General features: G+C 34.1%; 49 protein-coding genes, 1 pseudogene and 1 riboswitch (1 of these 51 running past the window's edge). Of the genes and pseudogenes, 30 read left to right on the top strand and 20 right to left on the bottom strand.

Annotated features, from left to right (window positions below):
* Together Q5Y73_RS17970 and Q5Y73_RS17965 are read left to right on the top strand one after the other, a co-directional pair.
* On the top strand, nucleotides 1–2,427 hold the 3' portion of the coding sequence (locus Q5Y73_RS17970; RefSeq protein ID WP_305993300.1) for a beta-1,3-glucanase family protein. It extends 147 nt beyond the left edge of the window; 2,427 of the gene's 2,574 nt are visible here — the last part of the coding sequence; the start codon falls outside the window, past its left edge; the stop codon is at nucleotides 2,425–2,427.
* A 73-nt stretch (nucleotides 2,428–2,500) separates the two neighbouring features.
* A complete protein-coding gene (locus tag Q5Y73_RS17965; protein WP_305993299.1) occupies nucleotides 2,501–3,001 on the top strand; it encodes a DinB family protein in 501 nt (166 codons plus the stop codon).
* 121 nt (nucleotides 3,002–3,122) lie between these two features.
* Here the strand turns inward: Q5Y73_RS17965 and Q5Y73_RS17960 are convergent, their stop codons facing one another.
* The gene (locus Q5Y73_RS17960) at nucleotides 3,123–4,187 is read right to left on the bottom strand and encodes an acyltransferase family protein (RefSeq protein ID WP_305993298.1); all 1,065 of its coding nucleotides are present in this window, start codon (nucleotides 4,185–4,187) and stop codon (nucleotides 3,123–3,125) included.
* Nucleotides 4,188–4,355: 168 nt separating this feature from the next.
* Here Q5Y73_RS17960 and Q5Y73_RS17955 point away from each other — a divergent pair, with 168 nt between their 5' ends.
* Both Q5Y73_RS17955 and Q5Y73_RS17950 read left to right on the top strand, forming a co-directional pair.
* Nucleotides 4,356–5,000, top strand: a complete 645-nt coding sequence (locus tag Q5Y73_RS17955) for an oxidoreductase (protein ID WP_305993297.1) — start codon at nucleotides 4,356–4,358, stop codon at nucleotides 4,998–5,000.
* Nucleotides 5,001–5,145: 145 nt separating this feature from the next.
* Nucleotides 5,146–6,147, top strand: coding sequence for a 3-oxoacyl-ACP synthase III family protein (locus Q5Y73_RS17950; RefSeq protein ID WP_305993296.1), 1,002 nt, complete (start codon nucleotides 5,146–5,148; stop codon nucleotides 6,145–6,147).
* On the opposite strand, the gene Q5Y73_RS17945 is transcribed toward Q5Y73_RS17950, so the two are convergent.
* The gene (locus tag Q5Y73_RS17945) at nucleotides 6,144–7,490 is read right to left on the bottom strand and encodes a helix-turn-helix transcriptional regulator (protein WP_305993295.1); all 1,347 of its coding nucleotides are present in this window, start codon (nucleotides 7,488–7,490) and stop codon (nucleotides 6,144–6,146) included. The genes Q5Y73_RS17950 and Q5Y73_RS17945 overlap by 4 nt on opposite strands.
* Before the next feature lie 155 nt (nucleotides 7,491–7,645).
* On the opposite strand from Q5Y73_RS17945, the gene Q5Y73_RS17940 reads away from it, so the two are divergent.
* Nucleotides 7,646–8,890 carry a helix-turn-helix domain-containing protein gene (locus Q5Y73_RS17940; RefSeq protein ID WP_305993294.1) on the top strand — a complete coding sequence of 415 codons (1,245 nt, stop codon included), beginning with the start codon at nucleotides 7,646–7,648 and terminating at the stop codon, nucleotides 8,888–8,890.
* Nucleotides 8,891–9,155: 265 nt separating this feature from the next.
* Here the strand turns inward: Q5Y73_RS17940 and Q5Y73_RS17935 are convergent, their stop codons facing one another.
* Both Q5Y73_RS17935 and Q5Y73_RS17930 read right to left on the bottom strand, forming a co-directional pair.
* A complete protein-coding gene (locus Q5Y73_RS17935) occupies nucleotides 9,156–10,085 on the bottom strand; it encodes a DMT family transporter (RefSeq protein WP_305993293.1) in 930 nt (309 codons plus the stop codon).
* A gap of 186 nt (nucleotides 10,086–10,271) precedes the next feature.
* The gene (locus tag Q5Y73_RS17930) at nucleotides 10,272–11,210 is read right to left on the bottom strand and encodes a DMT family transporter (protein ID WP_305993292.1); all 939 of its coding nucleotides are present in this window, start codon (nucleotides 11,208–11,210) and stop codon (nucleotides 10,272–10,274) included.
* Between the two features lie 124 nt (nucleotides 11,211–11,334).
* Between Q5Y73_RS17930 and pdxR the strand changes: the two genes are divergently transcribed.
* From pdxR to Q5Y73_RS17905, 5 genes are all read left to right on the top strand, one after another.
* A complete protein-coding gene (gene pdxR / locus Q5Y73_RS17925) occupies nucleotides 11,335–12,810 on the top strand; it encodes a MocR-like pyridoxine biosynthesis transcription factor PdxR (protein WP_305993291.1) in 1,476 nt (491 codons plus the stop codon).
* 237 nt (nucleotides 12,811–13,047) lie between these two features.
* Complete coding sequence (locus tag Q5Y73_RS17920) at nucleotides 13,048–13,911, top strand: DegV family protein (RefSeq protein ID WP_305993290.1); 864 nt, start codon at nucleotides 13,048–13,050, stop codon at nucleotides 13,909–13,911.
* Between the two features lie 111 nt (nucleotides 13,912–14,022).
* Nucleotides 14,023–14,883, top strand: coding sequence for a DegV family protein (locus Q5Y73_RS17915; protein WP_305993289.1), 861 nt, complete (start codon nucleotides 14,023–14,025; stop codon nucleotides 14,881–14,883).
* 210 nt (nucleotides 14,884–15,093) lie between these two features.
* On the top strand, nucleotides 15,094–15,462 hold the full coding sequence (locus Q5Y73_RS17910; protein ID WP_371320235.1) for a VOC family protein: 369 nt from the start codon (nucleotides 15,094–15,096) through the stop codon (nucleotides 15,460–15,462).
* Nucleotides 15,463–15,505: 43 nt separating this feature from the next.
* Entirely contained in the window at nucleotides 15,506–16,735 is a 1,230-nt protein-coding gene (locus tag Q5Y73_RS17905; RefSeq protein ID WP_305993287.1) for a S41 family peptidase, read from the top strand.
* 11 nt (nucleotides 16,736–16,746) lie between these two features.
* Here the strand turns inward: Q5Y73_RS17905 and Q5Y73_RS17900 are convergent, their stop codons facing one another.
* A complete protein-coding gene (locus tag Q5Y73_RS17900; RefSeq protein ID WP_305993286.1) occupies nucleotides 16,747–18,486 on the bottom strand; it encodes an ABC transporter substrate-binding protein in 1,740 nt (579 codons plus the stop codon).
* Nucleotides 18,487–18,701: 215 nt separating this feature from the next.
* On the opposite strand from Q5Y73_RS17900, the gene Q5Y73_RS17895 reads away from it, so the two are divergent.
* Together Q5Y73_RS17895 and Q5Y73_RS17890 are read left to right on the top strand one after the other, a co-directional pair.
* Nucleotides 18,702–19,970: an MDR family MFS transporter gene (locus Q5Y73_RS17895; RefSeq protein ID WP_305993285.1), complete on the top strand. Its 1,269-nt coding sequence runs from the start codon at nucleotides 18,702–18,704 to the stop codon at nucleotides 19,968–19,970.
* Between the two features lie 184 nt (nucleotides 19,971–20,154).
* Entirely contained in the window at nucleotides 20,155–22,056 is a 1,902-nt protein-coding gene (locus tag Q5Y73_RS17890) for an ABC-F family ATP-binding cassette domain-containing protein (protein ID WP_305993393.1), read from the top strand.
* Between the two features lie 99 nt (nucleotides 22,057–22,155).
* Here the strand turns inward: Q5Y73_RS17890 and Q5Y73_RS17885 are convergent, their stop codons facing one another.
* From Q5Y73_RS17885 to Q5Y73_RS17875, 3 genes are read right to left on the bottom strand one after another with little or no spacing between them, the layout of a single operon-like run.
* On the bottom strand, nucleotides 22,156–23,631 hold the full coding sequence (locus tag Q5Y73_RS17885; protein WP_305993284.1) for a sensor histidine kinase: 1,476 nt from the start codon (nucleotides 23,629–23,631) through the stop codon (nucleotides 22,156–22,158).
* Nucleotides 23,632–23,641: 10 nt separating this feature from the next.
* Nucleotides 23,642–24,307: a response regulator transcription factor gene (locus Q5Y73_RS17880; RefSeq protein WP_305993283.1), complete on the bottom strand. Its 666-nt coding sequence runs from the start codon at nucleotides 24,305–24,307 to the stop codon at nucleotides 23,642–23,644.
* 20 nt (nucleotides 24,308–24,327) lie between these two features.
* Complete coding sequence (locus Q5Y73_RS17875; RefSeq protein WP_305993282.1) at nucleotides 24,328–26,037, bottom strand: aminotransferase class V-fold PLP-dependent enzyme; 1,710 nt, start codon at nucleotides 26,035–26,037, stop codon at nucleotides 24,328–24,330.
* Nucleotides 26,038–26,268: 231 nt separating this feature from the next.
* On the opposite strand from Q5Y73_RS17875, the gene Q5Y73_RS17870 reads away from it, so the two are divergent.
* From Q5Y73_RS17870 to Q5Y73_RS17830, 9 genes are all read left to right on the top strand, one after another.
* Nucleotides 26,269–27,018, top strand: coding sequence for a tyrosine-protein phosphatase (locus tag Q5Y73_RS17870; protein ID WP_305993281.1), 750 nt, complete (start codon nucleotides 26,269–26,271; stop codon nucleotides 27,016–27,018).
* A 271-nt stretch (nucleotides 27,019–27,289) separates the two neighbouring features.
* On the top strand, nucleotides 27,290–27,967 hold the full coding sequence (locus Q5Y73_RS17865; protein WP_305993280.1) for an RCC1 domain-containing protein: 678 nt from the start codon (nucleotides 27,290–27,292) through the stop codon (nucleotides 27,965–27,967).
* Between the two features lie 154 nt (nucleotides 27,968–28,121).
* Nucleotides 28,122–29,177, top strand: coding sequence for a M14 family metallopeptidase (locus Q5Y73_RS17860; RefSeq protein ID WP_305993279.1), 1,056 nt, complete (start codon nucleotides 28,122–28,124; stop codon nucleotides 29,175–29,177).
* Nucleotides 29,178–29,398: 221 nt separating this feature from the next.
* On the top strand, nucleotides 29,399–29,926 hold the full coding sequence (locus tag Q5Y73_RS17855) for a sigma-70 family RNA polymerase sigma factor (protein ID WP_371320234.1): 528 nt from the start codon (nucleotides 29,399–29,401) through the stop codon (nucleotides 29,924–29,926).
* A complete protein-coding gene (locus Q5Y73_RS17850; protein ID WP_305993277.1) occupies nucleotides 29,910–31,076 on the top strand; it encodes an anti-sigma factor family protein in 1,167 nt (388 codons plus the stop codon). The genes Q5Y73_RS17855 and Q5Y73_RS17850 overlap by 17 nt, the downstream gene beginning before the upstream one ends.
* Nucleotides 31,077–31,461: 385 nt before the next feature.
* On the top strand, nucleotides 31,462–32,487 hold the full coding sequence (locus Q5Y73_RS17845) for a hypothetical protein (protein ID WP_305993276.1): 1,026 nt from the start codon (nucleotides 31,462–31,464) through the stop codon (nucleotides 32,485–32,487).
* Nucleotides 32,488–32,973: 486 nt separating this feature from the next.
* Entirely contained in the window at nucleotides 32,974–33,402 is a 429-nt protein-coding gene (locus tag Q5Y73_RS17840) for a winged helix-turn-helix domain-containing protein (RefSeq protein ID WP_305993275.1), read from the top strand.
* A 20-nt stretch (nucleotides 33,403–33,422) separates the two neighbouring features.
* Nucleotides 33,423–34,229 carry a hypothetical protein gene (locus Q5Y73_RS17835; RefSeq protein ID WP_305993274.1) on the top strand — a complete coding sequence of 269 codons (807 nt, stop codon included), beginning with the start codon at nucleotides 33,423–33,425 and terminating at the stop codon, nucleotides 34,227–34,229.
* Nucleotides 34,230–34,825: 596 nt separating this feature from the next.
* Nucleotides 34,826–35,569 carry a CAP domain-containing protein gene (locus tag Q5Y73_RS17830; RefSeq protein WP_305993273.1) on the top strand — a complete coding sequence of 248 codons (744 nt, stop codon included), beginning with the start codon at nucleotides 34,826–34,828 and terminating at the stop codon, nucleotides 35,567–35,569.
* Between the two features lie 276 nt (nucleotides 35,570–35,845).
* Here the strand turns inward: Q5Y73_RS17830 and hutH are convergent, their stop codons facing one another.
* The 5 genes from hutH to hutU all read right to left on the bottom strand — a co-directional run bounded on the left by hutH (nucleotide 35,846) and on the right by hutU (nucleotide 42,001).
* Nucleotides 35,846–37,393, bottom strand: a complete 1,548-nt coding sequence (gene hutH, locus Q5Y73_RS17825; RefSeq protein WP_305993272.1) for a histidine ammonia-lyase — start codon at nucleotides 37,391–37,393, stop codon at nucleotides 35,846–35,848.
* A gap of 181 nt (nucleotides 37,394–37,574) precedes the next feature.
* A complete protein-coding gene (gene hutP, locus Q5Y73_RS17820; RefSeq protein WP_305993271.1) occupies nucleotides 37,575–38,003 on the bottom strand; it encodes a histidine utilization transcription antiterminator HutP in 429 nt (142 codons plus the stop codon).
* A 79-nt stretch (nucleotides 38,004–38,082) separates the two neighbouring features.
* Nucleotides 38,083–39,066 carry a formimidoylglutamase gene (hutG, locus tag Q5Y73_RS17815; protein WP_305993270.1) on the bottom strand — a complete coding sequence of 328 codons (984 nt, stop codon included), beginning with the start codon at nucleotides 39,064–39,066 and terminating at the stop codon, nucleotides 38,083–38,085.
* Nucleotides 39,063–40,277 carry an imidazolonepropionase gene (gene hutI, locus Q5Y73_RS17810; protein WP_305993392.1) on the bottom strand — a complete coding sequence of 405 codons (1,215 nt, stop codon included), beginning with the start codon at nucleotides 40,275–40,277 and terminating at the stop codon, nucleotides 39,063–39,065. The genes hutG and hutI overlap by 4 nt, the downstream gene beginning before the upstream one ends.
* A gap of 62 nt (nucleotides 40,278–40,339) precedes the next feature.
* On the bottom strand, nucleotides 40,340–42,001 hold the full coding sequence (hutU, locus tag Q5Y73_RS17805; protein WP_305993269.1) for a urocanate hydratase: 1,662 nt from the start codon (nucleotides 41,999–42,001) through the stop codon (nucleotides 40,340–40,342).
* Between the two features lie 380 nt (nucleotides 42,002–42,381).
* On the opposite strand from hutU, the gene Q5Y73_RS17800 reads away from it, so the two are divergent.
* Entirely contained in the window at nucleotides 42,382–43,044 is a 663-nt protein-coding gene (locus Q5Y73_RS17800; protein WP_305993268.1) for a hypothetical protein, read from the top strand.
* Between the two features lie 76 nt (nucleotides 43,045–43,120).
* On the opposite strand, the gene Q5Y73_RS17795 is transcribed toward Q5Y73_RS17800, so the two are convergent.
* Nucleotides 43,121–44,272, bottom strand: coding sequence for an MFS transporter (locus tag Q5Y73_RS17795; RefSeq protein ID WP_305993267.1), 1,152 nt, complete (start codon nucleotides 44,270–44,272; stop codon nucleotides 43,121–43,123).
* Nucleotides 44,273–44,731: 459 nt separating this feature from the next.
* Here Q5Y73_RS17795 and Q5Y73_RS17790 point away from each other — a divergent pair, with 459 nt between their 5' ends.
* Nucleotides 44,732–45,793 (top strand): stalk domain-containing protein, encoded by a 1,062-nt coding sequence (locus Q5Y73_RS17790; protein WP_305993266.1) that lies wholly within the window; start codon nucleotides 44,732–44,734, stop codon nucleotides 45,791–45,793.
* A 143-nt stretch (nucleotides 45,794–45,936) separates the two neighbouring features.
* On the opposite strand, the gene Q5Y73_RS17785 is transcribed toward Q5Y73_RS17790, so the two are convergent.
* Nucleotides 45,937–46,371: a MarR family winged helix-turn-helix transcriptional regulator gene (locus tag Q5Y73_RS17785; protein WP_305993265.1), complete on the bottom strand. Its 435-nt coding sequence runs from the start codon at nucleotides 46,369–46,371 to the stop codon at nucleotides 45,937–45,939.
* A 120-nt stretch (nucleotides 46,372–46,491) separates the two neighbouring features.
* Here Q5Y73_RS17785 and Q5Y73_RS17780 point away from each other — a divergent pair, with 120 nt between their 5' ends.
* The 5 genes from Q5Y73_RS17780 to lonB all read left to right on the top strand — a co-directional run bounded on the left by Q5Y73_RS17780 (nucleotide 46,492) and on the right by lonB (nucleotide 51,121).
* Nucleotides 46,492–47,079 carry an NAD(P)H-dependent oxidoreductase gene (locus Q5Y73_RS17780; RefSeq protein WP_305993264.1) on the top strand — a complete coding sequence of 196 codons (588 nt, stop codon included), beginning with the start codon at nucleotides 46,492–46,494 and terminating at the stop codon, nucleotides 47,077–47,079.
* A 57-nt stretch (nucleotides 47,080–47,136) separates the two neighbouring features.
* A riboswitch (cobalamin riboswitch) is annotated at nucleotides 47,137–47,342 on the top strand.
* Nucleotides 47,343–47,563: 221 nt separating this feature from the next.
* Entirely contained in the window at nucleotides 47,564–48,085 is a 522-nt protein-coding gene (locus tag Q5Y73_RS17775; protein WP_305993263.1) for a hypothetical protein, read from the top strand.
* Nucleotides 48,075–48,590, top strand: a complete 516-nt coding sequence (locus Q5Y73_RS17770) for a hypothetical protein (protein ID WP_305993262.1) — start codon at nucleotides 48,075–48,077, stop codon at nucleotides 48,588–48,590. The genes Q5Y73_RS17775 and Q5Y73_RS17770 overlap by 11 nt, the downstream gene beginning before the upstream one ends.
* The gene (locus Q5Y73_RS17765) at nucleotides 48,580–48,783 is read left to right on the top strand and encodes a CbtB domain-containing protein (protein WP_305993261.1); all 204 of its coding nucleotides are present in this window, start codon (nucleotides 48,580–48,582) and stop codon (nucleotides 48,781–48,783) included. Before Q5Y73_RS17770 ends, Q5Y73_RS17765 begins: the two co-directional genes overlap by 11 nt.
* Nucleotides 48,784–48,796: 13 nt before the next feature.
* Nucleotides 48,797–51,121, top strand: a complete 2,325-nt coding sequence (lonB, locus tag Q5Y73_RS17760) for an ATP-dependent protease LonB (RefSeq protein ID WP_305993260.1) — start codon at nucleotides 48,797–48,799, stop codon at nucleotides 51,119–51,121.
* Between the two features lie 54 nt (nucleotides 51,122–51,175).
* Here the strand turns inward: lonB and vcpD are convergent, their stop codons facing one another.
* The 3 genes from vcpD to arsL form a co-directional block, all read right to left on the bottom strand.
* Nucleotides 51,176–51,553 (bottom strand): ArsD-related vicinal cysteine protein VcpD, encoded by a 378-nt coding sequence (gene vcpD / locus Q5Y73_RS17755; RefSeq protein WP_305993259.1) that lies wholly within the window; start codon nucleotides 51,551–51,553, stop codon nucleotides 51,176–51,178.
* A gap of 282 nt (nucleotides 51,554–51,835) precedes the next feature.
* Complete coding sequence (locus Q5Y73_RS17750) at nucleotides 51,836–52,117, bottom strand: hypothetical protein (RefSeq protein ID WP_305993258.1); 282 nt, start codon at nucleotides 52,115–52,117, stop codon at nucleotides 51,836–51,838.
* A 33-nt stretch (nucleotides 52,118–52,150) separates the two neighbouring features.
* A complete protein-coding gene (gene arsL / locus Q5Y73_RS17745; RefSeq protein WP_305993257.1) occupies nucleotides 52,151–53,425 on the bottom strand; it encodes an arsinothricin biosynthesis radical SAM protein ArsL in 1,275 nt (424 codons plus the stop codon).
* A gap of 491 nt (nucleotides 53,426–53,916) precedes the next feature.
* Between arsL and Q5Y73_RS17740 the strand changes: the two genes are divergently transcribed.
* Nucleotides 53,917–55,170, top strand: coding sequence for a helix-turn-helix domain-containing protein (locus Q5Y73_RS17740; protein WP_305993256.1), 1,254 nt, complete (start codon nucleotides 53,917–53,919; stop codon nucleotides 55,168–55,170).
* A 138-nt stretch (nucleotides 55,171–55,308) separates the two neighbouring features.
* Here the strand turns inward: Q5Y73_RS17740 and Q5Y73_RS17735 are convergent.
* A pseudogene (locus Q5Y73_RS17735) lies at nucleotides 55,309–56,313 on the bottom strand (Na/Pi cotransporter family protein); the annotation flags it as partial.
* A 77-nt stretch (nucleotides 56,314–56,390) separates the two neighbouring features.
* Nucleotides 56,391–56,684, bottom strand: a complete 294-nt coding sequence (locus tag Q5Y73_RS17730; RefSeq protein ID WP_305993255.1) for a carboxymuconolactone decarboxylase family protein — start codon at nucleotides 56,682–56,684, stop codon at nucleotides 56,391–56,393.
* Nucleotides 56,685–56,885: 201 nt separating this feature from the next.
* Here Q5Y73_RS17730 and Q5Y73_RS17725 point away from each other — a divergent pair, with 201 nt between their 5' ends.
* Complete coding sequence (locus Q5Y73_RS17725; RefSeq protein ID WP_305993254.1) at nucleotides 56,886–57,356, top strand: MarR family winged helix-turn-helix transcriptional regulator; 471 nt, start codon at nucleotides 56,886–56,888, stop codon at nucleotides 57,354–57,356.
* Nucleotides 57,357–57,671: the final 315 nt, after the last annotated feature.

Raw genomic sequence — 57,671 nt, 5'->3', positions numbered from 1 at the left:
GTAAATACAAGTTGGGTTGACGTTCATTACAAAGTGAATAATGGTGTACAACAAAACGTCAGAATGAATCAAAGTGGAAGTGTTTTTACCCATACTGTGAACAATTTACAAGCAGGGGACGTATTAAGTTATTCTTTTACTTATAATAATGGAACACCTGCATATAATACACCTTTATTTACTGATACTCATGGTGTAGCAACGGAACCGACTCCTGAGCCAACACCAGAACCAGAACCAACACCAGAACCAGAACCAACACCAGAACCAGAACCAGAACCAACTCCTGTGCCTAATCCCGATGTAGAGGCATTAGTTGTTGATGACTTTAACAAATGGACTCAGTGGAACGGAAATAAAAATGATTTAGGACAGAACATTGTCAAAAATGGTGGAACTTATAATTTAGAAGGTGAAGCTAACTTATATTTCTTCTTTAATGGAGGAAATGCAGGACAATCTTTTGATGAATATATTAATCAAGATATTTCTGCGTATGATACATTAGAACTAGTATTAAAAGGTGGATCAGGTGGGGAGCAGAATTACATTAATATCATTTTAAATGATGGGACCAATCGTGCAGTATCTTTATCTGATTACGGCAATTTAACGACGAACTATAATACAATTCAAATTCCGTTAGCAGATTTTAATGCGAATCTTGCAAATACAAAGTTTATTCGTTTTGAAGGTGTAGGAACTGCAAAAATGGTTCGTATTGACGAAATGGTTTTAAAATCAACAGGTGTTTCACCAACGGATCCAGTTGATCCTGAACCAACACCAGAACCTGAACCGACTCCAGAACCAGAACCAACAGAGCCGGAGCCGACTGAACCTACAGAACCAAGTACCATTAATCCTTTCGTGAAAATCGAAGCAGAAGCATATGATTCAATGAGAGGCATCCAAACGGAAGCTACTACAGACATCGGTGCCGGACGAAATGTAGGTTGGACAGATAATGGCGACTATATTGCTTTTCATAACGTTGACTTTGGAGATGGAGCAAAAAGCATAGAAGCAAGAGTAGCTACGCAATCAACAGGTGGCACAATAGAAGTAAGATTGGATAGTGCAACAGGAACATTGATTGGAACAGTAGATATTAACAACACAGGTGGATGGCAGTCTTGGGTTACAAACACTTCATCTGTTTCAAATGTAACGGGTACACATGATGTATACTTTGTATTTAAAGGAGCAGCTGGAGGAATTGGAAACCTAAACTGGGTAAAATTCAATGAAGGTGCCGGTACTCCAACAGAACCAACAGAACCATCTGAACCAACGAATCCTGGAGAAGTTCCATCATTCCCAACTGGAAACGGAGTGATGACATTCCAATTGCAAAATGGAACAGATGGTCAGTATTCAGATGATGAAATTTATTGGGCTATTCTTGGTTACAACAAAGCAACAGGGCAGTTAAGTTATGTTGATGCTAATGGGAATTTGATCCCAAGTTCTGTATCAGATAATGATGCGCCAGGTCATTTAACGAAAAATGGTCAAAATTATCCAAACTATTTTAACAAAATGAGTGAAACAGATTGGGTTTCTATGCCTGAAATCGATTCTGGAAGAATGTTTATTAGTATGGGTAGTCCGATGTATATTAAATTAAATATGGCGGCTGATGGAAGAGTAGGATTTGCTGGACCAGATTTGAATAATCCAACGGATCCAAATCAAGATATTTATTTTGAGTGGATAGAATTTACAATTGACCAGTGGGGTTATCATGGGAACTCAACAAGAGTCGACCAATTCAGCTTCCCGATTACAACTAGATTACTCGGCTCTGGCGGATATGACAGAATCGTAGGGGAAACCTATACTCGTGATCAAATATTTGCAGCATTTAAAAATGAAATGCCAACAGAATTCCAAACCTTAGTAGAAGAGCCATACAGAATCGTTGCTCCAGGTAAAGGTGAATTTAAACCTGAAGGAATTTATGGTAATTATTTTGACAACTATGTAAATGAAGTTTGGGATTACTACAGAACAAATGAATTAACATTTACTGCTGAAGCAGGTACTTTTAGTGGACATGTAGTTGGAGATGATTTTGTCTTTTCTAAAAATGGTGGTCCATATAATCTTTATATAAAGGGTAAACCAACTACGCTTCAAGTTTTGGAATGCTCAGGTCCTATGGATACTGGAAGTCCAGATGAGAAAGTAGTAGAAGCACAAATTTGCGCAGCTTTAAATAGAGGCATCATGTATGATCCTGCAAATTGGAGTAACGCTAATGCATTCTATCAGAATGATACAGCGAACTTCTACGCAAAATTCTGGCATGACTATAGCATCGACGGATTAGCTTATGGATTTGCATATGATGATGTTAGAAACTTCAGTACATTATTAGAGCACCATGATCCGGACGCATTGATTATTAATGTAGGATGGTAATAAACACATCGAAAAAAATTTAAATAAAGCAGTAAAAAATTGATAATAAAAGCTTGTGAGGGATTTGATTTCCTTGCAAGCTTTTTCTCATAACTTAACTACCTCAATAGAAAGTATTTGGCTGTCTATTCGAGTGACTCCGATAGGGGTTTTTGTCATTAGTAAATTATTTACTGATTACGAGGGAAAAACGGAGCCAGTAATTCCATTTGGCAAACAAATTGTGAACCATCTTATCTTTTGGAATGAACGTTATTTGAATCGCTTTAAAGGGGTTGAAGTAACTGGGGAAGAAATTAATAATGATGTTACCTTTGAAAGTGGCAGCTTGAACGGCACTGTTGAAGAATGGCAGTCCACAGTGTCAAGATTAAATTCAGTCATGTCTGAATGGACTGAAGCAGTCAAAAATTGTAATCCAGATAAACTACATACTTCAATTGTTAAGGACTCCGATGAGCCTTGGTCAGCAGCAATTGCAAATATCAATATTCATAATGCATATCATACGGGTCAAATATTAGAAATAAGAAAAACAGAAGGGATATGGGATCCTAAAAATGGAGTTCATTAATACGCCTAAATCCATTCGATTAATGTAATTGAAGAAAGAAAGGAATACATCATTGATATCGAGTGTATTCCTTTGTATTTTGTCCAGTTTCATTCCATTTATGAAGGCCAATGATCTGCTCCTAATTTGAAGTGTTATTTAATTTATCCTTCAGTATCCATGGTAAATGAACTTGTGATGTCTTTTCTTTCTTTTGTCGATTTGTTTTTCCTACGATATAAGCTCCAAAAGGTAGCAAAGAGATGAAGTAAATAAGAACCATCGTAATGATTAATGTAATCATAAATAAACCAATCACTTGGGTAAAAGTATGATGGAACCAATCTACAGTATAAGGCGCTATATATCTTTGAACTTGCCAATGTACTAAATAGATGCCAAAAGAGTACTTGCTAATTAAATTTATCATTCTAAAGTTTGGAATCAATTGTCCCCAGGCTAACACTGCTAAGCTAACGAATATCGTTAGTGGAAATATATCAAGTCTTCTTGAATTGACACCGACAACCCCCAATTTATAGTTTATATATATGATAGCAGCAGAGATAAGGACTCCTAAAAATGTGATCCATTTGAATTTTAATAGTTTTTCTGAAATGGTTTTATAGTGTTTCCCAAATAAAAAAGCAATAGTGAAGTAACCAAACCATGCTGTAAAAGGTATTTTTAAAAGTGTTTTATATTCTTGAACAAAAGGAATATTTGTGTTTAATAAATATAAATGCAATCCCATTACAATGAAGCTGATGGGTAGAAGAGTTTGCAATGGAATCTTAAATCGAATGACAAAATAATGTAACACATAAAACTGGAGAATAATAAGAATGAAATACCCTTCGTAACTTCCCATTAAAATATTGTCGAGCATTTTTTTCTGTAAATCGACAGTTGAATATAGCTGTTTTACTATAATGGCATCTATGACTCCAAACACTAGAAAAGGGATATAGATCCATTTAAACCGTTTTAACCAAAATTGTTTTGGTAAGTGATTAGGATAACGATTTGCTAAAATCATTTCTGATAAGATAATGAAGGTTGGGGTAGCATAACAAAGAAGAATCCGAAATAGCTTATAATAATCACCTTCTGGATAACCAGTTATCATTCCTATCTGAGTTGTGCTGTGTATTAACACGATGCTTAAACAAGCAACCACTCTTAATAAATTCCATTCTTTAATCATATGTGTACCTCTTGAATATGCTATTAGAATTTAAACTTATCATATTAGAAATGGACTGAAATAACTAGAGTTTAATTATTGCCAATTGTTCATACATATCATGGTATACTGAAAACCAACAAATGATTTTCATAGACTATAATCTTGATTAGACAGGAGTTGAATAGCGTGCAAAAATCTGCACTAATCGCTGGATCAACAGGTTTAGTTGGCAGTGAGCTTCTTAGGTATTTACTTGACAGCAAGGAATATGAAAGTGTCACTGCGATTGTAAGAAAACCACTTCATATTACACATCCAAAGCTTAAAGAGTTCATTGTAGATTTTGAAAAATTACATGAGTTTGAAGATGTTTTTAAAGTAAATGATGTATTTTGTTGTTTGGGTACGACGATTAAAAAAGCAAAAACAAAAGAAGCAATGACCCGTATTGATGTCGAGTATCCTTTGGTAATGGCCAAACTTGCTAAGAAAATGGGAGCAAAGCAATTTTTAGTCATAAGTGCAATGCAAGCAAACCCTAATTCTTCAACCTTTTATTCACGTATAAAAGGAGAGATGGAACAAGAACTGAGAAAGGTTGGTTTCGATGCATTGCATGTTTTTAGACCGTCTTTATTAGTAGGAGACCGAAAAGAGTTTAGACTTGGTGAGAAATCGGCAGAAATTTTATTTAAGGCTTTATTTTTCGTTTTTATTGGTCCTTTGAAAAAATATAAAGCTATCCATGCTAAAACAGTAGCTTCAGGTATGTTGAAAGCAGCACAAAGTGAGAAACAAGGTGTGAATGTATATTTATCGGACGAGATCTAACATTGGTTGAAAATCATATACGTAATTATCTCCTTAAAACGCTCAAAACAAAAAAAATTTTACTTCTTTTTTTTTACATGAACCTCCATATAAAATAGAAATACGTCATCATCCTTTATTGAAATTACAAGAGGAGGAAGCCATCATGTCTAGTTGTGCATATGGTATTTTGGGTTTTGGGCAAGCCTTAGGAGAAGCTTATAGTGTGGAGGAAGCAGTTTCTAAATATACAGCGAATATTGAAAAAATTAAAAACTGGGGATATAAAAAGTTTTACGTTGCCCCACCAGAAGTCAGCCAAACAGATTTGGCATTAGAGGCTTCAGAAGAAGCGTTGAAAAATTCGGGAATGAATGCGGAAGATATTGATTATATCGCATTGGCAGTAAGTGAAGTGCCCACATCCACATATTGGGATCCGGCATGTGAGCTGCAGCATAAATTAGGTGCAGTTCGAGCAGAGGTTCAAGTATTTAATCAAGCGTGTACTTCAGGTTTAATGGCATTTGATGCGATTGCGGGTAAATTTGCAATTCATCCAGAATATAAAAATGTACTTATCGTGACTGCTAACCGTTTTTGTGATGATCATAAAAATCGAGCAACATATAATGATTACTTACACTCGGATGGGGCTGTAGCTGCTGTATTGAAAAGAAACCATAACCATTGTAAGTGGATTACAACAGAAACGGCTTCGGATGGCATGTATGCTCCAATATTACGTGATGAGTGGAGAGCTGCTGTCACTCCATTTGACTCAGGAATTACTAATAAAGAGGATTCATCTACACTTCCAGATTTGCATGAGCAATTGATGGACTTTTTTAAATTAATACATATAAGAAATAAATTGGTTGTTGAATATGCTTGCCAAAAGGCGGGGATCGAACTCTCAGATCTTAAAAAAGTCATTTATTTGCATGATAATGAAAGCGAAATGAAAGATTTTGCTATTGAATTTAATGTCCCTATGGATCAAACAAATGCTAATTTGGCTTCTCAATTTAGCCATATGGGGGCTTCAGATCAACTTATTGGATTGAAATATTATATAGAATCTGGTGAGCTGCAAGGTGGAGATTATGCAGCATTAATAGGAATTGGTTCAGGTATGCACTGGGTATGTACTTTGATTCAAGTCTAAAGAACAGAAGAGAATTCTACAGATGAATCAAGTATGTTTTGAGTATGATTTCGAGCTAACCTGTAATAATCCACAGACTTTTTATAATACTTATTTTCAAAGTAATAATCACCTAATTCAGTAGCTAGTTTCTTTGTGATCACGTAATGTTTATGATCTAGTGCATATTGGATCGCTTCCTTCATTTCTTTCTCGTAGAAAATGTGATTTTCTTTATATTTATAGATATTTGCTTTAATCGCTTTGAGTTCGATGTATAGATGCGGTAAGTGATGATGACAAGAAATGTCAAAGGCTGTAGAGAAGTAAAATTGAACATCTTCCCAATCTTTTTGTTTATACAAGACTTCAACTAATCCTTTACAGGCATAGGCATAGATTTTAATGTGCGGAACACTGCCATTCATGTCAGAGAGTTTTGTTTGAATAAATGGCTGAGATATTTGCAGTGTACTTTTAAAATATTGGATAGCATGTGTATCTTTATTTATTTTTTGATAAACTTTACCAATATTGTATTGAATCTCTGAATATAAAATATGGTTTAGTTCATGTTCTAATAATAACTTTTGAGCTTTTTTTAAATTAGACAACGCGTCTTCAATACGGTGAAGGTCTCGATATTGTTGAGCTAGCAAAATCATAGTTTTGATTATATTCTCTTCGTGGTTATGCATCTTGTATATTTGCAAAGCTTTATTTGTATAAATCAAGCTAATATTGATTTCTTCAAAAATCTGTTGATAAACAAGGCTGTAATTATAGTATAAATGACCACTCTCTATACTAGTTTCATCCGTAATATAGCGTTCTGCTATAGAATAATAGAACTTGGCATCTTCATAGAACTGTTTTGCATAATAGTAGTTTCCTATCGCTTTATTATAGTAAAAGAAATGAGGGAAGTTTCTTTTATCTATATTTTTATTGCTGATTAACTTTACGGATCTTCCAACTAATTTTTCTGCTTCGTCTAAGTGATTGTTTATCGTATAGTAACTGATCAATATACCATAAATGTTCGTAAGATCATTTTGGGAATGCATTTCAAGAGCACTCATTTGCAAATAGAATAAATCGGATTCATTAAGCAGGTGTACATTGTTTTTGTAGTTTAAAATGAGTTGTCGTAATTTATTTCTATTTTCATTCAATGTATTAGTCAAATACTCGCTAGTTATACCCAGTTTTTTCGAAACTTTGTTTAAAAACGAAGGTGAAGGCTCAACCCTTCCAGTTTCAACTCGACTAATGTATGTCACAGATGCAATTCCTTCAACTAATTCTCCTTGTGTAAGGTTTTTGAATTTTCTTATCCATCGTATTTTTTCTCCTGTTTCCATCTTCTCACCTCAATCATTTCATATTTAAAACACTAGCTTCCACATATCCTATCATAAACTGCAGAGATCTCATATTGGGAAATATGGATATGAAATGGTATAATAAATCAATAAAAAGGTTCGTATTTCCCAACCCTGGAATTGGAGGGGATATATTGAAATTAGGTGAAAGAATATATTACCATAGAGTTAAAGAAGGGATGACTCAAAAAGAACTAGCTGCCGGCATTTGTTCGATTCCATATCTGAGTAAAATAGAAAACAACAATACGGAAGCCAGTGAAGAAATTATATCGATGCTTTTTAAAAAGTTAGGCATCGAGTATTCAATGAATGATGAAGAGTTTGAAAATAAAACCTTAGAACTAATCAATGAATGGTATAAAGCAATTAAAAGTAAGAACATAGAGCAAGAGGAGCTTTATCATCATTGTAAATTGAATATGTCTAGTATTACAAATCCAACAATTATTAATCAATATACATTAGTTCATATTAGATATTGTTTGTTCAAGCAGGAATTTAGTCAAAGTGTAAAACTAATCAATGAATTAAATGATGTTGAAAAACTGTTTTCTGAAGATCAACAATATATGTTCTATCACCTGAAGGGTGTTTATTATTATTTTCAAAACGATTTAAATCGAGCTTTAGAACTACTCATTAAATCACACCAAATCTCTAAAAAAATAAATTTACTCGAAAAAGACCCTCATGTTTATTATATGTTGTCTCTGACCTACAGCAGATTATTCCACATTTCAGATGCTATTTATTATGCAGAGGTTGCTCTAGATTATTATCAACGTGACTTTGATTATGAACGTATGATAGACACTAGAAGTATTTTGATTATTAACTATATAAGATTGAATCAGTTTGATGAAGCATTGATTAATTTGGAAAGTTCCTTAAGATTTGCAGAAAAAATCAAAGATGATATAAGGTTAGGGAATATTTATCATAATTTTGGATATTTATATTTTCAGCAAAGTGAAGATAAAAAAGCGATTGAATATTACTTTAGAGCTTTAGAATATAAAAGTGAAGAAACAGAAACTTTTTGGAATACAGTGATGTACATATTAAAAGCTTACTTGAATGTAAATGAACATCATCATTTTAATCATTGGCTAAATAAAGGTTTGGAATATGCTCAGAAAAACAAATGGGAGTTTATTGAAAATAAACTAAAAACGATTGATAGTTTATATAATATTAAAAGTGACCATTCAAGGGAATACTTAGAAAATAAAGCCATCCCATATTTTCGAAAAAATTATACCCCGGATACGTTAATTGAAATTTATACAAAATTGGGTGACTACTACTATGAATTTGCAAAATATAAGAAGTCTAGTGATTTTTACAAGTGTATTATTACATTAAGTAAAGTGTGATAAGGAGGTGTTACCTTTGAAAAAGTTACTTATTCTAGGTATATTATTAATAATCTCTTTTACTATGACTGCATTTGAAACCGTTTCTTATGGAGAAGATCATCCTGAAGTATTTTCTATTTCTGATCAAGGTTAGAACTACATTATTTTATCAAAAAAAATAGAAAGCGTTTTCAAGAATGACTGAATAAAAACATCTTCTAAAGGTGTGAATATGAAAAAATATAAAATAATTAAAAAATCATGTTCTTCACCTTTAGATTTTTTATGAAAATTGATCTCGTACATTGTGTTCTTTTATAGATTGATCCTTTATTGTTTTATTTGTTTGTTGTCTAGTAGATAAAAATACACCACCAAGCACGAGGAAAAGTCCCACTAATAAAGTCCATTTCACCTCTTCGCCTAGCAAAGTATATCCCCAAATGATAGCTGTAGCTGGTACAAGGTAAGTCACCATTGTAGCAAATTCGGCACTTCCCTTTTGAACTAAGTAATAAAATAGAACATAAGCGACCCCTGATCCGAGTCCCCCAAGACCAATTAATACACTTATATTTTTCCATGATAGTATATCGGAAACTGCGATGGATTCAACAGATAAAGCTACAGCTCCACTGCCTATCGAACCGATGAATAATGTACAAAAGGTAATTTGATACATGGATAAACCAGTTAACATACGTTTAGAGAGCTGAGAGCCAAGTCCATAACAAATAGTAGCCGCGATCATACAAGCAAATCCCAGTAAATCAACTGAAATGATACTAGTAGGATTCACATCTAACAAAATGATCAGACCGATCAAACCAATTCCAAGTCCAACCCATTGTAGACGGTTCGTTGCAGAACGAAAGAAAATGATACCGATAATGATGGTCCATAAAGGTGTTGTTGCATTTAATACAGATGCCATGTTGCTTGACAGTCTTGTTTCGCTGAAAGCAATGAAAGCCCAAGGGATAGCTGTATTAATTAGAGCCATAAAGGACAAAGGAAACCAGGGCATCTTTCGAAGCTCAAAAGGTTTTCGTAAAATAAGCATAATTAGAACAATCGTTATTAATCCAGAAGAAGATCGAAGGAAAGCAATTGTCCACGGTCCAAAATCTTCAAGTAGTATTTTAATAAAATAAAAAGATCCGCCCCAGATGAGACTGAGTATTATAAGTATAAAAAAGAGGATACGTGGCATGTTCATTCCTGCTTTCTGTTATTGATGAGTTCCAGTTGCAAAATTCGAATAAAATCTGATTCTAATAGTGTACATGACTTTAAATGCAAGTGGAACCCTAATTTAACTGGGGCTATGCATATATTATGAAAACAACTGTCCAATGATAGAGTATTCCTAAATTCTAAAAAGAATGTAGAAGGTGCATCATCGGAGATTTCCTCCACTTCTATGGTTTACTTTAAATAGCGTCCCCTTCCGATAATATTCTACCAATGTGTCTTGATTTGTTAAAAACACACCCACCAATACCATAAGTGATCCCACAATAGATAACGTTTGGATTGCCTCATCTAAAAATGTAATACCTAATACCATGGCAATAATGGGAGAAACATATAACCATGTAGAAGGGAAAACGGGATTTGTTTTATTTACTAACCAATAAAACAATCCATGACCCATGATAGAACCGAATACTATGAGATAAAGTAAAGATAATGAAACAGATGTATCTGTTAAAGCAGTTAAAGTTGGTTTTTCCACAACTATAGAGAAAATCAACAACATGATTCCACCAAACAACATTTGAATCCCATTTAATAAAAATGGAGAGATTTTAGATTTCTCAGCCATTATTTTTTTTGAACGGATGGTTCCAAAACTATAGAAAAATTGACTTAACACAACAGCGATGGAAGCAATGATCCATAATGAATTTACAACCCCTTCTACTCCGGGAAAAGCGATAAGTATAACCCCTCCCAAGCTTGCCGCTAGACCTAATACCTGTATAGAGGACAATTTCGATTTCTCATCATATTTATTTAATAATAAAACCATAATTGGTCCAAATGCTGACAAGATAGCTGCTAATCCTGAAGGAATATACTGTTCAGCCCAATATAGAGTTGAAAAAGTACCAAAGGTGATGCAAAAACCAACAATGATTAACTGTTTCATTACTGTTATGGACGGGAACTTTACTTTACGAATTTTGAAAAAAAGAACGACCATAAGTCCAGCCGCAATAAATCTTAGTGATGCAGAAAAGATAGGATCTACACCAGCATCTATGCCTACTTTTATTGCAAAAAATGTAGTCCCAAATATAAAACAAATAATTAAATAATTCAGAATAACCATAACCGTTTCCCCCTAACGATGTTATTTTCCAAAGAAATATTTACTACATTGAGGTAATAATAAGGTATAATATGTATAACAGTAAAACATCTTTTATAACAGTTATTAAAGAGGCGGGAAGAATATGAAAATCTCATTATCAAAACAAACGGAGCATTCACTTCCTGAGCAAATATTTCAGTCTGTTTCAGACCGTATTCGTTCTGGATTAATTGCAGAAGGAGAAAGACTCCCCTCAGTAAGAAAACTGGCTGATCAACTTGAAGTCAGTCTTGTAACTGTACAGAAGGCCTATGAACTTTTAGAAAAGAAGCAGTTAATTGAAAGAAGGCAAGGGAAGGGCAGTTACGTCAAAAGAAGTGTAGAAAGAATTGAACAATCAAATCCGTATAATTGGCAAAACATGATTGAGGACTTTTTACCAAGAGCACAGACGTGGAAGGAGATGAAATCTTTTTCCCGACAACATAAATACAATTTATCCATTGCTAATTTAGCGCATGATTTATTACCCGTAGAGGAACTAACGAATATTAGTACAAAGGTAATTCGAGATGAACCTACTATATTAACTTCTTATAGTCCTGGTCCAGGGGATCATATTTTGAGGGAAGTTATAAGTGATTATTTAGTGGTTGAAGGCTTGAATGTTTCTCCTAATAAAATTGTTATAACAAGTGGTGCGCAGCAAGGACTTGAGCTTATTGCTAAAACCTTTCTCGGTGTAGGGGATGTTGTTTTCGTAGAAGCACCAACCTACATTGGGATCATTGATATATTTAAATCCAGAGGCGTGACCATTAAGACGATTCCAACAAATGAGGATGGAATGAACTTAAATGTATTATTACAGATGTGCGAGCAGTTTTCGCCGAAGTTTATTTATACAAATCCTACATTTCAGAATCCTACAGGCACCACACTTAGTGAAAAGAAACGCAGGCGATTAGTTGAAATTGCACAGGCTTTTCAAGTCATCATCATGGAAGACGATCCGTGGGGTGAACTAAGATTTGAGGCACCTACAAAACCGATGAAATCAATGGATGAGAATGGCCATGTCATTTATTTAAAAAGCTTCAGTAAACCGATTTCGCCTGGTTTTAGGGTGGGCTGCATTGTAGCTGATGGGAAAATATTAAATAAATTAAAAGCGGCTAAAAGTGTTTCAGATCTTGGCTCCCCTCTATTGAATCAGAGGATTATTGCTCGATTTATTCAGTCATTTAATTTTGAATCTCATTTTAAAAAGATGAATAAATTACTGCTTTTGAGAAGGAATTTACTAATTAACGCCTTGAATGAGTTGAATATTGAAGGTCTTAAATGGACGATTCCTAATGGTGGACCAGTAATGTGGATTACTTTCCCATCACATGTAAATACAGAGCATTTACTCATCGATGCTTTGAAACAAGAGCTTTTATTCATGCCTTCAGCGATGTGTTATCCCAATGAACCAGAGGTGAATCATCTTAGGATTAGTTACGGCAATTTATCTTTAAATACGTATAAGGAGGCTCTGGACGTATTCAAGAAAGTGGTACAAGATCACATGGAAGGTTTAAATCCTTTTACAGAAGATACACCATTGTTTTGAAAACATATGATTAAAGACCTATTTAACAATAGTATACCGAATGATATATTGATAATTATGGAGTCAAAACAGCAATAGGTCACAAAATAATTTATATTTTCCATATTGTGATAGATAATAATAAAAGTAAAACATAAATAAATCAGATGAATCAAATGAGTCATTCATCGTTTGTTATACATACTGAAGTGTTGAGTGGTATGTAAATGAAATATCGTGTTAAGGTGGAGAAAATACATGGCTATTAGAGTCGTTACAGATAGTACGTCCTATATACCTGAAAAGATTCAAAAACAGTATGATATTACGGTAGTACCTCTAAGTGTGACATTCGAAGATGAATCATTTAAAGAAACGGATGTAAGCAGTGAATATTTTTATAATAAGCTAGCAAAGAGTAATGCACTGCCGACTTCTTCACAACCATCGGTGCATGATTTATATTCTATTTTTGAAAATTTAGTGAAGCAAAATCATGATATTGTCGCAATATTTATTTCTTCTGAAATGAGTGGAGCTTATTCTACTGCACTTTTAGCAAGTAATATGATTTTAGAAAAGCATCCTAATGCAAGCATCGAAATTATTGATTCAGGGTCAACCAGCATGCAGTTGGGTTTTGCCGCATTAGCAGCTGCGAAGGAAGCAGCTGTAGGGAATTGTATAAGAGATGTTGTAGAAGCGGCTATAAATAATATGAAGAGAAGTCGATTTATTTTCATTCCAGAAACGTTGGAGTATTTAAAAAAAGGGGGAAGAATTGGTTCTGCCAAAGCTTTATTAAGCTCTGTGCTTAAAATCAAACCCATTCTAACCGTTTCGGATGGAAAAACGAATGTGATTGATAAAATAAGAACAAAAAAACGAGCGGTGACCAAAATGACAAACGTGTTCTATGATAATATCAAAACATTTGGTTTAGGTGATGTGATTGTGCATCATATTCAGAATGAAGAGGAAGCAAAAAGTCTAGCTGAAACCATAAAAGAAATTGCAGGAAAAAAAGTTCAGATTTGTCCTATAGGACCTGTCGTAGGTACACATGTTGGACCAGGTGCAATTGGCATTACTTATTATACGGAAAAGGAACTTTTAATATAAATCCCTTAACATAATGATAAAATCAGATTAATGAATTTTACCATGGACAAGTACTGCGATACAATGGTATAACAGGACTAGCAAAGACTTACACATGAAGGTGGCCGAATAATGACAGTTAAAATTGTTACAGATAGCACGTCTTACATTCCGGATTTTTTATTGCATCAATTTGAGATCTCTGTCGTATCACAAAATGTTGTAGATGAAGGTCAATGTGAAAGAGAATTAGATATTGATGAAGAAAAATTTTATGAGAAATTAGCCATTAGAAAAGATTTGCCAAGCTCCTCTCAGCCCTCTGTAGATGAATTTCATGAAGTATTTGAAAATCATATCAAAAATGGAGATGATATCGTAGGTGTGTTTGTTTCTTCTGAGATGAGCGGAACATATGAAACTGCTTTAATGGTTAAAAATATATTATTAGAAAAGTATCCTGAAGCGAACATCGAGTTGATAGACTCAAGAGTGAATATTATGCAGCTTGGTTTTGCAACCATTGCAGCTGCGAGAGCAGCAAAAGCAGGGAAAGACATTCCTGGCGTCGTTGATGCAATACAGAAGAATTTAAATAGAAGCCGAATTCTTTTTGTTCCAGAGACATTGGAATACTTGAAAAGAGGTGGAAGAATTGGTACAGCAAAGGCTTTAATAGGGTCTGTACTACAAATTAAACCTATCCTTACTGTTAAGGATGGTAAAACGGGTGTGTTTAGCAATGCTAGAACTAAGAAACGTGCACTTGAAAAAATGATGAACGAATTTTATGAGAATATAAAAGAACATGGCTTAGGTGACGTAATCATTCATCATATTCACTGTGAAAAACAAGCCAGATCCATCGCAGATAAAATAGGTGAGAAAATCGATAGAGCCGTCGGACTAGCTCCTATTGGTCCAGTTGCTGGATTGCATGTAGGTCCTGGGACAATCGGGATTGCTTATTATACGAAGGAAGAATTGAAATAGAATGAATTTTACTTTAAGCAAGTAGAACGTGATAAAATGAACTGTTTTTTAGGCCAACCAATCTCTTGAATAAGATGGTTGGTTTTTTTTGCTGTGTAAAATAACCCTCATCTTTTGATTGGAATATTTTACAATAATAAATTAGGGTTGTATAATGAAAATGAAATTAAGTTTCATTATTCAAAACAATATAAAGCTGAGAGGACTGAAATCATGCATGAATTTAAAGGTATTGATCATGTACAATTAGCAGCACCTAAAAACTGTGAGGACAAAACAAGACATTTTTATGAGGATATTCTGGGTATGGAAGAAATACCAAAACCTGAAAAGCTGCGAGTTAGAGGTGGTGTTTGGTTCCAATGTGGGATTCATGAAGTTCATATTGGCGTACAGGAAGACTTTCATCCAGCAAAGAAAGCACACCCTGGATTTGAAGTGAAAAATGTTCTTGAATTAGGAGCCCATTTAAAAGCACAGGGGATAGAAATAAAAGTTGATGAAACACGAAATGACGTCACACGATTTTTTGTAAATGACCCTTTTGGAAATCGATTAGAATTTTTGGAGTGGAATTGATTCGGGGCTTTTGAGGAAGGTTTGTATGATAGTGGAGGAGTATATGAAAAAGGGTTTATTTAGTATGATCGTTGTATTTTTTATTGCAGGATGCAGTCAAGAAGAAATTATAATGGAATCAATGCTAACGACAGAAATGTGGTTGGAGGACATCGAAGAATTTGCTCAACGATTACCTGCAAAACAAGTAGATTTCTATTCACTTATTGATGAAGATGACTTTTATCAAAAAATTGAATTATTCAAGATAGATGTTCCACATTTAAATGATGCTCAAATTAAAGTTAGATTAAATCAAATTATTTCTTCATTAGGTGTGGCTCATACAGGAATGGGTGGTTATTTTATAGATGAAAAATATCCATTCGATTTTTATTGGTTTGATGAAGGTATATTTGTGAGAAATACGACGAAAGAATATGAAGAAGCATTGTACACTAAACTAGTAAAATTAAATGGCATAGAAATTAATCACGTGATCAAGCAAGTATCTTCAGTGATCTCTTATGAAAATGAATATTGGTTGAAGAAGAAAATTCCTTCCTATCTTTTAATTCCAGAAGTATTGTATGGATTGGGTATCATAGAAGATATGAATAAAAAAACCTCATTCAGTTTCGAAAATGAAGAAGGAGAGGTTTTGGATTTAATAGTGTCTAAAATAGATAACCCTAATTTTGTAATAAAAAATGAATTGAATCCACTTTTCTATCAAAATAAAGATCAGAATTATTGGTTTGAATATTTACCTAAAACTAAAATAGTATATATTCAATATAATCAATGTATGGAAATGAAAGAAATGCCTTTTGATCACTTTGTAAAAGAAGTATTTGATTTTATGGATAACAATGAAACTGATAAATTAGTTATTGACTTGAGAGATAATACAGGTGGAGATTCTTCTATATTTGCACCTTTCTTCAAAGCTATTGAAAAACATGAGTTAAATCAAAAAGGAAAGTTGTATGTTCTCATTGGTGGGAGAACATTCTCCTCTGCTCGTATAAATTCCATGGAATTAAAACAATATACGAATGCTATTTTGGTAGGTGAACCTACTGGTGCAAAGCCTAATAGTTATGGTGAAAGCCAAGTTTTTAAGTTAAAGAACTCAGGTATTCTAGTTCAATATTCAACGAAATACTTTAATATGGACAAAAAAGATCTAGACGCGTTATATCCAGATCTTGAAGTACCATACACAATTGAAGATTTTAAAAATGGAATAGATCCGTTTTTAGAAATGGTTATAAATCATGTTCAAAAATGATTAAATCCTCTTTACTGATTCATATTAATCCACGCTTTCCGAAAATCATCATAGCCTAGAGCTTCAAACTCAGAATCTTGTATTGTATGATTAAAAGTTCGTTGAATACGAGGGTGGTATAAATAGAGAATGAGATGATCCTGTCTAAAATATTGCTCTATTTGATCCATCCAATATTCTCGCATGTTTTTGTCTGCTTCAAATTTCATTTTTGATAGTAAGTGTTCCATATCACTTATATGTTCTTTACTAAGAAATCTCTGGAATAGATTGGTTTTGTTAGAGAGAGCTTCTATGAAAGATAGATGATGATCATAGGAAGAGACTTCACTAGCAAATAATAAATCGGCATCTTGATCTAATAAAGGGGAGTAAAAGTCATCCATATCAAATACTTTATATTCTAGCTTAATTCCTACCTCATCAGCCTCTGCTACTAACCATTCTGCTTTTTGAATTTCAGTGTCTATGTTTTTCGTGTAGACTGCCAGCAACTCTCCTTGATATCCTGATGCCTGCAATAATGCCTTTATGAGTTTTCTGTTTTTTGGTTGAGGTTGTTTAGATTTCCATGGAAAGTAACTTGTTGATTCTGTTAAATGATCGTATCCACAATCTTTCCACATTTTTTTCATATAAAGCAAATGATAAAGTGCAGTTCTAAATGAAAGATTATGAACAATAGAAGGTTTATTAAAGTTTATTGCAAGGAAACGAACTCCATTAATTGTATCCACTTTGTTGATAGAAGATTCTTCAACCGCATCCACTCCTCTAATTTGAATGTTCATCACATCTTTGGCTTCGTTGGATACGAGGTAAAATTCTATTTCATCTATAAACGGACGCTCTAAAAAGTATAGATCAAAAGCTTCTAACACAATCATATTTTTGGTTCTTTTTTTTAGTTGAAAGGGTCCTGTTCCTATCCATTTATATTCATCAAAAGGTTCGTCCTTAGGTAAGATAGAAAGTGCGGTTGTACTAACATAACGTAAAAACAATGGATTTGGTTTTGATAAATGAAAACGGACAATATAAGGTGATATACATTCAATTTGTGAAATGTTATCTACTAGCCACTGTTTTGCGGAGGAAGATTCATTATATCGCTCGAAGGTAAACTTCACATCTTCGCTGTTTAATATACGTTGGTGATGAAAATGAACACCTTTTCTTAGATGAAATGTCCAGGTTTTATGATGATTACTTGTGTCCCAATGATGTGCTAAGTGAGGCTGCACCGTATCCGTTTTTTGATCAAAAGTAACAAGTGTGCTTCCTAGATGAGATATTAAATATTCTTCAAAATTAATGGTAATTTGAAGTGGATCTAGAGTTACAATTCTTTTTAACATCATTTGACGTAGTACATCCTTTGAAGGATTAGATTGATACCCGAACTTTTTTTGAATTTCCTTTGTTAGATCCAGAACCCAAGACTTTGGAATCGGGAGTTGTAATAATTGAAATGCATCCTCTAAACGATCATGTTTAATATAATTGTTGATGACTAATTGGATCTCCTCTTGAAAAGGCATGTGAAAAAAGAGTTGTGATGAATTCCCTCTACCTCTTCCAGGTTTATATATGTATTTTCCTTCTGCTTCAAATTTTTTAACTTTCAGCTTTGTGTTTTTCATATTACAATACCATAAAGATTGGAGCTCTTTAAGCTTAAATTCAACAGTATTGTTGTTCTCTCTAGTGTAAAAAAGAGATCGCATTTGAAAATAATCTAAGTCCTTCACTTGATTCTACCTCCTTTATTTTAGAACAACTCAAAGATCGAATGTTATCTAGGGATTTGATAAACCCACTAATTTATAAAAGGGGTTGTTGTTGAATTAATTATACCCTTTTTTACCTCTTTTGTATAAAGCATAATGATGCATAAGATAAAGAGCTCTTAAATAATCAAACTGATGCATCGGTAAATAAAGAGAACCTTGGAGGTGGAAAGGGAATGAAGTTTAAAGATTTTCACATGAATATAAAGATTAGAATAGTTGAAACCTTCATTAGTAAATTTATAGGAAGTATGATCTTCCCTTTTATGGCGATATATTTATCAAGTCATTATGGGTTGAAGACAGCAGGAGTATTACTTCTAATGAATGTAATCATAGGTATTGTCATTAGTTTCTTTGGTGGTTATTTTTCCGATAATTATGGTAGAAAAAAAATAATGTTATATGCTGAAATTGGCAGATTTATGGCCTTTGTTATCATGATGATTTCTAATTCGCCTTGGTTTGAATCAGTAGCTATCACCTTTCTTATGATGACGGCAAATACAGTCTTTATGGGGCTCTCAGGTCCCGCAAATCAAGCCATGTTAATTGATGTAAGTAAACCAGAACAACGGAAAGTGATGTACTCGATCACCTACTGGGCAAATAATTTATCGATTGCGCTTGGTGCTATATTAGGTGCGTTATTTTTCGAAAACTACTTGTTTGAATTACTCATTGCACTATCATTCGGAGCTTTGTCTGTTGTGATTTTAATTTTATTTTTCATTGAAGAAAGTTACATTCCAACCAAAAGGGATAATGCTTCATCACATATGGTGGAAATGTTAACCACGTATACCCTTGTTTTTAAAGATAAATTATTTGTTTGGTTTATGGTTGCAGGCGTATTAATTTTGTCCATGGAATTTCAATTGGCCAATTATATCGGTATTCGTTTGAGTGAAGGAATGGGGACACAAAAATTCTTGTATTGGGATGTAGACGGAGTAAACATGGTTGGATTTTTACTTACTGAAAATACAGTGTTAGTTGTGATCTTTCTTCTTTTTACTACTAAATTATTTGAAAGATACTCGGATAAAAGTGTGTTGCTTATCGGTTCCGTCCTATTCGTTGTTGGATATGGGGTTGTATCTTACTCAAACAGTATTTGGCTATTATTTATATTTATGATCATCGGAACACTAGGGGAAGTCGTTAAATTACCAGTTCAGCAGTCTTATACAGCTGCTATCCCCCCAGAATATGTTAGAAGTTCTTATATGGCGGTGGTTCAAATGTCATTTCATTTTGCACTAGTGATCTCATCCATATCTGTAACGATTAGTGCTTATTTATCACCTTCAATGATGAGTTTGGTCATAGTGGGTATAGGGTTTGCAGGAATAACAATCTATTATTTGATCTTTGATGAACTTCAAAAGAGAGTGGAGAAAAATAATGAGTCTGTAGAAAGTAATGAAAAATTAGCTTCATAGTTTGTTGTTTTTAAATCATCCTATAATTATAACAAATGAACACTGCCATAAACCTGTCAGGATAGCTCTAAAAGCTTATTTCATTGGATAGGAGTGTGATTTTTTGCGAAAATATGAGATAGTAGAAGGAACAAAATATGATGCTAATGAAATCATTAAGCCAGAAACAAGGAATGATAATGGAATGAGTATTCTTACAGTAGAACATCTATTAAAAACCTATGGAGATAAGGTCCTATTTGATGATATCTCTTTTACTATATCCGAGAAACAAAAAATCGGTTTAATCGGTGTGAACGGAACGGGGAAATCTACCTTGTTAAAAGTCATTGCAGGACTGGATTCGGTTGAAAAAGGGGATTTGATGCATGCAAATCAGTTTCATATTGAATACCTCCCTCAAGATCCTCAGTTTGAAGAAGACTTAACGGTGTTAGAGCAAATTTATTATGGAAATTCTTCCATGATGATTACATTACGAGAGTATGAGTTAGCTCTAATGGAATTGGAACTTGATTCGAATAATGAGAGGAAACAGGAAGCCCTATTTAAAAAACAGCAGAAAATGGACCAAGAGGATGCATGGGAAGCGAATACAACTGCAAAAACGGTATTAACTAGATTAGGGATTACAAACTTTACACAAAAAGTGAAACAATTATCTGGTGGACAACGGAAGAAGGTCGCCATTGCGAAGGCACTTATTCAATCTGCGGATTTGCTTATTTTAGATGAACCGACGAATCATTTAGATAATGAGACAATAGAGTGGTTGGAGGGTTATTTATCAAAATATCAAGGGGCGCTCATTCTCGTTACTCATGATCGTTACTTTTTAAACCGTGTAACAAATCGTATGTTTGAATTAGATCACGGAAAGCTTTATGCGTATGAAGGGAATTATGAGACTTTTTTAGAGAAAAAGGCTGAGAGAGAAGAGCAAGCCGTTATCGATGAAAGCAAACGTAAAAACTTACTACGGAAAGAACTAGCTTGGTTGCGTAGAGGAGCTAAAGCAAGAACGACAAAACAGAAGGCACGTATACAAAGAGTGCATGAGCTGCAAAATAAAAAAACAATCGCTAAAGAGGACCCTTTAGACATTTCGATTGGATCGAATAGACTCGGAAAAAAAGTATTTGAGATTGAAGAGTTATCTAAAACAATAGAGGACAAAAAACTGATTGATCATTTCAACTATTTAGTTGTACCTGATGAACGGTTAGGCATTATTGGACCAAATGGAAGTGGAAAATCTACTTTGTTAAATATGTTAGCAGGTAAAATCAAACCGGATGCAGGCACCATTGAAGTTGGAGAAACCGTAAAAGTAGGTTATTATACGCAAAATAACGAGGAATTAGATGGGGATTTAAGAGTCGTTGAATATATTAAACAAAAAGCAGAAATTGTAAAAACAGCAGATGGCACGACAATCACAGCAGAGCAGATGTTAGAGCGATTTCTATTCCCTAGAAGCATCCAATGGACTTATATCCGTAAATTATCTGGGGGAGAGCGTCGTCGGTTATATTTGTTATCGATATTAATGTCTGAACCGAATGTTTTACTGCTGGATGAGCCAACGAATGATTTAGATATTCAGACTCTAACCATATTAGAGGATTATTTAGAAGTTTTTAATGGTGTTGTTATTAGTGTTTCTCATGATCGATACTTCTTAGACCGTGTAGTAGATCATCTCATTTGTTTTGAAGGAAACGGCGTAATTACTCGTTTTCAAGGAAACTACACTGAGTATATGGAAATGAAAAGTGCTGAAAAAGAAAAACAAACACTTGAGAAACAAATTGCAGGGGATGACATAAAAGAGACACAAAAAAAAGAACGGCGCAAGAAGTTGTCCTATAAAGAACAAATAGAATGGGATGAGATTGAAGATAAAATTGCCGCTTTAGAACAGCGAATTTCAGAAATTGAAAAAGAGATTGTTGAAGCGGGTAGCGACTCTGAAAAAGTAAGTGAACTCTATGAAGAGCAACAAAAAACAGAGCAGTTACTAGAGAAAACGATGCTACGTTGGGAAGAGTTGTCATTGATTGTTGAGGAAATTGAGCAAGCTTAAATAAGTATTGAGAAGGGCTGGAAAGCCAGCCCCTTACTCTATAAATATTTCATATTAATTGAAAAAAGGTAATATGTTGTGGGTTTCTTGCAATATGACTTATGAAGTAACTGGCAACTGAACCTTAAAGCAATTCATCTCGTTTTCAACTGAAACCATACAATTTCCTTTATGAAGCTTTACGATACTCTTGACTATAGGAAGTCCTAAACCATTACCCGAACGTGTGCTATCCACTTGATGGAAGCTGTTCCATATCATGTCCATTTGCTTTTGATTTAACAAGTCACCTGTATTAGCTATCAAAAAAGTAACTTGTTCTCCATTATGATGAGTCCTGATGACAATTTTTCCTTCTTGATCGGAGTATTTAAGTGCATTGGATACAAGATTGACTAAGATTTGTTCCAATCTTCTTGGGTCGGCATAAATAATTGGGATTTCATTTAACTCCATTTGAATGGAAAGTTCTTTTTCGTTTGCTTTCAATCGGTAACGATCCAATGTATTACTTATTAGTTCATTCAAATCAACTTGTTCATAGGTTAACTTAAAAACGCCTGATTCATAACTCGATAAATCTAGTAAGTCCTTAAGAAGCTTTCCAAGTCGATCAGCCTCTTCAACAATCACTTTTTGATAGTATTTTTTATCAGCTTCTGTTTTTGGGATGTCATGAAACAATCCATCAGCATATCCTTGAATCATACTTAGCGGATTCTTCAATTCATGAGATACATCTGAAACAAATTGTCTACGCATTTGCTCCATACTTCGTTCTTTTTCAAGTTCTACATTCAGTTTCTCATTTGAAATTTTAAGATCACCAATGACATCCTCTAGCTTATTTGAAAGGGTGTTGATATTATGAGACAGATGTCCAATTTCATCTTTACTATTTACTGTAATTGGATCGGAAAAATCCAACTCACCCATTTTTTTTGTTTTCGCACTCATATTTTTCGCTTTTTGTCCTATTATATTTGAGATTTTCCAGATTATTGTTATCCCCAATATAAAGATAAAGGTCGATGCAGTGTATAAAAATCTCATGGTTACAGAGATCGTTTCAAATGCTTCTTTACCTTGATAAACTTGTATAATTAAATCACCATTATCTAATACCTTTAAGTGATAAATGGCCATGTATGTTCCTTTACCCATTTGATCGGCACCTTTGAGCATCTTATCAGGACTTCCCTTGACCTGATTTATCAAATAGGGTGCTTCTTTCATAAAGGCTTCAACAGCTCTTCTCGGTGGTGATTGTTCACCATTTGATCGTTCAGATCGAGTATTAGAAGGTGGTTCTGTTTGAGTACCAGGATGCGGGGGCGGTGGATTAATTGTTTCCTCATCGAAAATAAGATATAGACTTTCCTCCCGGATATCATTAATCCAGTAATAATTTGGATTCTCACGAACCTTCTCATTTAATTCAATTGCAGTGTTTTCCATATCTCGATGTGCATTCCATATCACATATGTTTCCATAAAAAATGCATTGATAAACAATAGGGTTCCTAACAGCAAAAAAAACACCAATGAAAAGATCAAAGTCATTTTGATGCTCATATTGCGAATATTACTCCACCTTAAACTGATAACCTACACCCCGCTTTGTTAATATCCACTCACCATACTCTCCCAATTTTACTCTTAATGTTTTAACATGTGTATCCACTGTACGTGGATCCCCGTAATAGTCATATCCCCAAACACTATCAAGAATTCTGTTTCTATCAAGAACAAGTTCATTGTTTTTAACAAAATACTCAAGGAGCTCAAATTCCATTTTAGTCAAAGTAACAGGTGTTTCAAATATTTTAACTTCACGTTTTGAAAAGTCCATTTTAAAATTTTTGCTTTCAAAAACTGTTGGTTTTAATGCTTTTCTACGTCTGAGTGCTGAATTTACACGAGCAATTAAAATATCGTATCGAAATGGTTTTGTTATGTAGTCATCTGCACCTAAATTCAGACCTTTAATTTCATCAAAGGACTCATCCAGTGCAGTCAAAAAAAGTATAGGTGCATCCGTTATCTTCTTAATTTGTTCTATTGCTTCAAATCCTGTCAACTTCGGCATTCTAACATCAAGTAAAATTAAATCCACATCTGGTCTTGACTTTAGTTGTTCGATGCAATCCAATCCGTCAGTGCCTTCAAACACTTCATAACCTTCTGTTCTTAAGTAGTCTCCAATTACTTTTCTTATATGGAACTCATCATCAACAACAAGGATTTTCATCCATATTCCTCCGTAAAAACTTATTCTTTTTTGTGAGCATAGTAAAACCAGGCAATATCGTGCAGTTCACGTTGACCAAATTTTGTAAGACTAATCGTCTTCTTTTCAAGCTCCAATCTTTTCTTATTTGCGAATTTCATATATTTCCGATAATTCCGTCCAAAACTACTGTGTCTGGATACTATTTTTAAACGTTTTGTTTGCATTGCAACAATAAGGCTTAACTTTGCTGGGAATTCATTTTTTATATTTCTGTTCTTCCACCGTCCAGTTGCAGGTGATACTGTGTATTCATGTAAAAATAAATATCCGTACCTTGCCACAAATTGAATGGCTTTAATAATAAATTTAAATGCTTCATCATCCATTGTAAAATGAAAATGAACGCGTGTCCAACCTGGTTTCATAGCCTTGATCCCCATATTTAGTGCATCAGTGAGTTTCCTCATATTATTTAGCTCAGGTTTCAAAAGTTTGGTGTCATAATGTCCAGCATTAGCACAACCTGAACAGGATTGTATTCCAAATAAATCGTTCAGTAAGGCGGAGATAAAACCTTGGTGTAAATATCCATTACGATATCTAATATTAAATGAAAAAATCCCTAGCCTTCGTTTTGGATTTGGATTTCCAAGGATATCTATATTTCGCTCAGGTCTCAAAGTTTCAATGGCTTGAGAAATACGAAGTTGTTCTACCCTTTGGATATAATCTACCCCCAAAGTTTCCTTTAAATCAAGAGCCATCGCTGCTTTTATCAGCTGCATCATGTTTGGAGTTTCCTCATCTTCTCTGGCTTTTATATCTTGAATATACTGGTGGTAATCCTCTACTGCACATTTAATAGTTTCACTGTTAATTATGGATGGTGATGTCTCGGGATTGTATAGATTTTTCTTCATGATTAAAAGTCCAGTAGTGTTTTGACCACCCAAAAATTTATGCATAGACAGATAGATCCCGTCAAAATATTCTAAAGCACTTTTAGTCATATTTATATCCAAATAAGGTCCTGCTACAGTATAGTCAAAAAAGACAAGACCACCATAAAAATGCATGATTTCTGCCACTTCGGCAACAGGTGTTTTAATTCCTGTTACACTTGATGCTGCTGAGAATGACCCAATTTTCAACCTGTTCTTGTATTTGGGATTTGCAACCTTGCACTTTAAGTCTTTAAGGTCAAATAATCCTAATTCATCCATCTTAATTTTTACAACTTCTGCATGACTTTCACGCCACTGGATTTCATTAGCATGATGTTCATAGGAACTAATAAAGACTACTGGTCGAGTGGTTTGGAAATTTTCTTCAAAGTTTCGAACGATACTTATATCCTGATCGCTTTGTCCTATTTTGGAAAGATATTCTTCTCGTCTTTGCATGTATCCAGGTGTTTTGTATAATCCTAGAATCTTTATGAGCCGATGAATAGCTTCTGTAGTTTCAGTTCCAGATGGAAAAATACAGTACTGATCGTTCGCCTTCACACTTTTCAGTATTATTTCTTTTGCATGATGATAGAGTTGTTCAGTAACTTTCCCTGTATAGTCTTGCTCGGTATGGGTATTGGAATAAGTTTCACTTAACTTTATGTAATAGTTCTCTAAAAAATGAAGTCCTTTTCCAGAAGTCATATAGTCTGCGTAAGTAATTAGACGTTCACCATATGGACCATTCAAAACGCTTCCATAACCTAAGGTTTGATCTCTAAGGTAATTTATATCCATGTTTTGCACTCCTTTAATCTAGTACTTGATTCGTTAAACAAATATTAGACCTGTTATGTGAAACCACTGTGAAGTGATTCTTTAGAACATAAATTCTAGGTCGGAAGGATAAACAAATATTTTATTACATAACTTGAAATTCATGTGATTTTTATGACTTCACACAGCCTTCACAAACGCAATCTAATATTTTGAGTAAGGTGAATAAAAATCTAGGAGAGTGACTTTACCATGATTGATATAAATTGCAATTTTCTATCACGAATAGATGATATTACGAAGGAGAGATTTTGGAAATTAAGAACGTTAAAGGAAGTAGAAAAACAAGGGGTAACACATATTGTAGCTATTCATCGTTTTAATAAAGAGAAACTCTTAAGTGAAAAAGAACATTTATTGTCCGTTGTTTCTGAGTTAAATGAAAATATAAAAAAAGAGGGTATGAATATAAAGGTACTAGTAGGTCATCAAGTTGTAATATATGATGAGATAGTTGAAGATTTTAACAGAGATATAATACTTTCGCTAAATAATGATAATAAGTATATTTTTATTTCCTTGCCATCAATCCATATACCTCAGAGTATATATCGAGTAATATATGAGCTTCAAATGATAGGGTTAAAACCAGTTATTGTTTTACCTGAGCGAAATGCAGCTATTGTTAATAATCCAACCATTTTATATCGTCTTGTAAGGAAAGGAGTGTTTACTCAAGTAGGAGCATCAAGTTTAATGGGTAGATTTGGTAAAAAAACACAAAAAACTGCACTTCAATTCATTGCTGGACAATTAACTCACTTTGTTGCAACGGAAGAAGATCAATATGATGATTTAATTCGATCTTATGAGAAGATTCAGCAAGAGTTTGGGGAAAGTGTAAGATATAAAATGTTAGAAAATGCAAAGAAATTAGTTGATAATAAGATGTTTAATGAAGATGAGCCAGTAAAGCTTAAAAGAAAAAGATGGCTCTATTAAATATGTATTTGAAGAGATTAAATGAGATAGAATAATGAGTGGATTGAGTAGAGTTCAGATAGGTAATTTGAACTTTATTTTTTGTATAGTAAAACACTTAAATTAATCAAGATTGACATTTGATTACCAATATACTAGATTCATATAAGTATCATTATATCGATATATTACGATTTTATGATGTATCGAAAGTAAGGTGATTCTATTCACAAACATATGATGTCATTCAGATTAAAAGAGATATTAAAAATACTATACGAGGAGCAATACAGTGAAACCAACAAATTATAAAGTTATTTCAATATTATTAGCACTAATCTTATTTTTTCAACCTTTATTGCAGCAGCATACATTGGAAAGTGCAGAACTACGTCTAAATATTTCAGATTATGAACAAGTTCGCATCGCAGCAGGAAAACAACATACCTTAGCGTTAACAAATCAAGATAAGGTAGTTGGGATTGGAAAATCAGATTCTTTTCAAGGTGTTGAAAATTGGGAAGATATTAAACAAGTAGTCTCAGGAACTTTACATACTGTGGGATTAACATCAGACGGACAAGTTTTAGCTGTTGGAAATAATGATCATAATCAGACAGACGTGGAGCAATGGAACGATAACGATCAAGAAATTGTACAGATCTCAGCAGGGAATTTCCATACCGTAGGATTAACATCTGACGGAGAGGTTTTAGCGATTGGATATGACGATTATGACCAAATAAAAGTAGATGAGTGGAACAATAACAATCAAGGAATTGTGCAGATCATCGCAGGAGGTTTCCATACCTTAGGTGTAACATCTGAGGGAGAGGTTTTAGCGGTTGGATATAACCATTATGGTCAGATAGAAGTACAGGAATGTGGGAAGACAGACCTCTTATTTATTTTGTCATGCCTTTCTAAGCAAATAAGTCTTGATTCACAAGTCCTATCACCATTCATATAAATGACCGACCATAGGTTGATAAAAATAATAAAATATAACTATTTTTAGTAGATTAACCATAGACTTAAAGGGAAGTGTTACATCAGTATAGAAATAGGTTAAATATTCCAACTAGAATCAACCTAAAAGAGTTCATATTTTAGGAGGGATTGTATTGAAAAAGAATGGTTTGGTTTTGGCATTATGTTTAGTGTTAATCGGTTCACTTTTTGGAACAGTTCAATCAGCACAAGCAGAAGGAGAAGGCCCTAACTATAACGGAAATGAAACAATCCAAAATGAACGCCTTCATACGTATGATGAATTGGTAAAATCCCTAGAGCAATATGCAAAACGTTCGGATGACATGATACTTGAGGTTTATGGTCAATCCATAAAAGGCAGGGATTTGTATTTAGCTAGATTTGGTGATAATGAAGATAATCCTACTGTTTTGTTTCTAACCCAACAGCACGGAAATGAAGCATTGACAACTGAATCAGCACTTGAAGTCATAAAGTATTTAACAAATAACAGTAAACAAGTGCAAGACATTATTGATAACGTAAACATATTAATTGCACCTCGTTTAAATGTAGATGGTGCAGAAGGGGATGTGAATTTTTCACTAGATGATTACGTAGCGGGTACACATACTCGTTATAATGCAGATGGTTTTGACTTGAATCGTGATCATGTGAATCGTGATCAACCAGAGACCAAAGCACTTCATGAAAATGTGATTCAAAAATATGAACCTGATTTTATGATTGACTTTCATCATCAAGGCACACAAACAACATTAGGGGATACAGATGAATATGTATCTGGCTCTATCTTATATCCTACTAATGAAGGTGTAGATCCTGAGGTGAGAGAACGTTCTAAACAATTAGGAGCTATCGTGTATAATGCTGTTGATGATAAAGGATACGGATTATTATCCAAGTATCGAGGTGGGACTGCACCAACAATTAGCCGAAATGGTCTTGCTTTGGAATATGGGATTGCAACTTTGTTGTTTGAAATGAGAGGGATGGCAGATCATTACTATGAACCGTATGTATTGGGTCAAAAAAGTAATGGATATCTCATTCAACAAGGTGTGACAGCAATGAAAGCGGTACTTGAATCATTTGTAGATGGTTCCATCGAAACTGTAGATACTTCCTTCTGGGATACGCTTCCTGTGAGTGGCTCTAAAGGGGAAGAGCATGAGGATGAGCATTAATATATTAAATAAAATAGTAAGATGACTGTAGTGATAAGTAGAAGCGAAGACTGTAATAGTCTTCGCTTTATTTGTGTTTTAGAAATATTTTCCTGATATATTTACTGTCACAAATCAATTTATAGTGGTTTCTTTAAGGTGACTGACTAAATAATTTGCGTAAAGGATACCCTTTATTGAAAGGAAACAATGAGTACGAAGTTAAATTAAATAGAGAAAAGGTGGGAAAAGTGACAGAGCAGCAACAGTTTAAGCAGATCTTTAAAGATCATTATTCGCTAGTTGTAAATAAAATCAACCAAATTTTACGTGATCGAGCTATCGCTGAAGATCTTGCTCAAGATGTGTTTATGCAATTATATAATGTAAATTGGAATGAAATAGAGAATATACCTGCATGGTTAAGGAAATCAGCAACCTATGCGTCATATAATCATATTCGCTCAGAGAAGAGGGAAGCTGAACGAATAAAAAAAGAATCAACGAGTATAGAGGAAACGATTACTTCCTCAGAGGATCAATTTCTTCATAAAGATGAAGTATCTAATGTGCAAGCTATTTTGGAAACGATGGATGATCGAGAGCGAAATTTATTACTAATGAAATATTCTGGTTTTAGTTATAAAGAGGTTGCTAATACTTTAGGGATTACACAGACTTCTGTAGGAAAGCTGTTATCAAGAGCAAGAAATAAATTTAGTGAATTATATAAGCAAAAAGGGGGGGAGAATGATGAAGTGTTACGATGATCAGATTTTACAGGCATATCTAGATCGTGAGTCAGATGAAGAACAGGGGAAAAGTATTGAAAAACATATAAAAACTTGTGGTCAATGTAAACATAAGCTGGAAGAACTACAAGCGTTTCATGAATGGATGGAAGACAGCATGGAGAAGAGCACACCTCAAATCGAATTTGAAAAAGAAGAAATTGATGTGGCATGGAATCGTTTTGAAGAAAAGTTAGTCGATTCATCTGCAACCTCAAAACAGGAGAACCTTGTTCATATAGAACAAGATGGTTCGAATAAGAAAAGAAAACCGATCACTTTTTATAAGAAATGGGTAATGGCTGCTTCATTCATTGTTATTGTTACAAGCATGTTAGCAATCCCACAAATTAATTCAGCAGCAAAAGGATTTTTCTCATATATACAAGAGAATTTATTAGATTATACTCTTGAGTATGATACGGAATCAAAGGTGATACGAGATGTAGCAGGTAATCTTGTCGTTTATTTTGAAGAAGACCAAATATATGATGCATATGATAATCCAATTACAGTGGAAGAATATAAACAAATTATTGCAAGTTATGGAGGTATCGATATTCCATACAATGAGAATGACTTTACATTGTATGATGATGCGCTGATTAGAGGGATAAATATCAAAGGGAAGTCGGAAGAAGAAATTCGCAAGGCTGTTGAAAAAGACAAAATGATTTCATTGATTAAATTTGAAGCAGAAAGTATTGGTATGGATATAGAAGGAGAGGCCGAATCAGAGTTAAGGGATGATTTTAGTGAGAAATTAGAAGGTGCTGTGAGTGAAGCGATTCAAAATGGGATTAAAAACTTGAAGGAAGCTTACCAACTTGATCCCGGGATTTACCAAAATATAGGGTTGGATTTAACAAATAAAACAGATGAACAAATAAAAATAGAAATGTATGAACTTCTTATGAACGGGAGTATAGATATACCATACTTTAATCAAGATGATTTAGAAGATCAAATGAAAGTAACTACACCAGCCCAAAATGTTGCTGCAATGTTTTTTGGATATGATGTTTTACATGCGGATCATATGTTAACTGAAGCAAAAGAACTAGGTCTTGATATTAATGGTTTGATTATTTCTGAAATATCAGATTTAGTGTACCAAACAAAAGAATAAATTCGAACGATGATAATATTTTTCAAAATGACTAGGGACTTAAGATCTTCCTAGTCATTTTAATATTATAGGAAAGCATTACTTTCCATTTTGATCATTACTGCGAAGCTTAACTTCACTTTTGTGGGTTGTGTTACTCATATTTCCACTTATCATTCATAAGAGAATCAGTTATGATATGGTTGTCTCGCATGTGAAGTTGACTTGATCCTTTATAATGAAATAATCTTCTACGGCATCTTTTACAGGAGATTTTTTCTTATTCAAAAATAAATTGAACTAGACTTTTTTAAAGAAATTTATTAAGTGTCACAAAAAACAAGCTGCTGGTTTCTATAAGGTGAACAAACAAAAAACAGAAAAAACAAAAGGAGATAAAGAAGATATGAAAGGTAAAAAAATCGTAGCAGCAACAGCATTATCAGCGTTAATCATAGGGGGGGCATTTTCTTACGCAAATACTTCAAATGAACCCATTCAACCACCAGAAGTAGGAGTGATAGGACAAGAACAAGTTAAAAAAGTAGATGTCCCACTAGATACTTTTAAACAATATGGTTTAACTTTTGACTTAGACAGAAAAGTGATTCATGACATTGCAGGAAATATCATCATCCAATTTAAAGATGGTAAAACCTATGATGTTAATGGAGAAATAGTGACATATCATGAGTTTAGAGAAATTTTGAAGGAGTACGAAGGGATGGGTGTTCACTCTACCGATCCTAATGCATCTATTTTAGAACTTGATGCATTAATGGCAGGAGTGAATCCAGAAGGGAAAACAAATAAGGAAATTGCAGAAGAAATTAAAGTTAAAGTATCTAATCAAATGGGTATTTTAAAAGGTGAAGCTGAACTCATGGGAATAGATATTTCAGATCTAACTAATGAAGAGATAATAGCTAAGGTAGATCAAGAGAGAGAGGTTTTTCTTCAAAGTTCAATTGAAGAAGGTATAGAACAATTGAAATTAGCTTACCAACTTGATTCTAAAGTATATCAAGATGCTGGTATTGATTTAACAGATAAAACGGATGAAGAAATCAAAACAATGGCTTATGAAGTTTATGAAAATCCAAGTATAGATTTACCAGTGAATGAAAATGGAACATATGCTGTGATAGAAACACCAGCTGCTCAAATTTTAAATCTGTTTTTAGATCTAAGTTTAATTGAGTGGGATAAAACACTATCTGAAGCAAAAGAATTAGGTGTAGATACTTTTGGACACCATATAGGGAATATTCGAACTTTAAACTGGAGCATGGAGCAGGCAATTGAGATGGGAATGGACACTGCAGGAAAAACAAGTAATGAAATAAATGATATGGTACAAGAATATTATAAAGAGAAACATATGGAAGAAACCGGACAAACAGAAGAAGAATTTTATGCAGATCGTCCGTAATGAAAAACGAACAAGATCATTGGAACACTATTTATTAAAGAAATGAAACAAAAATAAAATATTTACAATCCAAAAGAAACTGAAGTAGAATGAACGATCTACTTCAGTTTCTTTTTTTGGAATTTTAGGACACCCCCTTGTTTGTGTATACCCATTTATTTGAGTTCTCAACAATTTTCTTAAGATTTTCTTTAGTTTTGTTTTATAAATTATTTAGTTTTGATCTTTATACTTTTAAGTAGATTCAAAAAAACTTACTAAATTCAAAATGATATCCATTTGCATTCTAGTTAATGACTGGATGCTAAAGTAATTAAAACTTTTCAAACCTTTTTTTCGTTCTATAAATAGAGCTTGTTTTAAATAAGCAGTATGATTCATTCATACAAATTGTCACAAATAGATATGATGCGGTTTCTAATTAATAAAGATATAACTCCATACTAAATATGATGTTAACTATTAAATTAATTAAGGGTGGGTTAGATGAATACCAAATTTTTATTAGAAGATGGCATGTGTACAGCTATAGATATAGAGAGAAAAAGCTGCCTTTATCCCGCATTAGGAAGTTTTAATGCACCTTTTAAAGGAGAAGGCATTGAAAATTATAATTGGACTTCTTTGATCGTTTTGTATCCTGATGAAAAAAGAATGGCAATAGGTAAGAAGATGATTGATTTGACACCGACAGAGTTTACGATAGTAAGGACATTAAAAGAAAAGCAAGGTCGAGCTGTCAGTAGAAATGAATTAATGGATGACATTTGGGGCATTGATTATCTAGGCAATCCAAAAATTGTAGATGTGAATATGAGAAGGCTGCGTAAAAAAATTGAAGATAATCCCTCAAAGCCAAGTTGGATTAAAACCGTATGGGGTTATGGATATAAATGGTGTAACAATTATAAATAAAATTGAAGGAGGCTTGAATGTTGAAATCGAATAAATGGGTAAAAATCTTAATGGTTGCAACACTTTTATTTGTAGCAGTAATCTTCATTATTAAATTAGCAGGAGATTCAGAACCGATTTTTGCAACTGAACAGACTAAAGAAACTAATATTGACATAAATGATGCGAATGACAACACTCAGAATCAATATAACAGTATAACGAAAAACAATATTGCCTTATCTTCTTTATCTATTCATCAAGATTTTATTGTGAAGGCAGAATCTCAAGCTGATTTTAATCAAATACAGTATAAGGATTTTACATTTGGTCATCCTATAGTTAACGATATTTTGTTTAGTGATTCAAGAGAGGGCAACCTTATTTTATCCGACGAAAAAACAAACCGAACTGTTGAAGTTGCTATAGATATTTATAAGAAATATTCCTTAGCACATCTAATTGAAATGTTATTCGCTGTAAATCATCCAACAGGACAGGAAAGTGAACTGATTGAAGCTGCTAAGCAGTTCTACTCTGTTGTTTATAACGATCCATGGGAAAGTTTATATGGGGAAGTACATCAAAAAAATATAGATACAACAGGAAAGTCTTTTTTACAGGTATGGCAAGAAGCCTATCATTACCCAATATATAGTGAAGATCAAGTTCTGATTGTTTATAGAGCAGAACAGTTTGGAATGAATACAGAAGCGAAATCATTTCAAACCATAAAAGAAGAAGTAATGAAGTTTGATGAAACGATAAGATTAATAGAAGAGAGCAAGGACATGGCTTTTGATCCGAATTGGTTGATTGAGGAAGAAAAATGGTGGTTGAGTAAATAAAAAAAATACCTTGAGAGAATAAACCATGTGTGATTAGGTCATTTAACGCGGTTTATCTCTAAAAGGTATATAAATGATTAATAAAATGTGTCACAAAAATCTAGCTGCTGGTTTCTATTAGATGAATATAAAAACTAAAACTTTTTTATGTCTATTATCGTTATATATGAATGTATAAGGTAATCGATTATCTATCTTCCATATATTAGATTTGATAAAACATTAAAATAACATTAAAATAACATTAACTTAATATTAGAGAAAAAAGCGATAGATACAGGCATAAACAGATTCAATCAACTAAATAATTGAAAACATTACATAAATAATACTTTTCATAAAAATATGTCAACCCTATTTTCCATCCAATAATTTGATTATTTATCTTATTTTGGGTGGAAAACGGTTGCTTTTTATTTATATCAATATATGCTGCAAACTATTGATATATCAATGTTTGGGATAAAAGTGTAGATAAAATGATATATTTCTATTTTCATAGATGGAAGATTCATCCTCCTAAATTCTCAAAAACGTATGTTATAGTAATTGTGCAAGAGAAAAAAACAAACCAAAACCCAGGAGGAATTGACATCATGAAAAAAGGAATGTTTCTATCGATTGCAGCAGCCACAGCATTATTAGTTTCATCAACAGGAATTAATTCTGCAGATGCTAGTCAATTACAAGTAAAAACTTATAAGGTAGGTTCTCAGTTGAGTCAAGCTGAGATGAACCAAATGATAGAGAAAGCAATAAGCCAAGTAGGCAGCCAATATAACATCAATATTGATGAACTTATGAAACAAGTAGAGCAAGGAAACTATGCACAGGGCGTAAAAACGCCAAAAGTTGTTGCTCAACCTAACTACCAAGCACCAGCTCAACCAACACAAACAACAGAAGCACCTGAAGAAACTACAACTACTGAAAATGAAACAACGAATGAAGAAGCTTCTGATTTAGCTGATTTTGAACAACAAGTAGTAGATTTAACAAATGCGGAGCGTGCTAAATATGGATTAGCTCCACTTGAAGTTGATTTAGAGTTAAGTGAAGTTGCAGAGGCAAAGTCTGCAGATATGCAATCTAGAGGATACTTCGATCATAATAGTCCAACTTATGGTTCACCTTTTGATATGATGACATCATTTGGTATATCTTACACATCCGCTGCAGAGAATATTGCTTATGGTCAGCAAACACCTGAAGAAGTAGTTAATGCTTGGATGAATAGTGAAGGTCATCGCAAAAACATTTTAAGTTCTAGCTACACTCACATTGGAGTTGGATATGTAGAAGAAGGCGACTATTGGACACAAATGTTCATTGGTAAATAAGAATATGTGAAGTAATTATGTAATGTAATTGCTTCATCACGTCATGACCCTGATTTTTCAAGGGAAAAGAAGTCGGGCTCATGATGTGAATTTGGTCACCGAAAGGTGGCCTTTTCACCTTGCCCCACAAGAGGTAGATTTCCCTATTGAATCATTTTATATTCTATATATATTTAAAAATAAAAAAAGACCATTTTTCTTTTCATAAAAAGGTCTTTTTAGAATTGCGTTTAAGAGTAGTGAATGTGTAAAATATTTGTTCTATTAGTACAAGTTCTATAGGTTCATTGCTTTTAATTTCAACTTAGAATCGAAAGGAATATCATTTTTATCTATTTTTGTATCCATTCCACTAGCTAACCAAGTAGCTACTTTTTCAATGTCTTCTGAAAATACTCTATCTTCTGTAATGAAGGGTGTGACTTTTCTCCCATTTTCTAAAATGTTACGAGTAAAACCTGCCATTTTTTCTTTTCCTCTTAAATCACAAGCTTGCATCGCACAAATCAACTCAATGGCCAACACATTTCTTACATTTTGAATAATTTGATGTGCATGTCTTGCTCCAATCGTTCCCATACTAACATGATCCTCTTGATTCGCAGAGGACGGAATAGAGTCCACACTTGCTGGATGTGCAAGTGTTTTGTTTTCAGATACAAGGGAAGCCGCACAATATTGCATGATCATAGCTCCAGATTGTAATCCAGGTTGAGGGCTTAAAAATGGAGGAAGATCATTTAATTGCGGATTGACTAAACGTTCAATGCGACGTTCGGAAATATTTGCTATTTCCGCCATCCCAATTCCTAAGAAGTCCATCGCAAATGCAATCGGTTGTCCGTGGAAATTACCACCTGAGAGTACCTTTTCTCCATCATCAAAGATTAGAGGGTTATCGGTTACAGCATTCATTTCTATTTCTAGCTTTTCTTTCACATAGTTTAAAGTTTGCCAAGTGGCACCATGTACCTGTGGAATGCAGCGAAGGGAGTATGCATCCTGAACACGCAATTCTCCTTGGTTAGTAATTAACTGACTTCCTTCAAGATATTTTCTAATTCGTTTTGCCACTTCAACTTGTTCATTATAACCGCGTGCTAAATGAATATCTTCATCCATCGCATCAATGACACCTTGCAATGCTTCAAAGGTAAGTGATGAGATTTGATCTGCTTGTAAAGCTAAATCTTCAGCCTCAATATAAGCGAGCACACCCATCGCTGTCATGGCTTGAGTACCGTTAATAAGGGCTAATCCTTCTTTTGCAGATAAAGTAATAGGTGTTATTTTTTCTTGAACAAGTGCACTTATGGCCTCCATTTGTTTTCCTTTATAAAACACTTTTCCTTCTCCAACTAGGACTAAGGCAAGATGTGAAAGTGGTGCCAAATCACCGCTTGCCCCTAAGGAACCCTGCTGAGGAATGACAGGGTGAATTTGTGCATTGACTAACTGAAGTAATCTTTCGATGACTACTGGACGAACACCTGAGAATCCTTTTAGCAGAGCATTTGCACGTAATAACGTCATCATTCGACTAACTTGTTCTGGGAAAGGTTCTCCTACACCACATGCATGAGAACGAATTAAATTTAATTGGAGCTTCTCAACATCCTCTTTTTGAATAAGAACATCACTAAACTTTCCGAAGCCTGTTGTAATTCCGTATACAACCCTTTCTTCTTTTACGATCTTTTCAACTGCTTTACGACTTTCTTTTACTTTTTCCATACTTTCTTTCGAAGCGATTACTTTATCACTAGTATATAGAACCTTTTTCAATTCTTGTATTGTTAAAGAATTTCCTGTCAATGTGATCATTCCGTTCTCCTCCTCATGTAGTTTATTTGTCCGCTGTTTCGCTTTACTTGATTAAAGGAAAATAAAAAGAGGACTATATCTTGAAATCAGCTGATTTCAAAAATATAGCCCCCTAGTGACTGTACTAAAATCTATGGGCAAAAACTATTTTGTTTTAAAAAGCTTCACTTTTTGGGGTGTCTCAGATATGATTAATGCCTAACCCCATGGTTTCGTGCTCTAGACCTTTTATTGGAGCCCCTATGGTACCATATAAGGCGACAGCAATCCATTCCCCTTCTTGTTGTTTTTCATATGGATTTCCTCTAATGATCGAAAAACGTAATCCTACGGTTCTTAATACAGAGCCGATGGATAATTGACCTCTAGTAATCCCATGCAAGGCTTCAATAATAGCATGATACAAAGCATGTGTTTCTCGATATATATCACCGTTAATGATCCCGTTGTTTTTTGCTGCGGTTTCAATGGCTGCCACAATTTTTTGTGAGTCCATAGTCCCTACTTTACCTGTGCAGCTTATCCAATCATCAGGTATATAGCTCTCGTCTTCGGAGAGTAATAAAAGCATCGCTTGTTTTCCAATACGGTGATCTGCTTGTAAAGACATTTATATCTCACTTTCAATATTAAATTTTCTTCTAAAGACTATTCACTACCATTATTGTATGAGTTTGGTCATGATGGTGTCAAATATTATTTGCTTCACTTTCTAAAGTTAATTCGTGACTCTGAGAAAGTAAAAATGTAAGGATGACGTGCACAGCAATGCGGCTAGTCATATCTCGGAAGTCCAAAGTAGGATCAATTTCTACGATATCCATGGCTTGAACTAGCTTTTCCTCACCCAGTAAGTGAATGGCATCCAACAAGGTTTGGCTATCCATGCCTCCTGGTCCAATCGCTGGACAGCCAGGAGCAAAGGATTGATCTAATACATCCATATCCACAGAAACATAAATAACATCAACTTTGTTTTTTAAAAGTTCTATACTATCATGGATAATCGCTTGAATTGATTGGTTCCTCACATCTCTCATTGTATACACTGTAACACCTTGTTCCTGTGCATAATCACGGTATATCTGACTATTGGAGAAGTTGCGAATCCCAATTTGAACTAATTGGTCACCCTTAACTACTCTGGATTCAATTAAACTTCGGAATGGGGTTCCATTCGATGGTCCACCATCTTCAAGATTTCTCAAATCATGATGTGCATCAAACTGAATGATGCCTACTTTCCCTTTTGCTTTTGCAAATCCTTCAATACTGGGATAACTCACTGAATGATCTCCACCTAGTAAAATGGGTATCATTTGTGGATGAGCTGTGCATAACTCTTCCACTGTTTTTTGAATTCGTTCTTGGGACTGAATAAGGTCTGTAACATGCATATAAATGTCCCCACAATCCACAATAGGATAGTTGAGATCTCTATTTTCATCTATGGCATAGGTAGTGTACGATTGCAACAGATTACGAATCACATTTGGGGTAAACGAAGCACCTGAATGACTAATAGATGGTTTGGAAAGAGGGGCGCCAATAAGTGCTGCTCCTTTGATTTCCTTTCCATCCCAGTTTTGTAGCAGATCTGCTGCTTTTTTAATATGACGATCTGTAAATTTAGCACTACCTGCTTTGTTTAAATATTGAAAAGGTTCATTCACAACGAATTCCTTCTTTCGTATATCTGTTTTCCACCTTTAAATACACGCTGTACATGATTCACCCCATAGTGATATGGCACATAATGATAATTATCAGCGTCCCAAAGTACAATGTCTGCCTCTCGACCAACCATTAATTTTCCTGCTTTGTCTCCACGGTTGATAGCATATGCTGCATTTGTAGTCACTGCATTCCATATTTCCTCTGGTGTCATTTTTAACTTTAACATGGCAAGATTCATGATAAGGTGAATGTTTTCAGTCGGAGAGCTGCCGGGGTTAAAGTCTGTTGAAATGGTTACCGCAGCCCCTTGATCAATCATGTCTCTTGCCCGTGCAAATTTGTCTTTTCCTAAGTAAAATGTTGTACCAGGAAGCAATACAGCAATCGTGTTTGATGCAGCCAATTTTTCAATACCATAATCAGAAGCTCCAACCAAGTGCTCAGCTGAGATCGCACCTACTTCAGCAGCCATTTCCGTACCACCTAGAGGATCAATTTCGTCTGCATGGATCTTGACTTGAAAACCTTCTTCCTTCGCTTTTTGTAAAAACTGCCTAGATTGCTCAACTGTAAATACACCTGTTTCACAGAATATATCAACAAATTCGGCTAAATGCTCGTATTTAATCTCTGGCAATAAATTTAACATCTCTTGTAGAAAAGCATCTGAATTCTGCTTGTATTCTTCTGGTATGGCGTGTGCACCTAAAAAAGTAGGGACAAGATCCATTGCATGTTGTTTATTCAGCTCTTTGATTACTCTTAACTGCTTTAGCTCAGTATCCTTATCCAAACCGTACCCGCTCTTTGCTTCCAATGTTGTAATCCCATAGGACATTAATCGATCTAGATGAAAGAGTCCTTTATTTATCAAGGATTGTTCAGAGGTTTTACGAGTTTCTCGTACTGTAGATAAGATGCCTCCACCTTGTTTTAATATATCTAAATAAGATACGCCTTGCTGCTTCAATGAGACTTCATGTTCGCGTGATCCCCCAAATACAAGATGAGTATGCGGGTCTACCAAACCAGGTGTAACTAGCTTTCCTTTGCAGTCGATTACTTCATCAGCTATGATGGTTTTAGCCTCTTCACTAGTTCCGATGTAAGAGATTTCTCCATCGGTAACTGCAATAGCTCCATTTTCAATGAAAGGGAGTTCATTCATTTCCGCCCCCCTTTTTGCCCTATTTAAACCATCGTTCATCGTAAGTAACTGACCTATATTTATGAGCAATAAATCTGCTTTGTTGATCAATGTTATCCCTCCTATCTTTCTATCATCGGCAGGTGGACGTCTTTTTCTTTGGCTGTTTTGATCGCTAAGTCATATCCTGCGTCTGCATGTCTAGCAATTCCCATACCAGGATCAGAGGTTAACACACGTTCTAATCGCTGTTCTGCTTCTTTCGTTCCATCAGCTACAATGACCATACCTGCATGAATGGAATAACCCATGCCTACACCACCACCGTGATGAACAGAGACCCAGCTGGCTCCATTTACACCGTTAATCAATGCATTCAGAATTGGCCAATCTGCAATTGCATCACTGCCGTCCTTCATATCTTCGGTTTCACGATTTGGAGAAGCTACAGAGCCACAATCCAAGTGATCACGACCAATGACGATAGGTGCAGATAATTCACCCGATGCTACCATATCGTTAATGATTTTTCCAAACCTCGCTCTTTCTCCATAACCAAACCAGCAAATGCGGGAAGGAAGCCCTTGAAAAGCGACTTTCTCACGAGCCATTTTGATCCATTTGCATAAATGTTCGTTTTCTTTAAATTCTTTTAAAATGACTTCATCTAGTTTATAAATATCCTCGGGATCGCCAGATAATGCAGCCCAGCGGAAAGGTCCTTTTCCTTCACAAAATTGTGGGCGTATAAAAGCAGGCACAAACCCAGGGAAAGCAAAAGCATTTTCAAAACCTTCATCATAGGCTACTTGGCGAATATTATTGCCGTAATCAAAAACTACTGCACCTTTTTCTTGAAGCTGCACCATGGCTTCTACGTGTTTTTTAATGCTGGACTTAGCGAGTTGGATATATTGATCAGGATCATCTTGACGAAGCTGTTCTCCTTGCTCAAGTGTCATACCTTCGGGTAAATATCCGTTTAATGGATCATGTGAAGAGGTCTGATCTGTGACCAAATCAGGGATGAAACCGTCCTTTATCATCTGAGGCAAGATTTCAGATGCGTTGCCTAATAATCCGATGGACAATGGTGTTCCTTTTTGCTTTGCATTCTCAGCTAACTCAATCGCTTCGTTTAATGATTTCACCATGACATCACAGTATTTTGTTTCAATGCGACGTTTAATTCGAGTTTCATCTACTTCGATAGCAATAACAACACCATCATTCATTGTAACTGCAAGAGGCTGTGCACCACCCATACCTCCTAATCCAGCAGTAACAGTAATGGTTCCTTTTAAGGTGTTCTGGAAGTGCTGTTTAGCAGCTTCAGCAAACGTTTCGTAAGTCCCTTGCAGAATCCCCTGCGTTCCAATATAAATCCAACTTCCAGCCGTCATTTGTCCGTACATCATGAGGCCTTTTTGATCAAGCTCTCTGAAATGCTCCCAGTTTGCCCAAGCAGGCACAAGGTTGGAATTTGCGATTAATACACGAGGTGCATTTTCATGTGATTTAAATACTGCTACCGGTTTACCTGACTGTACTAGTAGTGTTTCATCGTTTTCTAGTTTTTTTAATGTTTCTACAATTTTATGATAACTTTCCCAGTTTCTTGCCGCTTTACCGATACCGCCGTATACTACAAGCTCTTCGGGTTTTTCAGCAACCTCAGGATCTAAATTGTTCATTAACATGCGAAGTGCAGCTTCTTGAATCCAGCCTTTTGTATTTAGCTCATTGCCTCTTGGGGCTCTAATCGTTTGATCTGTTTTTGACATAAGAGAATCATCCTTTCCATCATCATACGTTTCTTATTTTTATCGTATAGATGAACTTTAAAACTGAAAAGGAAGAATCTTCAGATTGAAGTGGTAAATTTGCGCTAAAATTATAAAAATAGTCCAGAGTTTTTAATTTATCTGGACTATTTTTATATAGTAAACATATTTTTAGGTATTTGAGTTTGTATATACATAATTTTAGAGGGATATTGTATGAATGAAGTTAACGATAAGTATAATATAATAATAATCTTTCGTTTGATCTGTTACGACCAATTATTATAAATATGAAAAGAATTTAATAATAAATTTTCCATATTATTCATTTAATCTATGTTATAATCTCGGATTAAGAGTTTATATACTAGGGGGATACTATGAAAATCAAGAAAGTTATTATTGGCTTTATTTTTGGAATTTTATTTTGGTTTATTTGCATTAATCCATTCAAAATATTCGGAGCATTTTACGCATGGACTTACTTTGGTTATTTTCCATATTTTTTAGAAAATACATGGATCATTTTCACTAGCATCCTTACCTTTATCATCACCTTGATTTTCTTAAAGTTTTATCCTTCTCAAAATAAACCATCAAATAAAAGGTCTTGGATCATAAGATTTATTTTTATTTGGTCTATGATTTATTTTTGTGGAACAATAGTAGTAATAACAGTTGTGACTTTGGTGAGAGGAGGAATAAATATTCTCTTTATGGGAGAAAGTTGGCTTTTTTATGCTACAATCATTCCTTTTATCCTCACCTTTGTATGTCTTAGTCTGTATCTTCCTCAGACTAAACTATCTAATAAAAGATTATGGATCATAAGTTTTATATGTTCTTGGTCTATTATATTATTTAGCGGAACAATAGGTGCACTAATAGGTGAAACTATTGTTAGAGGGGGAACAGATACGATTAACTTCGATGGAACATTAATTTGGGGAACCATTTACTCTTTTATTTTATTGCCATTTGCAGCACCTGTTGGATATATATTGATTCGTTTCTTTTCCTTTATAATTAGAAAAGTAAAATAAACAAATAATAGAATTCTATAAAATAGTCCAGTTATTTGGTATACAACTGGACTATTTATCAATGCTTATATTATTTTTAGGTCGACTTGCTTGGTGTAATGTTCAACATTTTAATAGAAACGAAGAAAGCTGCTACGGTAATGATACAACCAATGAAGAATGGGATCGTACTTCCTAGCACATACCAGATCAAAGCACCAACAAAGGGAATCGTTACGGCTATAACATGTGCTAATGTACTGCCGACAGCTAATGTAGAGCTTAACTCTTCTCTTGGTACTAAGTTACCAACATACGTGGATATTCCAATATCATCAAACCCCATAAATACATCGTCCAAAACAAATAAAATGTACACGATCCAAACCTGATGGATGGTGGCATAACCAATAAAAATGAGAGTAACAATTAAATAATTAATGGATAAGGCTTTGCTTATACCTATCTTTTTAATCGCTTTGCCAACATAAGGACGAGTGACTACAGCAATGATTCCATGCAAGCTGTACAATAGAGCCATTGTAGCAAGAGAGGTTTCGAACTTCACGATTAATAACAACGATGCAAATGTAATAAACACCATCTCACGTGCAAGAGACAAACATACAAGAACATAGTACGGGATGTATGCTTTTCTAAGAAAAAGTCGCTGTGTTGCTTTTGTTTTCTTCTCGCTTGGAGCCTTCATTTTTTTAATAAAAAGGATAGAGATGAAAAGAATAGGACATCCAATGAAAATTAGGATGCTTTTTTCTACATATGGACTTAGTAACGAAATCAAAAACATGCCCAATAAACTAGCGCCTGCACCTAAGCTTGCAACATATCCAAAATAGGTGGATCTATTCTCTTTATTTGTTAAATCCGTGATTAAATACTCTCGGTACATAAATAATAGATGTGTTCCTGTACTAAAGATAAATGTATACAACATCAATTCACTAAAATGAGTTGCAAAAGCAAATAAAGCGGTGCCTAATGCAACTAATACAACAGAGAAAATGAATACATTACGTTCATGAAATCGCATTGCAATGAAAACGAGGAAAACAGCGATTAAACCCGGGATTTCCTTCACCGCATCGACCAATCCGAATTGAAAGGTTGTGACGTTTATATCTTCAACAATAAAGTTCTTGTATGTGACTTGAAAAAAAGAGATGGATAAACTAATGATAAATGTCGCAATTAATAAATGAGTTAAATTTTTTTTCTGTTGAATGTTCATTTGTCCGCACTCCTTAAAAATAATGAATTTATGAATTGAATTTCATATTTTTAAGGCGGTGCACGTTCTTTATTAGTTCAAACGATTCAATGAGGTCATATTTCGTGCATGATATGTTCCTCCTTTTGATTTATACATTAATTATAAGCATTGTAATGGATATGGGTCAATTTTACATCTCTTAATACAATTTCGCTATAGTTCTGTACTTTTGTTTACTATAAAGAGCATGGAATTTGCGAGTCTAGATACATTAGAAGTTACCTTACTTTATATTCAATTTGTGAAAAATGATATGGGAAAGTACTACGGAATTAGTATGGAAATAAATACAAAATAAAATTAAATAAAAATTTGAGACTAAATGAATTAGTTATCAGTCTAATTAGTAAGATTGAAATTTCAATAACAAAACAAACAAGCAAGAACAACTAATATAAAAAATGAGGTGCTTTAAAAATGAAAAAAAATGTAATCGTAGCTTTAACAGCAGGAACTTTATTATTTGGGGGTATTATTCATCCATCCATAACATCAAATGCATTAAATCAAAATCTATCAATCTCGAGTGTTCAAAGTCAACAGACTATATATTTTGTAGTAAGTGATAAAGAATTATCTGGATCTTTGAATGGTGCTGCTTTAAGTGGAACGCTTCCAGTAGTAACAGGGTTGTCAGATGAATCCTTGCAAAAACAAATCAATGATCAAATTGAAGATTTGCTAGATCAAAATACGAGATATTTGGCAGAGCCAAATCCAGGAAATATTAGTGTGGACGTTAGTTATGAAGTGAAGCAGGATAATGATCAGGTATCCATTCTTATTTATTTTTTAACAGGTTCAAAACATCCTTTTACAGTAGTGAAATCAGTCAACTTTATAGGTGGCGATAACGGGAAATTAATCACATTAAATAATGTAGGAGACATAAGTACGATTGAAAGAAGAGTAAAGACTGAACTTTATGATCATGAAGATCCTATAGGTAAGTATGACCACTTTTATTTAAGAGAAGATACTGCATTTTATATTGAAAATGGTCAATTGAATCTAGTACCTAATCAAGAAGAATTTTTTGCAAGTAATGAGGGGACGCCAACTATATCTATTCCCTTAAAAGATATTGATTATAATTCATTATTAAACAGTGAAATAAAGGTTATTCTTGATGGAGAATTACTAAGCTTTCCAGAACCGCCAGTCATAAAAAATGGAACCACACTTGTACCTATGAAACAAATTTTTCAAGCACTAGGTGCGGATGTACATTGGAACAATAATACGAAAACAGTTTACGGAGAGAAATTTCCCGGAGAGAGTTATAGTTTAAATTTCTCTTTAACTATTGGAGATAAAACAGCTTCTGTAAACAATCAGAAAGTTGAATTATTGCAGCCTGGCGAACTTATAAATAATAAAACTTTTGTTCCTCTTCGTTTTGTAAGTGAAGCATTGGGCGCTGATGTTCAATGGGATCAAAATACGAAAACAGTTACAATTTATACAAAATATCTTTAAAACATATATAGGGACAGGCAGTGCAGGAATTATCCTGCAATGCTTTTCTTTTAATTTTTGTTAGGGGTTTGAACATCAAAGGAGGCTGTTAGGTGTTTTTCTTCATGATTGATTTCAAAAATCACTAAGTAAGATTCTTTATGTTATCTATCAAAATAAAATTTACTTTGAAGTTTGTCTATAGCATAGTTTATTTCATCTAGATCCTCTTTAGAAATGTCTTTAATTCGGTTATCAAAGTTGACCTTAATGAGTTTATAAGCGTCTTCTATCATTTTTTCTCCACTAGAAGTCATATAAATATACTGTTTTCTTCGGTCATCAACATCAGATTTCTTCTCTATTAAATCATTTTCCCCTAGTTTTCTAAGCTCTCGACTTGCATTTGGCATTGAAAGATGAGTGCAATCACAAATTTCACTTAGTGTGACGGGCTGATTTCTTGCAATAAAATCTAAAATATCAAATTGAATCTGTGTAAGTACGTTTGGTTTAGCCTCTTTTGTGAGTTCTTCAGTAACGCGGTATACAGCGTTTGTAAATGTGATTAATTTATTAAAAAGTTTATGATTATCCACTGTGTTCACCTCTATATTTGTACAGTAACAAAATATATATCAAAATACAATTATCAATTGACAACTAAATGATGATGGTGTATGATTTTATTATCAAAAGATAACTATTGAGGTGAAGGTATGAAAACATTGGTCATTTTTACACATCCAAATCACAACAGCCTATCTTATGCATTTTTACAAAAAGTTTTGGAAGGTATTCACGAAAACACAAACATTAAAGAGGTACAGGTATTAGATTTATATGAAGAAGGGTTTGATCCGTTGCTTGTATTCAATAAAGAAAAACGAAGAAGGGATATGCACCTAGATCCAAAATTAGAAAAGTATAGAGAGCAAATTCTTTGGGCAGACCAAATTGTTTTTGTATACCCGATTTGGTGGGGAAGGCCTCCTGCCATGTTGCTAGGTTATATCGATCAATTATTTGCCGCAGATTTTGCCTATGCTTATAAAGGTGGTCTTCTTCCGGAAGGACTTTTAAAAGGGAAGTCTGTCATCTGTGTATCTACCATGAAAGGACCTGCAAATTACCCATTATTTTTCTTGCGTAATGCACATAAAGTTTTAATGAAAAAAGCATTATTTCATTTTGTAGGCATTAGAAAAGTGAAATTTTTTGAGTTTGGCAATATGGAAAGTCCGAAGGGGAAACAAACCCAAAAGCTAAATAAAATCCAAAAATATTTTCAACAAGTGAAAGTATAAAAAAACTGTGGAACTAACCCAGAACTTGGATTATAATTGGCATAGGCTTTTTAACAAGTGAATATTGTAAAAAAGGGTGAAACGTTGTATGCGTTTCTTAAAAGGGAAGACGGTGTGAATCCGTCACGGTCCCGCCACTGTAAATGGAGAGCAAGTGTAGACCACTGTGTTAAATGGGAAGGTTTATGCATTCTGATAAATATTTCAGATCAATTTGCGTTAGATCCATAAGTCAGGAGACCTGCCTTTTTTTGTATCACATGTGTACCTACGAGGATAGGGAAGTGAATAAATTATGATGACGTTTATTTGCACTTTTCTGCACTTTTGTAGGAAGTGTTTTTTTGTGCTCCCAATAGCGCTGTAAATCGAAGGCGATGAACACTGGTCCAGTTCAACATATCTAGAGTTTTAATCCTTGTGTTTTAGTTGGGCCGGATCAAACAAAAGAAGAAAAACCTGAAAGAAATGGAGGGAAATCAACATGCAAAAACTTTTTAGAGTAGGTATATTACTATCCATCCTACTGCTTATGCCAACAACAATGATTATGGGTCAAGAAGAAGAAGGTGTAAAAGTTGAAATTAACAATGAGAACGGGGGGGAAGCGAGACCAGACCTAGATACGGTTAATGTAGAGCTTATATTTTCAGATATTGAAAATGGTTCTGCAAACATCTTGTTAAACAGCCCAGAACGGAAGTTTTTTTCTCCAACAGATTTTCCAATCGTGGAAGGAACGGAGCTAATTCACTCTATAATTTCTGTTGAGAATGGAAAGGCTGCATTTGATTATATGTTCCCTATTCGTGGGGATTATCCAATGACAGTAGAAGTTTTAGATGAAAATGGTACTGTGTCGGCTACTCATTTACTTAACATCCATATTCCTGAAAATCCAGATGAAGTTAAAAATGCCATTATATTTGTTGGTATCCTAGTGTTGTTCGGATTTTTAGTTGGTCTCATTTTAACAGCAAGGAGGGGAAGAACGCATGCAATATAAAGGTCTGCTATTTATACTGGGATTTGCTTTCATAATTGTTCTGTCTACTTCGGTTGTTATGGCCCATGATAATAATGATAGTGGTCGATCTGTAGATCACCATGCAGAAGTAGGGAAGCTTTACTCTTTTGAAGGGAAGCTTGAAGCTGAAGAGAACGGTCCGTATGAAATTCAATTTCATGCTGTTCGTTTAGAAGATGATGCACAAATTTTAACGATGAAAAATACATCTGAAGATGGATCTTATCAATTTGCGGCTCAATTCTTTGATGGAGCTGAACATGATGTTACATTTTCATTAATCAATCCAGCTACAAACAAAGTCATTGCTGAAAAGACAGAATTAGTAGAAGTGCAAGGTTTTGATCCACCGATGTTTATTAAAGTAAAAACAATTTTCTTTTTAGTCATGATGATAGGGATAGGCATGTTATTAGGTATGGGTGTCATAAAATTAAGAAGACAGAGACAAAGGACTAAAGGAGGGGCTTTACATGGAATATAAATTTGAACATAAAAACAAAAGCAGCTTTAGAAATAAATTCAAAACGATGTTTCTATCACTACCTGTTCAATTAACGGTAGTCGCACTATTAGCAGGTGTCGTTATCTATACTGCTTTATTTTCTAGCTATGCACCCGTACATGATGCGCTTCATGATTTGAGGCATGGTTTAATGTTTATTCCTTGTCACTAAGGTGGTATTTGTATTGAATAATGTAATGTTAAAGCTTTTTTCTGCAGTAATGCACCGATTGGCTGTAAAACATCAAGTAGTAGCATTAGAACAAACGATTTCTCTATTTTTAAAATTTTATAAAAAACAACCTGATAAACTTTTTTCTATAATAGTCAGATTTAGCGAGGATTCAAGGTGGGTTTTACGTTACTTGTCTGGTAGAGAACTAGGAAAGTTTTTTGAAGAAAAACCTGTGCAAATCATGGAGATTTGGTTTAAGTTAGCAAGCGATGATAACCTTTATGTAAGAGAAGGAGCGGCAAAAGGAATTACATACGCAGCAGGAAAGAATGTAATAGATGTGTGGGGATTATGGGAGAAGGCTTTCTCTCACCCCTCTGAAGAAGTTCGCCAAACAGCAGCGATGACACTGCTCTCTTTTATAGAAAAACATAAGGATGAGATCCACATTCTTCCCGTTATTCAACATGCAAAAAAGGATACATCACCGAAAGTAAAGATGATCATGGAGAAGTATATTTCACCTCTTATGGAGCAAGAGGATGAACTTATTGAACCTATTTTAGATTATCAAACAACGGAGGAATTACCTCTATCATCAAAGATGATAGACCAAGTAGTAGGGCAGGATCAAGCTGTAGAAATAATTAAAATTGCGGCCCGTCAAAAACGTTCAGTACTATTAATTGGAGAGCCAGGAACAGGAAAAAGTATGCTAGGACAGGCGATTAGTGAACTGTTGCCAGTTTCAAAATTAGAGGATGTAATCGTGGAAAGTGGTGGCAGTGAAAGAAATGTACCTAAAATTAAAACTCAACCTGCTGGGAAGGCTGCACCCTATATTCGGAAGTTTGAAAATGAAGCAAAATCAAGCCTAGTCGCATTTCGATGGATGATGGGTTTTGTTTATCTTGCCGTTCTATTTGTAATGTTTTTTTACTACTTTACAAAGGATGAACCGCTCTTTCTGTTGGTTGGGTTTATTGTGATCGGGCTGTTATACTTTGCTTCAAAAAAACTAAAAACAAATCCTGCTGTACAAATACCTAAGATATTAGTAGACCATACGAATTCCAAACGGGCTCCATTTATAGACGCAACTGGACTTCATGCGGGAGCACTTTTAGGTGATATTCGTCATGATCCTTATCAATCAGGGGGGTTGGAGGCGATGCCTCATCAATTAGTAGAATCAGGAGCCATTCATCAAGCACATCAAGGGGTATTATACATAGATGAAGTATCTACCTTATCTACAGAATCACAGCAATTTTTGCTTACTGCCTTTCAAGAAAAAAAGCTGCCTATAACAGGACGTTCCCTTGGTTCAAGTGGGAGTATGATTCGGACAGAAGCGGTACCAACCGACTTTATTATGGTGCTAGCAGGGAATGTTCCAGATGTGGATAAAATTCATCCAGCTTTAAGATCTAGGATTCAAGGATACGGGTATGAAATTTACACAAAGACAACAATGGAAGATACACCAGATAACCGATACAAACTAGCACAGTTTGTATCACAAGAAGTACGAAAAGATCGAAAAATTCCTCATTTTACTAGAGAGGCAGTTCATGTGGTTATTGGACGAGCTAAAGAGATGTCACCTCATTCAAAACAGTTAACAACAAGGTTTCGAGAATTGGGTGGATTAATTCGGACTGCTGGAGATATCGCTGTCCAGTCAAATGCCCAACTTGTGAGTAAGAAACATGTGGAAAAAGCGATGTTAAAGATAAAAACGCTGGAAGAACAAATGTGGATGGAAGTGGATAAGAGTAGGTTTTCAACACCTTATTCACAATTGGGGATGGTTCAAACCTTGCTCCATTATAAAGGGATTATTGGGCAAGTGTCGAAGATTTCTCTAGTTGTTCAATCCTCTGAAGAAGTGGAGCTTCAAGCTCCGGATTGGTTAACAATAGGTGAGCAAACTAAATTAGAGGCTTTGTTATATCAAAAGGGTCTATTTGGGAAGTATTATATTCAGAAGAATGGGATGAATCAGAATGATGAATCCGAAGACGATAAAAGCAGTAGGGAAGACTTAAGTTTAGGCATCCTTGTTGCTTCTATTTCAATAAAGAAAAATATAATGCTTGTGGATTTTGCTGTATGTGGACATGTGGATATAATGGGAACAATCACTGGAACTTCTTATTTTGAAAGTAAGGTCAAAACAGCGGCACGTCAGGGGATAAAAAAAATAATTGCTCCGTTAGACAATGCTATAGATGACATTCCGAAGGGAATGGAAGTGTTTTGGGTTAAAACTGTGGATGAAGTTGAAGAGATTATAGTTCATCAGTTTGGGAAGATTGAAGCTCATTTATGAGTGCTAAAAACAGAAAGAAGTAGGCACGATTATGTATAATGCCTACTTCATAACTTAGTGATTAAATTGTTGAAGTACCAATTCCATTTGTGGTTTTGTAGCAAAGCTGATTAAATTTCCATTTACCACCACAGCTGGAGTTACAAGCTGTAAGACATGATCTCCAGTTATACTTTCAAAACCTCTATCATGTATTAGATTTGTTAATTTCTTTTTAGCAATGATTCTGTCCATTAAAAGGTTATAGTTATACAAGTGGATATCAACATTCTCATCTATATATACAGATAACTCTTCTTTTAGATCTAGACTTTCCTCGTAAAAATCGTAACTATCATCGTAGCAATTCTCGCTTGCTCCTCCTTCTTGACAACAATCCTCTTGATTATTTGCAACACTAGGGAAAATCTCTATTAAGTTATTTTGGCTCATGATTAATTCCTCCCCAAATATTATTTACGGATTAAGATTCATCGTTACAACAGTTCTCATTAGATTCTCTAACACAGCAATCCTCTTGGTTATTTAAAGTATCAGTACAGCACTCTTTAAATTGTTTCATAAATTGAATTCCTCCTCAAATATATTGATTTATTCATTTTCATCATTGCAACAATGATCATTAAGGTCTTTTACACAGCAATCTTCCTGGTTGTTTAAAGTATCAGCACAACACTCTTTAAATTGTTTCATTAATCAATTCCTCCTTCATTTTTATATTGCTTTATAAAGCCGATGTACAGGTTTTGGTGGTAACGGGCTAAAACACTCGTTATAGGTCTCAAGCCACTCTGCTTGCATTAGCTTACCGGTGCTTGCAATGGCATCAGCCACAGCAAGGTTTAAAAGAGATGGGGATGATTCAATTCGAATATTTAATACAACTCTAAACTCAGTTCCCTCTTTCACGTTTTCCTCAGTAAATGTGGGTTGGTCTCCAGTATGAACCATGCTAGCCTTTACAAAACCCTCTTCAAATCCTACATGGATTTTCAAATGTTTCCTATATTGAGTCCTTCTTCATTTGTACTAACACTTTAGACAGCATCTCTTAAAAATACCCTCCTCAGGTGGTGTTAGCATTTCATAATATAATTCATCCATTTTTGGATCTGGATGTTTCCAATCATAATGGAATTCATATTCAGTTAAATCTAGTGATTGAATAGATTCCTTGTGTAATAAAGGTGATCCTTTATAGAGATATAATCGGGTTTCATATTGAATTGGGTCCACTAAATCATTTAGAGCATTGTTTTCAATAAAAGATCTAAAAGTTACGATATCATCCAGAGATGTCCAAGGGTTAAACATAATAAATGTAGGATTTAATTTAATATCAATTTCTCTTAAGTAAGCGATTGCTTGTGTAATATCATCTATTGAAGTATCTTTAGCTACAGCATCGAGTACTTCTTTTGAAGGAAATTCTAAAGCGGATGTAATAAATTTAACGCCTAAGTTTTTCATTTCTGCTAAAGTTTCTTTATTTTCAAGAATATGGTCTACCCGAGTTGTAAAGTCATAAGTTAAGTTTGGAAATTCTTGATGGAGTTTTCTTAAAATTTTTATTCCGTGATATTTTGCATTAAAGAAATCAGCGTCTATAAAAGTGAGGTGAGTCATGCCGCCTTCTACTAAATTTCTGACATCTTGAATGACAATTTCTTCATCCACTAAAATGACTTTTCCATCATATGCTGCAAAAACGGAACAATATAAACATTTATGGTGGCATCCTCGAGCCATTTCGGTTGATCCAACAATTTGTTCGGATCCTAAAAGTCGGTTGATTTGTTTTTGTGGATATTTATGTAAAGGTGGCAATATATTTCTTGAAGGTACATCTAAATGATCGCGTGACATATATGGATGGATGTTGTTACCTTTCATCGCTTCTTCTCCACTTAAAATCCCAGGTAAATCATCTTGTTTATCTCCGCTTAGATGTTTAGATAATTGAGTTAAAGGATATTCCCATTCCCCGCAAATACATGAATCACTATATTTTCCTGCCAAACGTGTAGCATTAATGGTTGCATGTTGTCCGAAGAAAGTGATATGTGCTTTAGGATTTAATCTAGCTGCGAGCTTGGCAATTTCTATTCCTGCATGAACAGCATCGAATAATGGTACAGAAATTGCAATGATCTCTTTTCCTTGAAATTTTTCTTCAATAATTCCGTCTACATAAGTGTCTAGTACAGATACATTAAATCCTTCTTTCATTAAAGGGGTGGCGGCGGTTGCTATTGTTGTTGGTTGGAATCCGCCTTCAAATGTTGATACTAGTAATATGTTCATCATATTCCTCCCATGTGTTATGTAATTGTTTTTTTTTCCTTTTTTTCTATGTTATTACCCATTGAATGTTGGCCATACAGGATCTAACACTGCAATCACAGCCAGACTTAAAATTGACAGATTAAATAATTTAGCTTTCATATTCCTTTACCTCCATTTTTATTAACATAACTAAACATTTATTAAAATTATGACTTGTTTGTTTACTTGTGTTTAATCATATATCATAAATGATATTTAGTCAACATTATTTAACAAAAAAAATTATATTGATTTTTTGTATAATAATGTCGATAATAAATATAGGTTCTTATGAGTAAATTCTCATCTATAGAGGAACTGGCGAAGATGTTTGAGAGCAAGTTTGAAAAGGAATTGAATTCTCATTATATTTAAGAGAACTAGGAAATTTCTCAACCATCCATTTTCAGTCTTATAGAGTATGTGATAGATTATAAATAACAGGTAAAAATCCAGATTGGAGTAATAGAATGATAGGTCAACGTATCAAAGAATTGAGAAAGCAATCTAAATTAACACAACAAGAATTAGCCAAGGATATCATTACAAGAAGTTATTTAAGTCAAATAGAAAAAGGCATGGTACAGCCTTCATATGAAGTGCTGGAAAAACTAAGCAAAAGGTTGAACTGTTCTGTAGAGGATCTATATAAGACTGTTGAAAATAAAGATATGTTACTCTCACAAATGAAAAGAGAAATAAAAAGTGCTGAGAATTATATCATCACGAATTCCTTTGATAAAATAGAACAAATGATCCAAAAAGAAGATTACTTTAAAAAAGAAGGTTTAAATCATTATGACAAAGGCATTCTAAACTGGGTGCACGGTAAGTACTACGAAAAAAAGAGAGATTTTAATCATGCGATTACTTATTATAATGAAAGCATTACAGAATTAGAGTTAGGAAATCATACGAATGAAATGTTAAGATCTTTAGATTCTATTGGTTATGTTTACAGCCAATCTAATCAAAATGAAAAAGCACTGCTAGTACTAACAAAGGCTCATCGCATTATGATTTACGATCAAATTCATGGAGTTTTAAGAGTGTCATTACTAAGTAACTTAGGAGTAGTCCATGGTAAGCTTAAAGAATATTATTCAGCTATTAATTTCTTAGAAGAAGCTAGAGAACTCAATGAAAAAATCGAATCTTATTATAAAGCTGGAGATATATATATGGCTCTTGGTGTTTGTTATATGGAGTTGAATCGACATGAAGAAGCAAAAAAATCCTATGAAAAAGCACTGAAATATTTTAAATTAAATGAAAACAAATTCCAGGAGGCTGGAACTTATACAAACCTAGGGATTTTATCGATTTATCAAGATAATTACAACCAAGCAAAGTTATATTTAAACACAGCTATTAATACCTATAATAAGATTAAGGCTGAGGGAAGTTTGGTAATGAATGCTCAAGTCGAACTTGGAAGAGTGTATTATTTGCAAAAAGAATACGATCAAGGGATATCCTTATGTAAAGATATTATAGCTATGGATGCAGTGAACAAACCTAAAGCACAAGCTTACGAGTTATTAGGTGATATCTATAATAGACTTTTAAATTCAGAGTTATCTCTTGAGTATTATAAAAAAGCAAAGGAAATTATTAATTTTAATCATCCAGAGTATAAAAGGGTATGTAAAAAAATTGGTGATGTATATTATTTGTTAAATGAATATCAAAAAGCTTCAGATGTTTATAAAGAGTGTCTATAAAGACCTCACCTGCAGTAACCTTTTCTTGGTGTTGTCTAATCTCACCTATGTTACAGAAAAACAAGCGAGTGTTTAATCACTCGCTTGTTTATTTCTATTTTATCGTTATTATATAGAGAATTTGAATTATTTTCAATCTTTTACCTGAATTGGTTTTAATTGTGTTATATTGCGGTGTGTAGCAGCTTTGTTTTCATCAGGGATTAATTTAGTAACAATATAACCAAGTACAGCTATAAACGGCAACAGAATAAGCATATTGACGAAATTAAACATACCATGTGCAAATGCAATTGTCATTTCTGGATTTAGATTAGCAGAGATTTGAAGTTTAGCAATAAGCGGAGTGTATAGCCCCAAAAATAATACAAAGATCAAGGTTCCAATCACATTAAACAGAACATGAGTAAATGCAGCCCTTTTTGCAGCCACTGACGCCCCTATCGATGCTAACACTGCAGTTATGGTTGTTCCAATATTATCCCCAAAAAGTACGGGAAGAGATGCTTCCAGGCTAATTGCCCCTTGACCGAACAATTCTTGCAGTACCCCTATCGTGGCACTTGAACTTTGGACAATGCCAGTAAATAAAGTTCCAACAAATACGCCTAAAATAGGGTTGTCACTCAAGGTAAGTGTTAATTCTTGAAACCATTCCAATGAACGAAGTGGTTTCATTCCACTTGACATCAAGCTTAATCCATAAAATAAGGTTCCAAATCCAAATATGATTTGACCTAGATTTTGAACTTTTTTATTTTTAAAGAAAAACAATAAAACCGATGCTGCCGCAATAATAGGTAAAGCATAGGCAGATAACTTAATACCTATTATAAAGGAGGTAATTGTGGTTCCAATATTAGCTCCCATAATCACACCAATGGCCTGTCTTAAGGTCATCAGACCAGCACTTACAAAACCAACGGTTAAAACAGTAGTTCCAGAGCTGCTTTGGATTAGAACGGTTACAATGATTCCGGCTAATACACCGATAACAGGGTTTGTGGTAAACTTATCTAGAATATGCTTCAATCTGTCTCCTGCTGATTTTTCCAAACCATCACCCATGTATTTGATCCCGAATAAAAAGATACCAAGACCACCCAAAAATTCAAAAATTAATTTCTGTAAATCAAGCTCCATATTCTTTTCCCCCATTCTATACATTTAGAAAATTTTTTACTTCTGTAGTTACTCCGTTATCGCTACTATGTATCCCTTTACTGGCAACATGAGTTTGCTTGTTTATTTTCCACCTTCACGTGAAATTGATTTTTAAGATGTTGACCACGTATAGCTATAGTAATTCCATTTATTTGTCCTAACTGTTCATTGGTAAATCCTAATTGTTTTGCTGAAATTACAATATTTTTTAAAGTATCCTTATCTCCTAGAATGGTTGCCGCCGTTAAAATTGCGACTACTTTTTCTTTTTCTGATAAACTTTCACCTTCAATTGTTTTTTCATAGAATTGATTAAAAACCCCTGATAATTCTGTACTTAAATCTAACATGTTTTTTCTCCTCTCGTGATTAACAATAGTAATCATTTTTAATAAATTAATATTAATGTTTAATTATGTTAATTAGATATTACCTTCTTTTGATATATTTTGTCAATAATAAATAGAAAAAAATAAAAACCAAAAAACAGTTGACTTTTACAATGTTTGTATTTTACAATTAATTCAACAACAACACACGAGGTGACCATGATGAGTATCGAAACACAATTTGAAAATCAACAATATAAACTACGTCAGATGTTACAAATATTAATGAGAACTTTTAGTATTTTGGAAAAAGAAGGGGCACGATGTTGCAGTGTTACACTTGTTGAAAGCCATATTTTATTTGAGGTCAAGCGATATAATGATCAAAAAGGAACGGACTTGTCTCTTAATGAATTATCTGCAAAATTAGGTGTGAGCAACAGTACACTAAGCAGACAAATACAAAGCTTGGTAGATAAAAATTTATTATACCGGACGCATTACAACAACGACCGTAGATACCTTAGCATCTATTTAACACCTGAAGGTGAACGTTATGAAAAAGAACTCGGAAAGGAATTGGATAGTTATGTTCAAGAGATCTTTTCCAATGTACCATCTGAAAAACGCATGCAATTATTAGAAAGTATGGATGTGTTATTAACAGCTGTAGAAAAAAGTGATTGTTGTTAAGGATTCATCATATCAATGGAAGGAGGTGGGTGTTTTTGCCTTAAAAAAATAGTATGATAAAACAGTAAAATAAAAATTAAAAAACAGTTGACTTTTACAACAGTTGTATTATACAATTAAATACACAAACATAAACGAGAAGAATTTAGCTGATATTAGAATTTAAAGTAAATTGCCTTTTGTTTAAAATTCTTTTCTTATTTATACATATAGTTGCAAAATACAAACGATTATCCAAACCACAAAGAACTATATTATATTTTTTATTCTACAACAGTTGTAAAATGCAATCGTTTCAATTTACAATCAAAACGT

Origin of the sequence: Chengkuizengella axinellae (assembly GCF_030730905.1) — a bacterium.
Lineage (GTDB): Bacteria > Bacillota > Bacilli > Paenibacillales > KCTC-33759 > Chengkuizengella > Chengkuizengella axinellae.
This window is presented reverse-complemented; position numbering and strand designations above follow the sequence as displayed.

What these genes read in the sequence shown, in the direction of transcription:
- Q5Y73_RS17960 (WP_305993298.1), bottom strand. Translation starts at nt 4,187, where the DNA reads ATGATTAAAGAATGGAATTTATTAAGAGTGGTTGCTTGTTTAAGCATC.
- Q5Y73_RS17950 (WP_305993296.1), top strand. Translation starts at nt 5,146, where the DNA reads ATGTCTAGTTGTGCATATGGTATTTTGGGTTTTGGGCAAGCCTTAGGA.
- Q5Y73_RS17945 (WP_305993295.1), bottom strand. Translation starts at nt 7,490, where the DNA reads ATGGAAACAGGAGAAAAAATACGATGGATAAGAAAATTCAAAAACCTT.
- Q5Y73_RS17935 (WP_305993293.1), bottom strand. Translation starts at nt 10,085, where the DNA reads ATGCCACGTATCCTCTTTTTTATACTTATAATACTCAGTCTCATCTGG.
- Q5Y73_RS17930 (WP_305993292.1), bottom strand. Translation starts at nt 11,210, where the DNA reads ATGGTTATTCTGAATTATTTAATTATTTGTTTTATATTTGGGACTACA.
- pdxR (WP_305993291.1), top strand. Translation starts at nt 11,335, where the DNA reads ATGAAAATCTCATTATCAAAACAAACGGAGCATTCACTTCCTGAGCAA.
- Q5Y73_RS17920 (WP_305993290.1), top strand. Translation starts at nt 13,048, where the DNA reads ATGGCTATTAGAGTCGTTACAGATAGTACGTCCTATATACCTGAAAAG.
- Q5Y73_RS17915 (WP_305993289.1), top strand. Translation starts at nt 14,023, where the DNA reads ATGACAGTTAAAATTGTTACAGATAGCACGTCTTACATTCCGGATTTT.
- Q5Y73_RS17905 (WP_305993287.1), top strand. Translation starts at nt 15,506, where the DNA reads ATGAAAAAGGGTTTATTTAGTATGATCGTTGTATTTTTTATTGCAGGA.
- Q5Y73_RS17895 (WP_305993285.1), top strand. Translation starts at nt 18,702, where the DNA reads ATGAAGTTTAAAGATTTTCACATGAATATAAAGATTAGAATAGTTGAA.
- Q5Y73_RS17890 (WP_305993393.1), top strand. Translation starts at nt 20,155, where the DNA reads ATGAGTATTCTTACAGTAGAACATCTATTAAAAACCTATGGAGATAAG.
- Q5Y73_RS17885 (WP_305993284.1), bottom strand. Translation starts at nt 23,631, where the DNA reads ATGAGCATCAAAATGACTTTGATCTTTTCATTGGTGTTTTTTTTGCTG.
- Q5Y73_RS17880 (WP_305993283.1), bottom strand. Translation starts at nt 24,307, where the DNA reads ATGAAAATCCTTGTTGTTGATGATGAGTTCCATATAAGAAAAGTAATT.
- Q5Y73_RS17875 (WP_305993282.1), bottom strand. Translation starts at nt 26,037, where the DNA reads ATGGATATAAATTACCTTAGAGATCAAACCTTAGGTTATGGAAGCGTT.
- Q5Y73_RS17870 (WP_305993281.1), top strand. Translation starts at nt 26,269, where the DNA reads ATGATTGATATAAATTGCAATTTTCTATCACGAATAGATGATATTACG.
- Q5Y73_RS17850 (WP_305993277.1), top strand. Translation starts at nt 29,910, where the DNA reads ATGAAGTGTTACGATGATCAGATTTTACAGGCATATCTAGATCGTGAG.
- Q5Y73_RS17845 (WP_305993276.1), top strand. Translation starts at nt 31,462, where the DNA reads ATGAAAGGTAAAAAAATCGTAGCAGCAACAGCATTATCAGCGTTAATC.
- Q5Y73_RS17840 (WP_305993275.1), top strand. Translation starts at nt 32,974, where the DNA reads ATGAATACCAAATTTTTATTAGAAGATGGCATGTGTACAGCTATAGAT.
- Q5Y73_RS17830 (WP_305993273.1), top strand. Translation starts at nt 34,826, where the DNA reads ATGAAAAAAGGAATGTTTCTATCGATTGCAGCAGCCACAGCATTATTA.
- hutH (WP_305993272.1), bottom strand. Translation starts at nt 37,393, where the DNA reads ATGATCACATTGACAGGAAATTCTTTAACAATACAAGAATTGAAAAAG.
- hutP (WP_305993271.1), bottom strand. Translation starts at nt 38,003, where the DNA reads ATGTCTTTACAAGCAGATCACCGTATTGGAAAACAAGCGATGCTTTTA.
- hutI (WP_305993392.1), bottom strand. Translation starts at nt 40,277, where the DNA reads ATGAACGATGGTTTAAATAGGGCAAAAAGGGGGGCGGAAATGAATGAA.
- hutU (WP_305993269.1), bottom strand. Translation starts at nt 42,001, where the DNA reads ATGTCAAAAACAGATCAAACGATTAGAGCCCCAAGAGGCAATGAGCTA.
- Q5Y73_RS17800 (WP_305993268.1), top strand. Translation starts at nt 42,382, where the DNA reads ATGAAAATCAAGAAAGTTATTATTGGCTTTATTTTTGGAATTTTATTT.
- Q5Y73_RS17795 (WP_305993267.1), bottom strand. Translation starts at nt 44,272, where the DNA reads ATGAACATTCAACAGAAAAAAAATTTAACTCATTTATTAATTGCGACA.
- Q5Y73_RS17790 (WP_305993266.1), top strand. Translation starts at nt 44,732, where the DNA reads ATGAAAAAAAATGTAATCGTAGCTTTAACAGCAGGAACTTTATTATTT.
- Q5Y73_RS17780 (WP_305993264.1), top strand. Translation starts at nt 46,492, where the DNA reads ATGAAAACATTGGTCATTTTTACACATCCAAATCACAACAGCCTATCT.
- Q5Y73_RS17775 (WP_305993263.1), top strand. Translation starts at nt 47,564, where the DNA reads ATGCAAAAACTTTTTAGAGTAGGTATATTACTATCCATCCTACTGCTT.
- Q5Y73_RS17770 (WP_305993262.1), top strand. Translation starts at nt 48,075, where the DNA reads ATGCAATATAAAGGTCTGCTATTTATACTGGGATTTGCTTTCATAATT.
- Q5Y73_RS17765 (WP_305993261.1), top strand. Translation starts at nt 48,580, where the DNA reads ATGGAATATAAATTTGAACATAAAAACAAAAGCAGCTTTAGAAATAAA.
- vcpD (WP_305993259.1), bottom strand. Translation starts at nt 51,553, where the DNA reads ATGAGCCAAAATAACTTAATAGAGATTTTCCCTAGTGTTGCAAATAAT.
- arsL (WP_305993257.1), bottom strand. Translation starts at nt 53,425, where the DNA reads ATGAACATATTACTAGTATCAACATTTGAAGGCGGATTCCAACCAACA.
- Q5Y73_RS17740 (WP_305993256.1), top strand. Translation starts at nt 53,917, where the DNA reads ATGATAGGTCAACGTATCAAAGAATTGAGAAAGCAATCTAAATTAACA.
- Q5Y73_RS17730 (WP_305993255.1), bottom strand. Translation starts at nt 56,684, where the DNA reads ATGTTAGATTTAAGTACAGAATTATCAGGGGTTTTTAATCAATTCTAT.
- Q5Y73_RS17725 (WP_305993254.1), top strand. Translation starts at nt 56,886, where the DNA reads ATGAGTATCGAAACACAATTTGAAAATCAACAATATAAACTACGTCAG.